The organism is Arthrobacter sp. 10T425 (assembly GCF_056393985.1).
This window is the reverse complement of the sequence record NZ_JBFTGZ010000003.1, coordinates 279,610-337,070: the sequence shown is the minus strand read 5'-3', so window position 1 is coordinate 337,070 and position 57,461 is coordinate 279,610. Positions and strand designations below refer to the sequence as shown.

The window sequence follows — 57,461 nt, the reverse complement described above, 5'->3', positions numbered from 1 at the left end:
TCGCGGACGGATCCTTCCTCCACGAGCCGGCCGTTCTGCATGACAGCCACACGGTCGCAGAGGTCCGCCACCACCCCGAAGTTGTGGGTCACCAGGATGACGCCGATGTTCAGGCGCTGCTGGAGCTCGCGCAGCAGGTCCAGCACGTCCGCCTGCACCGTGACATCCAGGGCCGTGGTGGGCTCATCGGCAATAACCAGGTCCGGTTCGCAGCTGATGGCGCCGGCGATCAGGACGCGCTGGGCCATGCCGCCGGAGACTTCGTGCGGGTAGGCGTTGAAGGTCCGTTCCGGGTTGGCGATTCCGACGTCGGTGAGCAGCTTCAATGCCCGCCTCCTGGCCTCGGCCTTGGAGATGCCGAGGACGCGGACCATGGGCGTCACGAGCTGGTAGCCGATGGTGAAGGCCGGGTCCAGGTTGCTCATGGGCTCCTGCGGGATGTAGGAAATCCGCCTGCCGCGCAGTTTGGACAGGCGCTCCTGGCTGACGCGCTCCTCGCCCGGGGCAACGGTGTAGTTGCCGTCGAACTGGATGGAGCCGGCCACGATGCGGGCATTGTCCGGCAGCAGCCCCAGGATGGAGAAGGCGGTCTGGGACTTGCCCGAACCGGATTCGCCCACGATGCCCAGGATCTCGCCGCGGTCCACGTGGAAGGAGACGTCGTCGACGACCTTCTTGATGGAACCGTCTGCCTGCGGATAGCCGACCCCGAGATTGGTCACCTTGACCAGGTGGTGTTCGGTTCCGGGGTCGACGGCGGCCACTGACTTCCGCGACGGGCGGGCGGCGGCGGCCGGCGCCGTCGTGCGTTTGCTGATGCCGTTTCCCCTTGGCTTCTTGCGATGCGTGATCTTTTCGCCGTCTTCAAGGGCATCGCGGATGGCGTTGCCCAGCAGGACCAGGCCGCCGATGGTCAGCGCCATGGCCAGTGCCGGCCAGAAGAGCAGCGTGGGAGTGAGGTAGACGTTCTTGAAGCCCTCCGAGAGCATCACGCCCCAGGTGGCCTTGGTGGGGTCGCCCAGGCCGAGGAATTCCAGACCGGACTGAATGGCGATGGCCACGCCAGCGATCGCCGCGGTCTGGATGATGATGGGGGCGCGGACCACGGAGAAGATGTGGCGGGCGATGATGCTGAGGTCGGACAGCCCGGAGACCCGTGCGGCGTCGACATAGAGCTCGTTGCGCACCGACTGGACGGCCGTGCGGGTCAGCCGGAAGTAGGACGGGCTGATCAGGATGCCGAAGGCGATCATGGACATCCAGACCGAAGGGCCGAAGGCCGCCCGGATGGTCAGCAGCACGATCAGCCCGGGGAGGCTCATGAGGATGCCGACCACCCAGTTGGAGACTGCCTCGAATTTGCCGGCGTAGTACCCGGCGACCAGGCCGGACGGCAGGCCGATGGCAATGGCCACGCCCGCGCAGAGCAGGGCGGAAAGCAGCGTCAGCTGCGCGCCGTACAGGAGCCGGCTCCAGACATCGCGCCCGGCGCTGTCCGTTCCGAGGATGTTTAAGGAGTCCGGGGCGGCGAGGGTCTTGGCGATGTTGGCGTAGTTCTGCTCGAAGGGCGCCAGGACCGGGGCGAGTACCGCCAGGAGCGAGATCGCCAGCAGGATGGTCATGGCAACGATGCCCAGCGGGTTCCTGAACAGGCGCCGAATGACGGTGGACCGGACCACGGTGCCGCTCTGGCCGGGGTGAATCGGAATGGCGGCGGATGCCGCGGTTGCGGCGGCTTCTTCGGAAGAATTTTTCATGACACACGTACTTTCGGGTTGAGCCAGCCATTGAGGATGTCCACCAGCAGGTTCACCACAATGACGACGACCACCGTGTACATCACGACGCCCATCACCACCGGAAGATCCGACTGGCCGGTGGCGGCGACCGCCATCGGACCCATGCCGGGAAGGGCGAAGATCTGCTCGATGATCACCACGCCGCCCAGCATGCCGATCAGCTGCAGGCTCAGCACCGTCAGGCCGGCCGGCGCGGCGCTGCGCAGGACGTGCTTGAACAGGATTTCCCGCTCGCCGATCCCGCGGCTGCGCAGGGTGCGGACATAGTCCCGCTCGAGTTGTTTGATGACGGCGCTGCGGATCTGCTGCGCGCCCCCGGTGACGCCGTTGATCAGCAGGGCTATCACCGGAAGCGACATGGAATAGACCCACGCGTCGGCCCCGGAATCCGGGGAAATGGTGCTGGTGGCCGGGAACAGGCCCAGCTGGATGGCCAGGATGGTGACCAGGATGACGCCGATCACGAACCCCGGAACGGAGTCGCCGATGATGGCGCCAACCTGGACCACCCTGTCCACCCAGCCGCGCTTGACCGCGGCGATGACACCGATGAGTGCGGCACAAATTGCGATCAGGATCATTGCGGCGAAAACCATGGTCATGGTCACCGGAATCCGGCTGGCCAGGGAGTTGGCCACCGGTTCCGAGGAGAACCAGGAGGCACCCAGGTTTCCGCTGAGGGCATCGGCCACCCAGGCAAAGTAGCGGGTCAGCAGGGGCTGGTCCAGCCCCAGCTCGTGTTCTTTCATCGCCACCTGCTCAGCGGTGGCCTGATCGCCCAGGATGTTCCTGGCGATGCTCCCGCTGGACATATAGAGCAGGAAGAAGGTGAGCGCCGAGACAACAAGCAGCACCACCAGCCCGCTGCCCAGTCGTTTCGCAATGAACCTGATCATGGTGTCCTACTTGGCGGGTGAGTAGTTGTAAATGGACGGAACGGCCTGCTGGATCTGGGGTGTGACGTCGACCTTGGCGTTGTGGTAGTACATCTGGTTGACGCGGAACAGCGGCGCGAACCAGGCCTGCTCCACCACGTACTTGTTCACTTCCTGGGCCAGCTTGCCCGCGTCAGCCCCGCCGTTGCGCACGGCGTCAATCTTGGCGTCGAGCTCCGGCGACGCGTTCTTGAACGGGTTGTAGAGCGCCTTGGTGGAGATGATCTGGTTGATGGCAACTGTCGGCTGGCCTTGGAAGAGGGAGAAGTACATGGTGGTGTACTTCTGTCCAGCCACATCGGAGGTGAAGGTGTTGGTGAGCGCGGCGCCAATCTTCAGGGTGATACCGACGTCTGCCAGCTGCTGCTGGACCACGGAAATCTGAGTCTGGAAGTCGGGGATGCTGGGGACTTCCAGGGTCACGCCGTTTTCATAGCCGGCTTCCTTGAGGAGCTGCTTGGCCTTGGCCGGATCGTAGCTGTAGTAGTTCTCCAGTTCATCGGTCCAGGCGCCGCTGGCCTTGCCGAACGGCTGGGACGTCGGGGTGCCCTGGCCCAACAGGACCTGGTCGAGGATGGTCTTGCGGTCAAAGGCGTAGTTGATGGCCTGGCGGACCTTGACGTTCTGCAGTGCGGGGTTCTTGGCACCGTCACGGTCCAGGAGGAGCAGCCCCTGCCAGTCCGCCTCGTTGGCGGCCAGCTTCATCTTGGCGCCTTCGGCCTGCTTGCCGTTCTTGGGGTCCAGGAGTGTGGCGTCCACCTGGCCGGAGACCAGGGCGTTGGTGCGGGCGGTGGGGTCGGTCAGGATCTTGAAGGTCAGCTTGGAGTACTTCTGCAGATCCTTGTTCCAGTAGTCCTTCCGGGCGGTGAACACGGTCTGGGAGTCCTTGACCGACGCGGCCTTGTCCATCACGTAGGGCCCGGAGCCCACCGGCTCGGTCTTGATGCCCTCGGTGCCGAGCGCCTTGGGGCTGCCCATCAGGCCGGCCGCCTGGCTGAGGAAGTACTCGAGGGCCGGGTCCGGGGTGCTGAGGTTGATGTCGATGGTATCGGCGTCCACAACGGCCACGTCCTTGACCGCATTGAGCTGGGCCATCTGCGGACCATTGGCCGTCTTGAAGTGGTCCATGTTGGCCTTGGCAGCCTCGGCGTCGAACTTTGCTCCGTCGCTGAAGGTGACGTCCGAGCGCAGGTCCACCGTCAGTTTGGTGTTTGCTGCGTTGTACTTCCAGGCCGTCGCCAGCATGGGGCTGAGCTTTCCGTCCGGCTCGCGCAGGATCAGGGTGTCGTAGACGGCCTGGTACGGCTGGAGGATATGGCCCACATGGGCCTGGGCCGGATCCCAGGACCGGACGTCCTGGATGGTGCCGAGCGTCAGGGACGTGGCTGTGGTGCCTGCGCCGCCTGCTGCGGCGCCGCCGCCACAGGCGGTGAGCGCGAGGGATGCGCTGAGGATGAGGGCAGCAGCTGCTGCCTTGGGACCGAACTTCATTGTTGGCTCCTTTGGATCGCTTCTCGAGGTCCGCTGCACGGACGTTGATGGCGGCAATGTGGCTTGGGCCACACCGCCGCTTGTGGGTTCAGCGTACGTTGGGTTGCCACATCTGGCAACCGGTTGTCATTACTTTTTGAATTATTGCGATCAGGGGTGTTGCCGGGCACTTGGACGGAGCACGACGGTGCACCTGCGAGCGCACGCAGTGCGCAGGCACGACGTTCGCAGGCACGACGTTCGCAGCGGAAAAGAAAGCGCAACGGAAGTCCGCGCGCCTGGGCCGGGTCGCGGAGGCGTCCGGTTAGGACACTTTTTCCTCAGAGCCGGGGTAGGACTGGCGGTAGAGTTCCTTTACGATCCGCAGCGACTTCGCCCCTTCGGCGGCGTCAATCCAGAACGGGCCCGGTTGCGCCAGTCCGGCATAGAAATCTGCGATCAGCAGGGCATGCGAAACGCCCCAGTAGGACCGGCCGCCCGATCCCTTGGTGCGTTCCCGCACCACCTCGCTGCGCCCGTCGTCGTAAGTGACTGTCAGGTCCCCGCGCAGGCTCAATGTTGCCCTCTCGGTGCTGATGTCCAGCGTGACGGGTGCGTTGACGGTGTTGGCCAGGGTGGCGTAGAAGACGGAGCGCGCCCCGCTGCTGTGCAGCGCGGCGAACTCCGCAGTGTCCTCCACCTCGATGGTTTCTGCCAGCGCATGGGTCGAGGCGCTGCCTGCGAGCGCGACGACGTCGCCCACCAGCCATTGCAGCAGGTCAACGGTGTGGATGGCCTGGTTCATCATCAGCCCCCCGCCGCCCTCGGCCCAATTTCCGCGCCAGGGCCGGCTGAGGTAGTAATCGGCATCCCGGTGCCACATGACCGTGGCCGAGGCCCCCCGCACCTGGCCCAGTTCGCCGGAGTCCAGCAGCCGGCGCATTTCCTGCACCGGGGCGTTGTAGCGGTTCTGGAAACACAGGGCAATTTTCGCCGTGCTGTCGGCAGCCGCGGCCAGCAGTCTTTCGCCCTCGGCCAGGGTGTGCGCCAGGGGCTTTTCCAGCACCACGTGGACACCGCGGCGCAGGCATTCGATCGCGATCGCCGCGTGTTCGTGATGCGGGGTGGTGATGTGCACGACGTCGGGAGCTGCCACCTCCAGCATGTCGCGGTAGTCCGCGAAGCCGGGGACGCCGCGGGCCTCCTGCGCCGCCGCCCGGCGTGCCGGATCCGGGTCACAGACGGCCACCAATTCGGCGCCGTCCATCCCTGCAAGTGCTTCAAAGTGAACGACCGACACGTCGCCGCAGCCGATGATTGCCGCCTTTGGCATCCGGAGTTCCCTCTTTCCCTAGTGGTGGTGCATGCCTGCTAAAGAAGGCCGATTACACGAGTTCGATCTGGTTTTTCACGGCCAGCGCGGCGAAGGCGCGGGCCGCGGTGCCGAAGGCCGCCGGGCCCGAGAAGCCGCCGAGTTCGTGGGCGCTGGCCAGGTGGGGTTCCAGCGAGGCGAAGCCGGCGTAACCGTCCGCCTTGAGGGCGGCGATGGTGGCGTCGAGTTCGCCGTCGCCCTCACCGGAGGGGACTACTTCCCCGGTGGTGGCGAGCGCGTCCTTGACCTGGAAGTACTCGAGGTAGGGGCGCAGCATGGCGTAGCCCTCGGTGTAGGGCTTGACGCCCACCTGGACGAAGTTGGCGTTGTCCCACGCAATGCGGAGCGCGGGCGAGTTCACGGATTCCATGATGTCCAGCACGCGCTGCGGAGTATCGCCATAGATGCCCTTTTCGTTTTCGTGCAGGAGCACGACGCCGGATTCCGCGGCGAGCGCCGCCAGGGCGCCCATACGGGCCAGGACGTCGTCGCGGATGTCTTCCGCGCTGCGCCCTTCCGCCCGGAAGAAGGAGAAAATGCGGACGTATTGTGTATCCAGCCCCCTGGCTACCGAGATGATCTGCCGGAGCCGTGCCAGCTCGTGCTCCACCGGCAGGCTCACGTCCACCTTCCCGATGGGGCTGGCCACGGCCGAGACCTTGAGGCCCTTTTCATCCAGGATTTCCCTGAGCCGGGCAACCTGCGCGGGCTCCAGCTCGGAGACGTTCGTGCCCCAGGCGCTGCGGACCTCGATGTGGCTTGCGCCCAGCGCCAGGAGCACGGCGGCCTGAACTGCCGGGTCCGGATCTATTTCGTCGCCGAAACCTGACAGCGACCAGACTGCGGGTGGTGTTTTGCTCACGCGGATCTCCTGGGTTTCGCGGCCGCCGCGGGCAGCTTCCGGCTCCGGCGCGGTGACGCAGTTCACAAACGGTGTGGGCCCCAGTCTAGCCATCACCGCACACAAATGACAACCGGTTGCCAAATTCTAACAATCTGTGGCATGCTTTGCTGACCGGCCCTGTGGCGGCAATCACAGCCCGGCCACCCGCCCCCGGCCACCTCGGCCCGGCCACCACGTTCAGAGAGGAGCGCCGTGGCGACGACGCAACCAGCAGCAGTGGACCGCCCGGCCACCATCCATGACATCGCCGCGCTCTGCGGCGTGGCGGCCTCCACGGTTTCCCGTGCCCTCTCCACGCCGGACCGGGTCAACATCAGGACACGGCAGCGGATCGAGGCGGCCGCGGCCCGGCTGCACTACACCCCCAACAGCCAGGCGAAGGCGCTGAGTTCCGGGCGCACGGGCGCGGTGGGAGTCCTGGTTCCGGATATCACCAACCCGTTCTACTTCGACCTCATCAGGGGAACCCAGCTCCAGCTCAAGGCGGCCGGGTACACCCAGCTGCTGGTGGACACGGAAGAATCCGACGAGGTGGAGGCCAGCACCGTGGAGCAGCTGCGCAAGAGCGCCGACGGCATCATCGTTGCCGCATCCCGGCTCAGCGACGAAGCTCTGCTGAACGCGGCGGCGAAGATGCCCATGGTCGCGATCAACCGTGACGTGCCCGGCGTTCCCGCGGTCCTGATCGACACCCCGTCCGGCACCAGCCAGGCGCTGGACCACCTGATCTCGCTGGGGCACACCCGGGTGGCCTATGTGGCCGGCCCGACGACGTCGCAGTCCAGCGAACGGCGGTGGACCGCACTGTCCGTCGCTGCCGAGGAACGCGGCGTGGAGGTGCGCCGGCTCGGTCCGTTCGCCCCCAAGACACAGTCCGGCGCGGCAGCCGCGGACGCCGCCGTCCACAGCGGGGTCACCGCCTGCCTCGCGTTCAACGACCTCATCGCCATCGGCATGCTCCAGCGCCTTCGCGAACGCGGCATCCGCGTCCCGCAGGACATGAGCATTGTGGGCTGCGACGACATCTTTGGCGCCGACTTCTGCAATCCGCCGCTGTCCACCATGGCCTCCCCGATCGAGCAGGCCGGCCGCGTGGCGGTGTCCATGCTGCTGGCCCAGCTGAACCCGCTCGCCGGCGGTGGCACCCGAAGCCGGTCCGTGATGCCCACCCATCTCACGGTCCGCGGCTCCACCGGTCCGGTGCGGCAGGCTCAATAGGCCCGGCGTCCGGCCCGGTGCCCAGTCAGGACCGGGCAGGCGTCGGCCGGTGGTGAGGTTTTCGCGGCGGTTCCGGACAGGGGCGCCGAATTCGGACCGGCGCACCGGGGATCCAAGTCGCAACGGTCCGAAACCGTAGCCGCCGTCCGGAACCGAAGCCATTTCGACGCCGGATCCGCCCTTCAGCCGCCGGTCCGGGCGCAATAGTTGAGCGTTGTTGACACCGCTGACTAGGCTGTGAGGCATGCGTGAACTCCAGGCGAAGATCATCGAGGAAATGGGCGTACAGCCCCGGATCGACCCTGCCGGGGAGGTGCGCAAACGCGTGACGTTCCTGAAGGAATACTTGACGGCCACCCACACCAAGGGCTTCGTCCTGGGCATCTCGGGCGGCCTGGACTCCTCCCTGGCCGGGCGGCTGGCCCAGCTGGCGGTCGAGGAACTCGAGGCCGAGGGCACCGAGGCGAACTTCGTGGCCGTGCGGCTGCCCTACGGCGTCCAGCATGACGAGGACGACGCGCAGGCGGCCCTGGACTTCGTGCGAGCCAAGACCGAATGGACGTTCAACATCTCGGCCGCAGTAGATGGCTTCGAGGACGAGTTCGAGAAGACCGTGGGCACGGAGATCTCCGATTTCCACAAGGGCAACACCAAGGCCCGGACCCGGATGATTGCCCAGTACGCCCTGGCCGGCGAGCACAACTACCTGGTGATCGGCACGGATCACGGCGCCGAGTCCGTCACGGGGTTCTTCACCAAGTTCGGCGACGGCGGCGCGGACATCCTGCCGCTGTTCGGCCTTAACAAGCGACAGAACCGCGCCCTGCTGGCGGAACTCGGCGCACCGGCCCGGATCTGGGAAAAGGTTCCGACGGCGGATCTGCTGGACGGCAAGCCGGGCCGCACCGACGAGGACGAACTCGGCCTGGGCTACGACCTGATCGATGACTACCTCGAGGGCCGTGACGTACCCGATGCCGCTGCCGAACGGATCGAGGCGATGTACCTGCGGACCCGCCACAAGCGCACGGTCCCGGTGACGATTTTCGACACCTGGTGGAAATAGCCTGAGCCGAGAGCCCCGGGCCGGGCTGCAGGCTCGCCCCGCGGGGGTCCAATCACGGGATCAGCACGAGTTTGCCCCGGACATGGCCTGCGCGGCTGATGACCAATGCCCGGGCCGCATCGGTGAGGGGAATCCGCTCCTGGATGCTGAAGCGGAGCTTTCCCCCGGCCGACAGCCGGGCCGCCTCCGCTACCCGTCCGTCCAGCAGCCTGACCGGTGCAATTCCGGCGGCGTTGGCCTCCTTTCCAGGCACTGTGGTCACCGCGGCTCCGTGGCCGCCAAGCAAATGGACCGTCGCCGTCGTCGTCTCCTCCCCGCCAAAGGTGTCCACGACGGCGGTGATGGTGCCCAGTGCGCGGACGCGTTCCACAAGCCCTTCGCCATAGGCCACAGGCACGGCGCCGAGGCCGCGCAAGTAGTCGTGGTTCTGCTCTGAAGCGGTCCCGATGACCCGGGCGCCGAGGTGCCGTGCTATCTGGACCGCCGCCGAGCCGACCCCGCCCGCTGCGCCGTGGATGAGGACCGTGTCCCCCACGCCAATGCCAAGCTGAACCAGCGCCGAATACGCTGTGCCGCCAGCTATCGCGACGCATGCCGCCTGCTCGAAATCGATGCCCGCGCGCTTTGGCGTCAGCTGGTCGACCGGAAAATTGGCCACGGCACGGTGGGCCCCGGAAATGCCATTCCAGATGACGTCGTCACCCACCTCATAGCCGGTCACGCCGGGGCCAACGGCGGTCACGATTCCTGCCGCCTCACAGCCGGGAACTGCAGGGAAGTCCAGGGCAAGGTACGGCTCCAGGTAGCCGGCGACGACTTTCCAGTCCACCGGGTTGACGCCGACGGCGCGGATTCCCACCTGGACCTCGTTCTCCCTCGGAACCGGCGGTTTCTCCTCGCCAACGGTGACGACGTCCGGGCTGCCATAGTGATCGAAAGAGATCTTGGTGTCTTTCACGGGGCTTTGCTCCTTCGGCTCGACGCGCTGCGGCCTGTGCTGCCAGCTTCTGGCACAAGCGGCGGCTGCGCAAGAGTCGCCCGGCAAGTTGAATTGTCCGAGGCAGCCTGAGCCGAACCGGGGCCCGTGACGAGGGTCAGGCGCCTGGCGAGCGGGTCAGCAGCGTGGAGATCCGGTGCGCTTCTTCCAGGAGCAGCCGCCCCAGCTGCGGACGCCGGTCCTCCCGGAAGCGCGGTTCGATGCCGGTCAGGGACAGCGCCCAGGCGGGGCGCCCCCGCTGGTCGAAGACCGCCGCACCCATCCCCCAGCTGCCTTCCAGGACCAGCCCCGGATTGACCGAATAGCCGGCCTGCCGCGTCGCTTCCAGGTTCTCCCTGACCAGTGCTGCGGTGTGCGCGGCCGCAAAGCTGCCGGCATGGGCTGCCCAGTTGGCGAGCAGTTCTTCCTGCTCTTGTGCCGGCAGGAAGGCCATGATGGCGGTGCCGGCGGAGGCGACGCCCAGCGGGAACCGCACCCCCTCGTGCAGCACGAAGGAACGGACCGGGAAGCTGCCTTCTTCCCGGAGCAGGCACACGGTCTCGTTGCCACGGCGGATGGAGAAGAAAGCGCTTTCGCCGGTCTCTTCGGCCAGGCGGCGCAGGCTCGGCCTCGCGATGTCCTCCAAGGGGAAGCGCGCCGAGGCCACGGACCCCAGCAGCAGGATCTCCGGTCCCAGGACCCAGTTGCCGCTGCCCGGGTCCTGGTCCAGCAGCCCCTCGGCCGCGAGCGAGCTCAGCAGCCGGTGCACGGTGGGCCGTGTTAGGCCGGATTCGCGCACGAGCTCCACCAGGGGGCAGCCCTCCGGCTTCCGGCCGACCAGGCGCAGCAGGCCGGCTGCCCGGCTGACCACCTGGGCGCCCTGGACGGGGGTTGTATTCATTGCTTGCCTCACGTCGGCCCGGAACTGAATGATGCTTTCACCCACGTTGCTTTTACCCAATTTTGCCATCAGGTATCCACATAATGGATAGTCCCAAGGGTAGCGTCCACACTGTAAACTCCGCGAGTTAGCGGGGAAACTCCACGTTGACAGTGGTCTGTGACACACCATAGGCTCCTTCTTCAGACATGGAGTCCACAAAGTGGATTGCCGGGGTGGATAGCAAGACGAGCTCAATGAGGAGATGCAATGTCAAAGGTGAAATCCGGGGCAGCGGCCGCTCTGCAGGACGTACTGCGCGACGGCATGACGCTCGCCGTCGGCGGTTTCGGGCTCAGCGGGATCCCCGCTGACCTGATCGAGGCGGTGCGGGACTCCGGGGTGAAGGACCTGACGGTCGTCTCCAACAACATGGGCGTGGACGGCAAGGGCCTCGGGGTCCTGATCGAAGGCGGCCAGGTCCGTAAGGTCATCGCGTCCTACGTTGGGGAAAACAAGCTCTTCGCCGAGCAGTACCTCGCCGGCCAGCTGGAGGTGGAGTTCACCCCGCAGGGCACCCTTGCTGAGCGGCTGCGCGCCGGCGGCGCCGGCATCCCGGCGTTCTACACGAAGACCGGCGTGGGCACCCTCGTCGCCGAAGGCAAGCCGCTGGCGGAGTTCGACGGCGAGACCTATGTCCAGGAGCGCGCCATCAAGGCCGACGTCGCCCTGGTTCACGCCCACACGGCCGACACCGACGGCAACCTGATCTACCGGTACACCGCGCAGAACTTCAATCCGGTGGTGGCTACCGCCGGAGCCGTGACGGTCGCCGAGGCCGAAGTGATCGTCGAGCCCGGCCAGCTGGACCCGAACCACATCATCACCCCCGGCGTGTTCGTCCAGCGCCTGGTCCAGGCCAGCGGCCGCGTCAAGGACATCGAACAGCGCACCGTCCGCCCGCGGCCCGCAGCGGAAGCGGCGGCGGCGCAGGCCGCCTCCGCCGTCACCGTCTAATCCGGCCCGAGCGCCGCCCACCCCGGGCGCGCCGGCGTTGGCGCCCCACCCTTTGCACCCTGACTTTCCAAGGAGAACCACCATGGCCTGGACCCGAGATGAAATGGCCGCAATCGCGGCCGAAGAACTGAACGACGGCGACTACGTCAACCTTGGCATCGGCATCCCCACGCTGGTGGCCAACAACCTGCCCGACGGCGTCCGCGTTGTCCTGCAGAGCGAGAACGGCCTCCTCGGCATGGGCCCGTTCCCCTTCGAGGGCGAGGAAGACGCGGACCTGATCAACGCCGGCAAGCAGACCGTCACGGTCCTGCCCGGCGGCAGCATCTTCGACTCCGCGACGTCCTTCGGCATGATCCGCGGCGGCCACGTGAAGGTCGCGATCCTCGGTGCCATGCAGGTCTCCGGTGCCGGCGACCTCGCCAACTGGACCATCCCCGGCAAGATGGTCAAGGGCATGGGAGGCGCCATGGACCTCGTGGCCGGCACCCCGCGCGTCGTGGTCCTGACCGAGCACAACGCCAAGGACGGCAGCGCCAAGATCGTCAAGGAATGCACGCTGCCGCTCACCGGGCTCAGCTGTGTGGACCGCATCATCAGCGACCTCGCGGTCTTCGACCTTGTGAAGAATGAACACAAAGCAGGCGGCGGGCGGAAGCTCACGCTCAGGCGCCTCGCGCCCGGCGTCACCGTGGAGGAAATCCGCGAAAAAACCGAAGCCGACTTCGATGTCGCGCTCGAATTTGAAGGAGCGACGGCATGAGCCTCAAAGACCAGTTCGGCAAGGACGTCCTGCTCACCGGCTGGGGCCACAGTCGGTTCGGCAAGCTGAGCGAAGAAACCCTGGAGTCCCTGATCGTGCAGGTCGCCACCGAGGCGATCGGCAACGCCGGGATCGAGCCCGGCCAGATCGATGAGATTTACCTCGGCCAGTTCAACTCCGGCATGATGCCGCTGGCCTTCCCGTCCTCCCTCGCACTGCAGGTCTCGGATCAACTGGCCAACGTTCCCTCCACTCGGGTGGAGAACGCCTGCGCCTCCGGCTCGGCCGCATTCCAGCAGGGCACCAAGTCCCTGCTTGCCGGCACCGCGAAGACCGTCCTGGTGATCGGCGCCGAAAAGATGACCCACGCCGGGGCCGACGTCGTGGGCGCGGCCCTGCTCGGCGCGGACTACGACATGGCCGGCAAGCCCTCCACCACCGGGTTCACCGGGCTCTTCGCGGAGGTCGCGAAGCACTACGGCAAGCGCTACGGCGACAGCAACGGAAAGCTCGGCGACGTCCTGGGCACCATCGCGGCGAAGAACCACCGCAACGGCGTCGACAACCCCTACGCCCAGCTACGCAAGGACCTCGGCGAGGAGTTCTGCCGCACCGTCTCGGACAAGAACCCGATGGTGGCCGATCCGCTGCGCCGCACCGACTGCTCCCCCGTCTCCGACGGCGCCGCCGCCGTCGTCCTCAGCGTTGCCCCTACCGGCGGGGCAACCGCCCCGGTGCGGCTCGCCGGCTTCGGCCAGGCGAACGATTTCTTCCCCGCCGAGCGCCGGGACCCGACCGAATTCGCCGCCACACGCGCCTCCTGGCAGCGGGCCCTGGGGATGGCCGGCGTCGGGCTGGAGGAGCTCGACTTCGCGGAAGTCCACGACTGCTTCACCATTGCCGAACTGCTCATGTACGAGGCCATGGGGCTGACCGAACGCGGCCAGGGCGCCCGGGCGCTGGAAGAAGGCTGGGTCTTCAAGGACGGCAAGCTGCCGGTAAACGTATCGGGCGGGCTCAAGGCCAAGGGCCACCCCGTCGGCGCCACCGGCGTCTCCCAGCACGTCATCGCCGCGATGCAGCTCACCGGGACCGCCGGCGACATGCAGCTGGCCAACCCGCGCCGGGCCGCGGTGCAGAACATGGGCGGCGTGGGCATCGCCAACTACGTCAGCGTGCTCGAAGCCCTCTAAAGCAACGCGGGTCAGATACAGCCCATGCCGGGCGGCTTGATGGGCCGTATCTGACCCCGCGTTGCTTGTCCTCGCCTACGTGGCCGGCATGCCACGGGACTAAACTCGTTCCCAGCCCATCCACCACAATGCGAGGAGCACCCATGCGCGCCACCATCATCCACGGTCCCGGCGACATCCGAGTCGAAGACCGCGACTACCCCACCCTCCAGCTGCCCACCGACGTCATCGTGAAGGTCACCGCCTCCTGCGTCTGCGGCTCGGACCTCTGGCCGTACCGCGGGGTCAAGCCCACCCACAAGCCGTCCGCGATCGGGCACGAGTTCATCGGGACGGTCGAAAGCATCGGCGACGACATCAAAGACCTCGCCGTGGGCGACTACGTGATCGCCCCGTTCGTGGTCAGCTGCGGCGCGTGCCCGCAGTGCCTCGACGGCGTCACGGTCGCCTGCGACCACCTCGCCGGCTGGGGCGGCAAGGATGACACCGGCCACGGGATCGACGGCGGCCAGGGCCAGGCCGTGCGCGTACCGCTCGCCGAGTCCACGCTGGTCAAGGTCCCGGGCGTCACCGACCCGGACGACGCCCTCCGCGCCAGCCTGCTCACGCTCTCAGACGTCATGGCCACCGGCCACCACGCAGCCCTCGCGGCCAAGGCCGGTCCCGGCCGGACGGTCGTGGTGGTCGGCGACGGTGCCGTCGGGCTCTGCGGCGTCCTGGCCGCCAAGCGCCTCGGCGCGGAGCGGATCATCGCCATGTCACGGCACGCCGACCGCCAGGCGATCGCCCGCGAATTCGGGGCCACGGACATCGTCGCCGAACGCGGGGACGAGGGCGTCGCCAAGGTCCGCGAATTGCTTGGCGGTGTGCTCGCCGACTCCGTGCTGGAGTGCGTGGGGACCAAGGAATCCATGGAACAGGCCCTGCACAGCGTCCGCCCTGGCGGCGCCCTCGGCTTTGTCGGCGTCCCCACCGGCGGCGCCGAAGCCCCGCTGCGCTTCCTGTTCGACACCAACATCTCGATCGGCGGCGGCATGGCCCCGGCCAGGACGTACATCCCGGAACTGCTGGCGGACGTGCTGAACGGCACCATCAATCCGGGCCGCGTGTTCGACTCGGTCATGCCGCTTGAGGAGGCACCCGAGGCCTACCGCGCGATGGACGAACGGCGCGCCATCAAGGTCCTCCTGACCCCCTAGCCGGGATCTCGACGGCGGCCGCGCTTGCACCCGCGCGGCCGCCCGCGCCGGCCTAGCTGTACTGCTAGCTCCCGCCCTTGCACGGGCAAGGACGAGGGTCTAGCGTGAAGCGCATCAGCATCCGCCGCCGTCAAGGGAGCCGTCATGGCCAGGTTCGTGCAGATCATCGAATTTCAGACCTCCCGCATTGAGGAGATCGAGCAACTCGGCCGGCCCTCCAGGACGGAGGGAACCACTGCCCCGACCTTCCGCCGCATCATGGCCACCGCAGACCGCGACCGCCCCGGAACGTACCTCACGATCGTGGAATTCGACTCCTACGAGTCGGCCATGGAGAACTCCAACCGGCCCGAGACCTCCGAATTCGCCGCGCAGATGGCCGCCCTGTGCGACGGCCCTCCGGTCTTCCGCAACCTGGATCTTATGTGGGAAGACACCGGCGAGGCCGACGCCGGCCAGTAGGCCGGCAGGCTCGCTTGGCGGAGGTGCCGCCGCGCCGCCGGACTCAGGACCCGGAGGCCGCCCGCGGCTTGAATACGTGGCGTGAACACGTGGATTGAAGACGCGGACAGGACGTGGGAGCAGGGAAATGGGTTCTGCAGATGGCAGGGCGCCGGAAAGTCTCGTCATGGATCTCAGCGCACTGGGTTCCGCTCCCCTGCCGCTCGTGGGCGGAAAGGCCCTGAACCTCGGCAAGCTCACGGCCGCCGGATTCCGCGTACCCCGTGGATTCTGCCTCACCACGGTTGCCTACCGAAAGGCGGCCCCGGCCGAACTGGTCGCGCTGGCGGCCCGGCTGGACGCCGCGCGGCCCGGCCCTTCGAACGATGACGAAACAGACAACGGCGAACCAGGCGACGGCGGCTCCCGCCCCGGCCAGCCAGGCCGCCCCGGGTTGGCCCGGCCCGGACCGGACCTGGGCGAACTGGCCCGGCAGGCGCGGGAAATGATCGTGACCGCGCCGATTCCCGCCGACGTCGATGCCGCCCTTCGCGGCGCGTATGCCGCGCTCGGCAGCCGGGCCACAGTGGCGGTCAGGTCCTCCGCCACCGCCGAGGACCTGCCCTTCGCCAGCTTCGCCGGCCAGCAGGATTCCTTCCTGAACATCTCCGGAGCCGACGCCGTGGTCGAGTCGGTCCGGCGCTGCTGGGCCTCACTCTGGACCGAACGGGCCGTGGCCTACCGCGCCGCCAACGGGATCAGCCACCGTGAGGTGGGGCTCGCCGTCGTCGTCCAGGACCTCATCACCGCCACCAGCGCCGGCGTGCTCTTCACCGCCAATCCCGTGACGGGCACCCGGACTGAAACGGTCATCGATGCGAGCGCGGGGCCCGGCCAGGCGGTGGTCTCCGGCAGCGTGAACCCGGACCATTTCGTCGTGGATACGGCCACGGGACGCATCCTTCTCCGTTCACCGAAGGGGACGGCAGTCCGGCGGCGGCCGAGCCTGGACGACGCCCGGATCAGCGAACTCACGGCCCTCGGCGATACCGTCCAGCGGCTGTTCGGTACACCCCAGGATGTGGAATGGGTGATCGACGCAGCGGGCAGGATCTGGGTGACCCAGTCGCGGCCCATCACGACGTTGTATCCGCTGCCGGAGCCTGCGGCCGCCGAACCGCTCGGCGCGGAGGCAGGGGCCGACGCCGACCCCCGCGTCTACCTGTGCGGCACCTTGCTCCAGGGCCTGACCAGGCCCCTGACCCCCATGGGGCTCTCCGTGCTGGGCTCAATGCGGAACCGCAACGGGCCGTGGCGGTACGTCAACCCGGGATTGCGGATGTATGTCGACGTGACGCCCATGGTGCGCAACAGGTACGGCCGCCGCTACCTGCTGCGGATGCTGCCGCTGGCGGACGGCAGGTCCGGCGCGGTTTTTCCGGCACTCCTGGATGACCCGCGGTTCGGCGTGCGCAAACGGCCGTCCCGGCGGGCACGGCACGGTGCAGCGGGCAGGCTGGCCCCCCGACAGGCGGGGACTGGCAGCGGCGCAGCGGGCAATAGCGCAGGGCGCGATCCCGGAACCATGGCCGGCCTGGGCCTGACGGTCCGGCTGCTTCCGTCCCTGGTGCGGGCCGCGGTGCGGCCGTCCGCCGAACTGCGCCGCGCCTTCGATTACGGAAATCGACTTCAATCCGAGCTTGTCCTGCCGGAGCCGGCCACCACTTTTGGCCGGCTCGATCACGCCCAGCGCATCCTGGAGAACACCGTGGACGGGCTGATCCTGGCGACGCTGCCCGGACCGTCCGTTGGGTACCTCATGCTGGCCGGGGCGCGCAGGCTGCTGCGCGGCATCGCGGCACCGCGGGAACTCGAGGCCGTGTTGCGGGGTCTGCCCAACAATGTCACCACCGAGATGGACCTCGAGCTCTGGCAACTGGCCGTCACCATCGGCGCGCATGCCGCGTCCCGGGAGGTGTTCCTGGCCCACGGGCCAAGGGAACTGGCCGCCCTGTACCAGGCCGGCTCGCTGCCCGCAGTGGCACAGACCGGCCTGCACGGGTTCCTGGACCGCTACGGCCACCGCGCCGTGGCGGAGATCGACCTTGGCATGCCGCGGTGGTCGGAGAAGCCGGACCATATCCTCGGGATGATCTCGAACTACCTTCATGTGGCCGACCCCGAGCAGGCGCCCGACCGGCAGTTCGCCCGCGCCGAGGAACATGCCGAGGCCAGGATCCGCAGCCTGGTGGAACGGACCAGGGTCCGGAGCCGGATCCGTGCCCGGCTGGTGGAATTCTGCCTGCGCCGGACCCGCCAGCTGTCCGGACTGCGCGAACTGCCCAAGTTCTACATCATCCTCGCCCTCGCGGAAATGCACCGCCAGCTCAACGCGATCGGCATCGAGCTGGCCCGGTCCGGTGCGATCGCCGCCGCGGACGACGTGTATTTCCTGGAATTCGACGAGGTCCGTGTGGGTTTGCGGGGTGCCGACCTCAAGGGCATCGTCGCGGGCCGCCACCGGATCTACGACGTCGAACTGCGCCGGCGCCGGATTCCCCGGCTCCTGCTCTCCGACGGCACGGACGTCGAGGCGGCCGTGATGGCCAAGTCCCCCGCTTCCGGCGCCCTCGCCGGGACACCGGCGTCGGCCGGCACCGCCACCGGAACGGTCCGGGTCATCCTGGATCCGGTGGGCGCGCACCTTGAGCCCGGGGAAATCCTTGTGGCACCCTCCACCGACCCCGGCTGGACGCCGCTGTTCATGACGGCCGGCGCCTTGGTGATGGAAATGGGCGGGGTGATCTCGCACGGCGCCGTGGTGGCCCGCGAATACGGCATCCCGGCGGTGGTGGGCGTGCCGGACGCGACCACCCGTTTGCGGACCGGTGAGACCGTGACCGTGGACGGATCGGCCGGAACGGTGCGGCAGGTGGATTCCCCGCTCTCCCCTGCGACGGCCGCCGGCAGCCTGGCTGGCTGAGCGTGAACCTCCGGACCGGCCGGCGCCGGGCCTTCGAATTGCAGCGGGACCTCCGCCACGCCGCCAGCAGGGGGCTATGTTAGCTAGATGGCGTCTGCCGGCAGTAACGCACAGGGCGGCCCGGTTCCCGAGGGCTTTGGTTCGGGGCTGGTGGACGATGCCGCCCGCCGGGACGCCGCGTTGCCCGACTTCGACTGGGCCGTCCTTCCGGCAGGCGTGATGCGCGGTGAGTTCGAGGCACCGAGCGGGACCTTGGCGACGATCGCTGCCGGAGATCCCGGGAAGCCGCGCGTCCTGCTAGTCCCGGGCGCGACCGGCTCCAAGGAAGACTTCATCCTCATGCTGCCCGAGCTCGCCGCGGCCGGATACTTCGTCCTCAGCTGCGACATCGCCGGGCAGTACGAATCCGCCCGGGCCGGGCCCGAAAACCTCGTTCCGCCCCGGAATTGCTACGACTACGAGCTGTTCCGCGACGATCTCCTGGCCATGCTGGACACCGATCAAGGCGCGGTGCACGTCGTGGGGTATTCCTTCGCGGCGGTGGTTGCCCAGCTGGCGTTCGTCCAGCGGCCAGAAAAGTTCCGCAGTCTGACCCTCATCAGCTGCCCGCCGGAGCCGGGGCAGAGCCTCCGCTACGTGCGCCTGGCTGGCTGGGTCAGCTGTTGGGTCACCTCCAGGGTCGGCACCGCATTAATGATTTGGGGCATCCGCAGCAATATTGCCCGGGTGGCGCCGCAGCGGCTGCGGTTCGTCAGGAGCCGGTTCGCGTTCACGCGCCGCGCCTCGGTGGTCGACATCATCGGCCTTATGAAGCACACCCCGGATCTGCGGCGGGTGCTGGCGGCCGCGACGCTGCCAAAGCTTGTCGCAGTCGGCGAACACGACCTCTGGCCGCTGGCGTTGCACCGGAGCTTCGCGCAGTCGATCGGTGCGCGGATTTCGGTCTACCGCGCGGGCCACAGCCCGTCCGAGACCTCGCCGTACCAGATCAGCCGGGACCTGATTGCGCTCTTCGACGCCACCGTCTCGGCCTGACGAAAGCGGCCGGCCGGGACGAAGACCCCCGTCAGACCCTTGCACCGCGGCCCGTCGCACCGTACGTTGGGGACAGCGGACGAATGTCTCCGCAGCCGTTGGCCTTATGGCCGCCGGAGATCAGCAGCATTTCAGAAGGATAAAGGCATGGCTACAGGCACAGTTAAATGGTTCAACGCCGAAAAGGGTTTTGGCTTCATTGCCCCGGATGACGGGTCGGCCGACGTTTTCGCCCACTACTCGGCAATCGCTACCAGCGGCTACCGTTCGCTGGACGAGAACCAGAAGGTTGAATTCGACGTCACGCAGGGCCCGAAGGGCCCGCAGGCTGAGAACATCCGCCCGCTCTAAGTACTCCGGAAAAAGCCCCGGCCGCCTGGCCGGGACACTTTCCCCGAAGACCACAACGCCCCTCCGGAGGATTCCTCCGGAGGGGCGTTTGTGTTCGAGGCACTTGTGGCCTTGCGCCTGCCGCCGGGCGCGGTCTCAGCCGACGTGAACCCACGGACGCCGGGTGACGTCCGGCTCGGCCTCGCGCAGCACTTCGCGCGTCACCGGGGCGATCTCGCCTTCGCCGAAAGCCAGGAACCGCAGGAGGTTGGTGAACGGGTTTCCCTCAGTCCAGCGGAAGTAGATGTGCGGCATCAGCCCGGTGACGTCGCGGATGTGCAGCAGCACGGAGGCGATCGTGTTCGGCACAACAGGTCCGTGGACCTCCAGGATCTGGTACCCGTGCCGGCTGACCCCGCGGACCTCGAGCGCGGTCTCAAAGTCGGAGGAGTCGTCCACCACCACTTCGAGGAACAGTGCCTGGGAGTCCAGCGGCAGGTGGCTGACCTCGATCGCGGACGTGAGCTTGTCCAGGTACGCCTGGGCAGTGAGACGCAGCGGCTCGTGGGCGATGATCGCGATCGGGCCGGATTCATTGGCGGCCAGGAATTCCAGGGCCGGGGTGTCCATCCGCACATGCGTGGCATGGAGCTCGAAGGAGCGCCGGATGCGCGAGAGCAGGGAGATCACGATGATCCCGATGATAAAGAACGCGGCGATCCGGATGCCTTCGGGCCGCTCGAAGATGTTGACCACCGTGGTGTAGATGAACACGACGGCAATGATGCCGAACCCGATGGTGCGCTTGCGCTGCTGTCGGCCGCGCGCGGACAACGTCACGGCAATCGCCGCCGACGTCATCAGGACCAGGACACCGGTGGCGTAGGCACCGCCCTGGGCATCGACGTCGGCGTCGAACAGCCAGGTGATCACGAACCCCACCAGCGTGAACACCAGGACCAGCGGCCTGACCGCCCGGGCCCATTCCGGGGCCATGCCGTACCGGGGCAGATAGCGCGGCACGAGGTTCAGCAGCCCGGCCATGGCGGAAGCGCCGGCAAACCACAGGATGGCAATGGTGCTCAGGTCATAGACGGTGCCGAATCCGTTTCCCAGGTACTCGTGCGCGAGATAGGCCAGCGCGCGGCCGTTCGCCTGCCCGCCCGGCTGGAACTCCTGCGCCGGGATCAGCACCACCGTGGTGAAGCTCGTGGTGACAAGGAACGCACTCATGATCAGGGCCGCCGTCGTCAGCAGCCGGCGTGCACCCTTGATCCGGCCCTCAGGGTTCTCCTCGGTGTCCTTGACGTGGCCGCGGATCTGCGGCATCACGGCGACGCCGGTCTCGAAGCCGGACAGGCCCAGGGCCAGCTTGGGGAAGACCAGCAGCGCGATCCCCACCACCATCAGCGGGCTCCCGTGCTGGGTGGTCAGGGCCAGCCACCAGTTGTCGACCGCCACCGGGTGCTGCAGGACCTCGATGATCGTTGTGATGACCACGACGACGTTCAGCCCGAGGTAAATGCCCACCAGGACGACGGCGACGCCGATCGCCTCCTTGAAGCCGCGCAGGAACACGGCAGCGAGCAGGGCCAGGAAGACCAGCGTGACCGCGACGTTCTGGCCTTGGATCCAGTCGGGGGCGAACGGGTTCTCGATCGCGTGCGCTGTTGCGTCCGCAGCGGAGAGCGTCATGGTGATCATGAAGTCGGTGGCGGCGAAACCCAGCAGCACCAGGACGAGCAGTTTCCCGCCCCACCGCGGCAGCAGCCGCTCCAGCATGGCGATGGACCCTTCGCCGCGCGGACTTTCGCCGGCCACCCGGCGGTACACCGGCAGTGCGCCCAGCAAGGTCACGGCGACCAGGACCAGGGTGGCCAGCGGCGAAATCACGCCGGCCGCGAGCGCGGCGATGGCGGGCTGGTAGCCCAGCGTGGAGAAGTAGTCCACGCCGGTCAGGCACATGACCTGCCACCATGTGTGTTTCTTCAGGTGGCTGTCGCTCACGGCCCCGGGCCCCTGGTGGATTCCCTTGGCGTCCTGGAGGCCGAACAGCAGCCAGTTCTTGAAGTGCTCCCCGGCGTCGGGCCGCGGCGCCGAAGGGTCTGCCGGTGGCCGGCTGAGGGTAGTCATGTAGTCCTTTCCAGGCGACGCATCGCGCCGCTTCCGTCCGCGAGAGTACCAGCGCACGCAGCCGTCACGACCGTCCGGCCAACAATCCTGATGGTTCCTTAACGCCCACGGCGAGCCGCCACATTAAGAGAACGCAAATTTATGGCCTGCCGGCATATGGAAAGCATTAAGGACCGTCCCGAGGGGCGTCGCCGGTGATGTTATGAAGCAAGAGGACGCTGCAGCCACGGTGGCCGCAATCCGATCCCCAGCAGGAGCCAAACAGCATGAACACCACGTCCCGGCCGGCACACGACACGCCCGACCTTCCGGCCCGTGGCGGCACTGCCCCGGATTTCGTCGCCGTCGATGACAGCGGGGACTTTTCCTATCACCGGTCGGAACAGGACCTGCTGGCGGCGTTTGAGTACGTCGGGGAAGCCGCGTGCATCATCGACCGCAGCGGCAGCGCCTACCGCCTCGCCCTGGATCCGAACCGTCATCTGGTCCTCGGGCCCTCCCGCGGCCAAGTGGAATTCCATTGGCTCCGCCACGCATGGCTGGACGCACAAGGCGCGCATCCCGAGGGGCATCGGCTCCGCCGCTTCTACCCCGCCACCAGGGACGAAGTGGTCTCGGACCTGTTCGAAACCCTCGCCCTGGAACGCGGGACAGCCCCGGCCGGGGGCGCCTGGTCTCTCGACATCGACGGCCTTGCCTCGCACCCGTCCGGCATCGAGGACATCGACGTCCAGCTCCGGCGCCAAGACGTGCTGGCGCATGCCCACGTGACAGACCCGTTCGGACACCTCTACCGGCCCGCACGGCACCGCAGGCACTGGTATCTGCCGGCTGCCGCCGGTTTCATCCTCTACATCGAAATCCCCGCCCCCGCCGCAGCCCGCTGAGACCGGTGCCGCCGCCGGCGGGCCGGTGTTAAAGATCCGTCAAGATCGGCCCCGGGGCGGGAGCCGCTCCCGGCTCCGGTGTTATCGTCGGCAGTAAACACGATGGTGGGCATCGCGCGGAGAGGCATAGATGACCACGATGAGCAGGCCGCCTTCGGATCCCTCAGCGGCACGGCCGGGAGCCGGGGACAACTTCAGGAAATGGCTGCTGTTCGGCCTCCAGGACGCCAAGGGTATCCATCAGGGGCCCGGGGCCGTGAGCGACAGCCACCTGAAGAAGCACTCGTGGTGGCAGGTCATGTGCCTGACCGGCGTCGATTACTTCTCCACGCTGGGCTACCAGCCGGCCATTGCGGCCCTGGCCGCGGGCGTGATTTCGCCGCTGGCCACGCTGGTCCTGGTTGCCGTGACCTTGTTCGGCGCACTGCCGGTATACCGCCGGGTGGCCGGCGAAAGCCACCGCGGCGAGGGATCCATCGCCATGCTGGAGCGGCTGATGCCGCGTTGGGGCGGGAAACTGCTCGTCCTGGTGCTGCTGGGTTTCGCCGCCACCGACTTCATGATCACCATGACGCTTTCCGCTGCGGACGCAACAGCGCACGCGCTCGAGAACCCGTTCGCCCCCGCCTGGATGCAGGGCCAGAACGTCGCGGTCACGCTGTTCCTGCTGGCTCTGCTCGCCGCCGTGTTCCTGCGCGGTTTCAAGGAGGCCATCGGCGTCGCCGTCGTCCTGGTGGGCATTTACCTGGGCCTGAACGTCGTCGTGGTAGTCACGACAATATTCGAAACATTGACCCACCCAGTTGCCGTGGACGACTGGTGGCTGGCCCTGACCACCCAGCACGGGAGCCCGCTGATGGTGGTGGGCATCGCGCTGCTCGTCTTCCCCAAGCTGGCCCTGGGCCTGTCCGGGTTCGAGACCGGCGTGGCCGTGATGCCGCAGATCCAGGGACGCCCCGGTGACACGGAAGAGAAACCGGCAGGCCGAATCGACGGTGCCCGCCGGCTGCTGACAACTGCCGCCGTCATCATGAGTGCCTTCCTGATCACGACCAGCTTCACCACGGTGGTCCTGATCCCAGCGCAGGACTTCGAACCCGGAGGCCCGGCGAACGGCCGCGCCCTGGCCTACCTCGCGCACGAATACCTGGGAAACGGATTCGGCACCGTCTACGATCTGAGCACCATCGCCATCCTGTGGTTCGCCGGCGCCTCCGCCATGGCCGGGCTGCTGAACCTCGTGCCGCGCTACCTGCCCCGGTACGGCATGGCCCCCGGGTGGGCAAGGGCCGTGCGCCCGCTGGTCCTGGTGTTCACCCTGGTGGGGTTCCTGATCACCTGGCTGTTCGACGCCGACGTCGACGCCCAGGGCGGCGCTTACGCCACAGGCGTCCTGGTCCTGATGACCTCCGCCGCGGTGGCGGTGGCACTGTCCGCCCGGCGCGGGAAACAGCGCAAACGCACTATCGGGTTTGGCGTCATCGCCGTCGTGTTCATCTACACCACGGTGGCCAACATCATCGAACGGCCCGAAGGCATCCGGATCGCCGCGTTCTTCATCGGGGGCATCATCGTGATCTCCCTGCTTTCCCGCATCCGGCGCTCCTTCGAACTCCACGCGACCCATGTCCACATGGACCGGAAGGCATTGGAGTTCATGTCCGCCAACCTGGAAGGTCCGATCGCCATCATCGCCCACGAGCCGTTGCGGCTGAGCCCTGAAGCCTACCTGGACAAGCTCACGTCCGCGATCGAGGTCAGCCACCTCCCCGTGGACTACCAGGCGCTGTTCCTCGAAGTCGTCGTGGACGACTCCTCGGACTTCGAGACCGCGCTCGAGGTCCACGGGGTCACCCGGCACGGGTACCAGATCCTGGAGGTCCACGGGCCAGTTGTGCCGAACACGATCGCTTCCGTACTGCTGCACATCCGCGACGTCACCGGGCTGATGCCGCACATCTACTTCCGCTGGACCGAAGGCAACCCGGTCACCAACCTGCTGCGCTTCCTGGCCTTCGGCGAAGGTGAAATCGCCCCGGTCACGCGCGAAGTGCTCCGCGAAGCCGAACCGGACGTCACCAAACGGCCCTGGGTCCACGTCGGCTAATGGCCGCGGGACGGCGCGCTTTCCGCGCCCGTTAAGACTGCGTCAAGATCGGCCGTCCGGGCGTTAAGAAACCATCAGGAACCGGTTATTTCGCTCTTGGCAGGGATTGACTTTCAGTAGCCCCGCAAACGGGGCGCGGATGAAAGGAACCTGCAATGGCCGACCTGGCTGTTATCGGAATCCTCATGGTGTCCATGGGGTTCGTCATGTGGATCGGCCACGTCCTGGCCGGAATGGTCGGCAGTGCCGCTGACCGGCCGGAGAGCGGCAAGTGAGCGCCGACGCGATCATGTGGCTCGTTCTGTTGCTGGCCGGGTTGTGCCTCTTCGGCTACCTGCTGGCCGTCCTGATCCACCCGGAAAAGTGGTGAGCGGATCATGACGTTCAACGCTGCATCCTTTGCTGCCCAGGTGGCGGCCCTCCTCATCGTTCTGGCGGCCGTGCACAAGCCCCTGGGCATCTACCTGGCCCGGGTTTTCGAGGGCAAAACGTCATCCCGGCCCGAGCGCCTCTTCTACCGGCTGGCCGGGGTCGACGCCGACACCGAGCAGACTTGGTCCGTCTACCTGCGCAGCGTTCTGGCGTTCTCGGCCGTGTCCATTCTGGCCGTGTTCGGCCTCCAGCGGCTGCAGGGCGTCCTGCCGGGCAGCGGATCCCTGCCCGGCGTGGATCCTTGGGTGGCCATGAACACGGCCATTTCGTTCGTGACCAACACGAACTGGCAGACCTATGTACCGGAGACCACGGTAGGCATCTTTGTGCAGATGGCCCTGCTTGCGGTGCAGAACTTCCTTTCTGCCGCCGTCGGGATCGTCGTCGTTATCGCCCTGATCCGAGGCATCGCCCGGACCCGCACCGACCGGCTGGGCAACTTCTGGGTGGACCTGGCCCGGACCTCGTTCCGGGTCCTGTTGCCGATCGCGTTCGTCGCGGCTGTGGTGATGGTCCTCGGCGGTGTGGTGCAGAACTTCTGGCCTACGGACGTCGTCAACCAGGCGTCCGGGGTCAGCCAGACCATTCCCGGCGGTCCCGTCGCCTCCCAGGAAGCCATCAAGATCCTGGGAACCAACGGCGGCGGCTACTTCAATGCCAACTCGGCCCACCCGTTCGAAAACCCCAACGCCTTCATCAGTCTTTTTGAGGTGTTCCTGATCCTGCTCATCCCCTCGGCGTTGCCTTACGCCTACGGCCGGATGGTGGGCGACCAGAAGCAGGGCTATACGGTGGTCGCCGTGATGGGCACCCTGTGGCTGGCTTCGATTTCGCTGATGGGTTGGGCCGTGGCTGCCGGGCAGGGAACGGCGACAGCGGCCGCCAGCGGATTGGGCGAGGGGTTTGAACAGCGCTTCGGCCCCGTGCCAAGCGCGATCTTCGCTACCTCCACCACTCTGACCTCCACCGGCGCCGTCAACGTCGCCCACGATTCGCTGCCGCCGCTGGCCGGCGGAATAGCCATGGTGAACATGATGCTCGGCGAGGTCGCTCCCGGCGGAACCGGTTCCGGGCTCTACGGCCTGCTGATCCTGTCGATCATTTCCGTCTTCATCGCAGGTCTCATGGTCGGGCGCACCCCGGAGTATTTGGGCAAGAAGATCGGCCCGACGGAAATGAAGCTCGCCGCCATGTACATCCTGGTCACCCCGACCCTGGTGCTGGCCCTGTCCGGAATCACCGTCCTGCTGCCGGACATCATGGCCAACGCGCCAGCAACCGGTCCCCACCAGTTCAGCGAAGTGCTCTACGCCTTCACGTCCGGGGCCAACAACAACGGCTCCGCGTTTGGTGGCATCACCACCTCCGGCCCCTTCATGTCGGTCATGCTGGGCCTGGGCATGCTGCTGGGCCGGCTCCTCCCGATTGTCCTGGTGCTGGCCCTGGCCGGCTCCCTCGCCCGTCAGGGCAAGGTTCCCGCCTCCGCCGGCACCGTCCCCACCCACGGCCCACTGTTCGGCTCGCTGCTGCTCGGCGTGACAGTGATCATGACCGCCCTGAGCTACTTCCCGGCCCTTGCCCTCGGACCCCTCGCAGAAGGACTCCTCAAATGACCCGGTCTCACACGGCATTAGCCACGGACACCGACGCCCAGACCTACGCCGACGGCAACCCCCTCGGCACCCCCGGCGAACACAAGCACCACACCAAGGCCCCGGCAAAACTCACGTTCGCGTCCGTCCTCGCGGCCCTGCCGCTCGCGGTCCGCAAACTCTCCCCGCGGCAGATGATCCATTCCCCGGTCATGTTCACCGTGCTGGTGGGGGCTGGCCTGTGCACGGCGATCTCCCTGTACCGGCCGTCGGTGTTCGGCATCGCGGTCACCGCCTGGCTGTGGCTCACCGTCCTCTTTGGCACGCTGTCCGAATCCATCGCCGAGGGCCGGGGCAAAGCCCAGGCCGACAGCCTCCGCGCCAGTCGCAAAGGCGTCCAGGCCCGGCTCCGCCAGCCCAACGGCACCACCCGGGACGTGCCCGGCACGGAGCTGCGTCTCAATGATGTGGTGATCTGCGAGGCCGGGGACGTCATCCCCTCGGACGGCGAAATCATCGAAGGCCTGGCGAGCGTCGACGAATCGACCATCACCGGCGAATCAGCCCCGGTGATCCGCGAATCCGGCGGTGACCGGTCCTCCGTCACCGGCGGCACGAGGGTCCTCTCGGACCGGATTGTCATCCGCATCACGGCCGAGCCTGGACAGACTTTCATCGACCGGATGATCAAGCTGGTGGAGGGCGCCGTGCGGCAGAAGACTCCCAACGAAATCGCGCTGCACGTCCTGCTGGTGTCCCTGACCATCGTGTTCCTGGCCGTGACGATGTCTCTGGCACCGTTCGCCGCCCTGGCCGGCGCCACGCCGTCTCCGATCGTGCTTGTCGCCCTGCTGGTCTGCCTGATCCCCACCACCATCGGCGCCCTTGTCCCGGCGATCGGCATCGCCGGCATGGACCGCCTGGTCCAGCACAATGTGCTGGCGACCTCCGGCCGTGCCGTGGAGACCGCCGGGGACATCACCACACTGTTGTTGGACAAGACCGGAACTATTACCTACGGCAACCGCCGCGCCGTCAATTTCTTCCCCGCCAGCCATGTGGAGCGGACCCGGATGATCGAAGCGGCCCGGGTCTGCAGTCTGGCCGATGAAACCCCCGAGGGACGCTCTATCCTGGACCTCGCCGCGGACAAGGGCGTGACCGGGTCCGATCTGGCCACACTTGAACGCTCCTCCGGCAATTTTGCCGTGGTCCCCTTCAGCGCCAGCACCCGCATGAGCGGCCTGGACCTTGACGGCCGGCAGATCCGCAAAGGCGCTGCCACCACGGTGGCGGCATTCGTTGCCGACTTCGGCGGGCACACCCCGGCGGAGGTCGACCACCGGGTACAGGAAATCTCGGCCCAGGGCGGCACCCCCCTGCTGGTCGCCCAGGTGGACAAGGACGGCCGGGCGGACATCCTGGGAACCATCCACCTCGCCGACGTCGTCAAACCCGGAATGCACGCCCGCTTCGCCGAACTGAGGCAAATGGGCATCCGGACCGTCATGATCACCGGCGACAACCCCATCACCGCCAAGGCCATCGCCGCCGAGGCCGGCGTCGATGACTTCCTGGCCGAAGCAACCCCGGAGGACAAGCTCGCGGTCATCAAAAAGGAACAGGCCGCAGGCCGGCTCGTGGCCATGACCGGTGACGGCACCAACGACGCCCCGGCCCTGGCCGCGGCGGACGTCGGCGTCGCCATGAACTCCGGAACCCCGGCCGCGAAGGACGCCGCGAACATGGTCGACCTCGACTCCGACCCCACCAAACTCATCAACATCGTCGGCATCGGCAAGCAGCTGCTCATCACCCGCGGCGCCCTGACCACCTTCTCTGTCGCCAACGACGTCGCCAAGTACTTCGCGATCGTCCCGGCCCTCTTCACCGCAGCCTTCCCCGGGCTCGGACTGCTGAACATCATGGGCCTGGCCACCCCGGCCTCAGCCATCCTGTCCGCAGTGATCTTCAACGCCCTCATCATCATCGCCCTGGTGCCGCTGGCTCTGCGCGGGGTCAAATACCGTGCCGTCTCCGCCAACCAGGCGCTGGCGCGGAACCTGCTGATCTACGGGCTCGGCGGCCTGATCGCACCATTCATCGGCATCAAAATCATCGACCTCATGATTTCCCTCATCCCCGGAATCGGCTAGGAACACCCCCATGAACGCACTCACCGGCTACCTCCGCCAGGCCGGCACCGCACTGCGGTTCCTGCTCTTTGCCACACTGGCCCTCGGCGTCGCCTACCCGCTGGCCGTTTTCGGCATCGCACAGCTCATCGCGCCATATCAGGCGAACGGCTCCATCATCAAGGACGCCGCCGGCGACCCGGCCGCGTCTGCCTTGATCGCCCAGTCATCCGCTAACGACGCCGGCGCTCAGGACCCGCGCTGGTTTCACCCCCGGCCCTCGGCCGTGACGTGGGACCCGGCGTCGTCCTCGGCCACCAACTTCGGGCCCAACGATCCGAAACTGCTCGAGGCCGTCGCCGCGAACCGGGCCGCCGTCGCCGCCGCTGAAGGCGTGGATGCGGCAGCGGTGCCGGCCGACGCGGTGACGGCCAGCGGTTCCGGACTGGACCCGGACATTTCACCCGAGTACGCCAAACTGCAGCTTGCGCGGGTGGCAGCAGCGAACGGCCTCAGCACCGACGCCGTTGCCTCCCTGGTGGAGCAGCACACCAGCAGTGGGTTAGTCGCGTTTCTCGGCCAGCCGTCGGTCAACGTGACTGCCCTCAACCTCGCCGTGGCGGCGGCCGCGCTGCCGTCGCAGCCGGCACAATCCAAGTGAGAGAATGACGGCATGGCACGTGGAACGCTGCGGATCTTCCTGGGCGCCGCGCCGGGTGTGGGCAAGACCTACGAGATGCTCGAAGAGGCCCACCGGCTCGGCAAGCGCGGCGAGGACGTCGTCGTCGCGTTCGCCATGGACCACGGCCGCAGCGAGACAGGGGCGCTCCTGGCGGGACTCGAAGTCATTCCACCCCGGAAGCTGCCCTACCGGGACACGGAGTTCGAGGAAATGGACCTCGACGCTGTCCTGGCCCGGGCGCCAGGGACCGCGATCGTGGACGAATACGCCCACTCCAACATCCCCGGCAGCCGCAATCCCAAGCGCTGGCAGGACGTCGATGCGCTTCTGGATGCCGGCATCAGCGTGCTCTCCACCGTCAACGTCCAGCATCTGGCGTCCCTGGGCGACGTTGTCAGCGCCATCACCGATGTCCACCAGGCGGAGACGGTGCCGGACGCCGTCGTCCGGAAGGCGGACCAGATCCACCTCGTGGACATCTCCCCCGAGCTGCTCCGCCAGCGCCTGGGCGACGGCAAGATCTACGCTGCCGACAAGATCGACGCCGCCCTCTCGAACTATTTCCGCCTGGGCAACCTCACGGCATTGCGTGAACTGGCTTTGCTGTGGCTCGCCGACCGGGTGGACGAGGGCCTGGCCAAGTACCGGGCCGAACAGGGCATCGACGAAAGCTGGCCGGCCCGGGAACGCATCGTGGTCGGGCTGACCGGCAGCCCCGAAGGAGAAGTCCTGATCCGCCGCGGGGCCAGGATCCTCAACCGCGTCAGCGGTGGGGACCTGCTGGCGGTCCACGTCCGGTCCGCCGATGGCCTCGCCGAGGAGTCGCCCCAGGCGCTGGAAGCCCAGCGCCGCCTGATCCTGGACCTGGGCGGCAGCTACCACATCGTGACCGGCGAGGATCCGGCTGCCGCGCTCCTGGACTTCGCCCGCAGCGTCAACGCCACCCAGATCGTCGTCGGCATCTCGCGGCACAAAAAGCTCGCCGGCCTGGTCGGAAATCTGCTCGGCGGCGGGGTCGGCACCCGGGTGGTCCGCGATTCCGGCGACATCGACGTCCACATGGTTTCCCATCCGCTCGGCGGCCGGGGAACCCGCCCGCCACGGCAGCGGGACCTTGGCCGCATCCGGGTGGCCGCCGGGTTCGGACTTGCTGTGCTGCTCCCGGTGGTCCTGCAACTCCTGCTGTCGCTCTTGAATCCGGAACAGAATGTGGCTGCGGCCATGCTGGTCCAGCTCACCGGCTCGGTGGCGGTGGCGTTGATCGGCGGGTTGTGGCCGGCCATCCTGGCCGCACTGTGGAGCAGCCTCCTGGTGAACTACTTTTCGACCCCGCCGCTGGGCAACCTCACCATCAGCGATCCCCAGAATTTCCTGGCGCTGCTGGTGTTTGTAGGCGTCTCGGCCGCCGTCGCCCTTGTGGTCGACCTATCGGCCCGCCGCTCCAAGGAGGCCGCGCGGGCCCGCGCCGAAGCCACGACGCTCGGTGACCTGACGCGCAGTGCCGCCGGCTCGGAGGACACGGTCCAGGCATTGCTGGAACAAGCCCTGAGCGTTTTCCAGGTCCGTGGTGCTGCTGTTTTCAGCCTGGGCTACGGCCTCGCGGACGGCGACAGCGGAGCCAGCCCGGACCGGCAGTGGCGTCTCCAGGCCGCCGTAGGTGAAATTCCTGCCCTGTCCGCTGACTGGACCGGAAGCGATGCCGCCGGCGACAACGTCGAAGAAATCGACGCCTCCACGCGCCTGGTGCTGTTCGGACGGATTCTGCCCGCAAGCGACCGGCGCCTTCTGGGGGCGTTCGGGGTTCATCTGGCAGCGCAGCTGGAACGACAGCAGCTGGTGGCGAGCCGGCGGGAGATGCTGCGCCTGGCCGAGAGCAACACGATGCGCACGTCCATCCTCCGGGCCGTTTCCCACGACCTGCGCACGCCCCTGGCCGGGATCAAGCTGGCTGTCGGCGGACTTCGGCACGACGACGTCCATTTCACCAAGGAAGAGGAGAAGGAGCTGCTGGCTACGATAGAGGAGTGTTCGGACAGGTTGGACGCGCTGGTCGGCAATCTGCTGGACATGTCCCGGATCACGTCGGATGCCGTCAATCCCCTGCTCAAACCCGTGCGCTGGTATGAGGTCATCCCGGGTTCCCTGAGCGCCGTCCCCGCGGGGAGGGTGCGGGTGGACCTGCCTCCAAACATGCCGGAGATTGAAGCCGACCCTGGAATGCTGGAGCGGGTGATTGCGAACATCGTCGAGAACGCCGTGAAATATGCCCCCGACTCGGACATCGTCCTGGTCGGGGCGGCCGGCGGGCTGAGCCCGGCGACTCTCGGGGGGCGTCCTGCCGGCGAGCTGCGGATCATCGATCACGGCCGGGGAATCCCTGCGGAGAGTGTCCTGGAAATGTTCCGGCCATTCCAGCGGCTCGACGACGCCCCGCAGGCCACTGGGATCGGGCTCGGGCTTGCGGTAGCGAAAGGGTTCACGGACGCCATGGGTGGGAGCCTGACCGCGGAAGCTACTCCGGGAGGAGGGCTGACGATGATTATCCGGCTGCCGTTGTCGACGGGGACCCCGTATGACGGGCACCGGGCCCAGGCCCCGTTCGAGCCCCGCTCGCTGGTGGCGCGCCGTGGTCATGCGCTGCCCGTCACGTCCGGACCGGACGCAGCATGACGGCGGTCCTCGTCGTCGACGACGACCCGCATCTGCTCAGGGCCCTCCGGATCACGCTCCAGGCCAACGGCTACGCCGTCACCACCGCCGTCGACGGGACCTCAGCACTGCTGGCGGCCACTCAGAACCCGCTCTCACTCATCATTCTGGACCTCGGCCTGCCTGACATTGACGGGACCAGCGTCCTCAAGGAGCTGCGCGGCTTCAGCAGCGTGCCGGTTCTGGTGCTGTCCGCCCGGCACGGCTCCGAGGACAAAGTTGAGGCGCTCGACGCCGGCGCGGATGACTACATCACCAAACCGTTCGGCCTGGACGAGCTCCTGGCCCGGCTGCGCGCCCTGCTGCGCCGCAGCGTCGAACCGGAGCACGAATCAGTGGTCAGGACCGATGCCTTCACCGTGGACCTTGCCAAGCACCGGGTGACCAGGGACCACGAGGACGTCCGGCTGACCCCCACGGAATGGAAGATTCTGGAGGTTCTGGTCCGCAATCCGGAAAAGCTCATCACCCAGCAGCAGCTGCTCTCCAGGGTCTGGGGTCCGGCCTACGCCAAGGAGACCAACTACCTCCGGGTTTACATGGCGCAACTGCGGCGCAAGCTGGAGCCGGATACCGCCAGCCCGCGCCACCTGCTCACCGAGGCCGGCATCGGCTACAGGTTCATGCCCTGAGTCCCGCTGACGCGCAGACACGCCGGCGGTCGATGACACTGACGTTTCCCTCCAGGCAACCCGGCAATGGATACTGGGGCAATGACTAATCGCAGCCCGCTCAACAGGGACGATGCCGGTCCGTCGCCACTGCCTGAGATCCCGGCGCAGCTGCGGGCCGTCCTGAACGGAATCCCGGCACTGGTGGGCTATTGGGACACAGGACTCCGCAACCGCCTGGCCAACGACGCCTACTGCGAGTGGTTCGGTTTCGCACCCCAGCAGCTTCACGGCATGCATGTCCGGGACGTGCTCGGCGAGACCGTCCTGGAGGCCAACCTGCCGCACATCGAGGGAGCGCTCGCCGGGAAGCGGCAGCAGTTCGACCGGACCCTGGTGGATGCCGCGGGCCAGTCCCGCTTCACCGAGGTGACCTACACCCCCGATACCCAGGACGGCGCGGTGCAGGGCTTCTTCGTCCTGGTCACGGACATCACCGAGCGTGTCCTGGCCGACCGGCGCCGGCAACGGGACATGGACCGGTACCGCGCCCTGGCGCGGAGCGTCCCCGGCGTCTTTGTCCTCCTCTTCGACGCCGAGCTGCGCTACCTGATCGCCGAAGGCCAGGAGCTGGAGACCTTCGGCTACCGCAGGGAAGAGCTCGAAGGCCAGCGCATCCAGGACGTGCTCAAGGGCAATCTCGCCAGCGAGCTCGAGCCGCGCTACCTCGCTGCCCTCGCCGGCCGCGAGGTGTCCTGGAGCCGGCAGATCGGCCACCGCACCTACCGGCTGAACGCCGGGCCGGTCTACTCCGACGACGAGGCCGCGGCCGGCATGGTGGTGGCGGTTGATATCACCGAGCGCCTGCAGCAGCAAAAAGTTTGGGAGGCTTTGCACGAGATAGCCACCGAAGTTGCCCGTAATGCGGCCCCCGCAGCCATCTCTGAGCGGGTCGCCGCGATTGTCCGCGACCTGTTCAACGTCGATTCCGCCGCCGTCGTCCGTTTCACGGGCGCATCCTCGGCGGAAATCGTCGCCATGGCGCCGACGCTGCCGCCGACGCTGAGCCGGCGGCAGATCTTCGCACCGACGGACGAGTCGGCCACTGTCCGGGTGGCCGTGACCGGCAAGCCGGCCCTGGTTCGCTACCGGGCGGAAGGTGGACAGGCAGCGGAGCAGATGCGCGCCGGCGGCTTCCAGTCTGCGGCGGCGGCGCCGATCCGGGTCCGCGGCAGCCTGTGGGGCGCCGTGAGCCTGACGTCGAAGTCGCGCACCGGGGTCACGGAGGCGATGATGGAGCGGCTGGCCCAGTTCGCGGAGCTCGTCGAGATCGCCATCGGCAACACGGAGGCCCGGACCGACCTCGAACAGCAGGCCACTACGGATGCCCTCAGTGGCTTGCCCAACCGGCGGGCCTTGGAACGGCACCTCGCCGAGCATGTTGCGCAGGCCCGGAGCCGCGGGACAAGCCTGAGTGCCGTCGTCCTGGATATCGACCACTTCAAGAGGGTCAACGACACTCACGGCCACCTGACGGGCGACGTGGTCCTGGCGGAGGTCGCGGCCAGGCTCCGTGCGGTCGCCCGCGCCGAGGAGATCGTGGCCCGCTTCGGCGGCGAGGAGTTCGTGTGGCTGCTCCCGGAGACGGACGGCGCCGAGGCCCTGCGCGCCGCCGAACGCGCCCGCAAGGCCATCGCGTCCGAACCGTTCGGGGAAGTTGGTTTCCTGACGATCTCCGCCGGAGTCTGCGAGCAAAGCGACGCCGCGGCCGGCTCGCTCCTGGACTGCGCGGACCGGGCCCTGTACGAGGCCAAGAACGGCGGCCGCAACCGCACGTCCCGCTACGGCCACGCCAGCCCGGCGCTTCAGCCTGCCACAACCGGGCCGGCACGGAGCGGCCAGGCGCGGGACGGCGCTGACACACTCGGAGCCTAGATCCCGCGGGGAGCCTAGACGAAAGCGGACTTTCCCGTCACGGCCCGCGCCACGATCAGTGAATTGATTTCGTAGCTGCCCTCATAGGTATAGAGAATCTCGGCGTCGCCGAAGAGCTTGCCCATCTCATAGTCGCTGCTGATGCCGTTGCCGCCCATGAGGGACCGTCCCATCGCCACCGAGGCACGCGCCAGCCGCGTGGTGGTCGCTTTGGCCATGGCGGCCTGGACCATCTCGAGCTTGCCCTCTTCCTGGATGCGCGCCAGCTGGGCCATCAGGGCCAGGGAGGCGGTCGCGTTGCCCAGGATCTCGGCGAGCTGCTGCTGGATGAGCTGAAAGCGGGCCAGTTCCTTGCCGAACTGGCGGCGCTTCAGCGAATAGGCGCGCGCGACGTCGAACGCGGCCAGCTGGATGCCTGCACCCTGCCAGCCCACCCAGGCCCGCGAATCGCGCAGGAGCTCGTTGGCCTTGGAGAAGCTGGTGGCGCCGGGCAGCAGGTTGGCCGCCGGGATCCGGACCTCGTCGAGGACGATGTCCGCGTTCTGCATGATGCGCAGGCCGATCTTGTTGGCGATCTTGGTTGCGGTGTAGCCCGGACGGTCCGTCTCCACGATGAAGCCCTTGATGTGCTGGTCAGCGACGTCCCGGGCCCACACGAGGGCGAAGTCCGCGATGGTGCCCGCGCCGATCCAACGCTTGGCGCCGTTGAGGACCCACTCGTCGCCGTCCAGCCGCGCGGTGGTTTCCAGGCCGCCGGCGATGTCCGAGCCGTGGTCCGGCTCCGTCAGGGCGAACGCCCCGAGCTGGGTGAACGCGGTGAGGCCAGGGAGCCAGCGCGCCTTCTGTTCCTCCGAGCCGAGCTCGTCGATCATGCCGACGATCAGCTCGTTGTGGATCCCGACGAGCGCGGAGAGGGACACGTCGGCGCGCGCCACCTCGACATACATGAGCCCCTTGAAGAGCTTGGACGTGCCGTCCGTCTGCAGCCCGCCCAAACCGTATTTGCCGAGTTCGGCGAGCAGCCCGAAGGGAAACTCCTCGCGGTTCCAGTAGTCGATTGATGCGGCCCGGATCCGGGACTGCAGGAATTCCCGGACCTCCTGGTAGCGGAGCTGTTCGTCCGGCGGCAGCAGGTCCACGATGTACATGAGGTCGGCGTCGGGAAACGGCGGCTCCGCCGCGGCTCCGGGTGCGGCGACGGCTGTGTTTTCCGCTGTGTTTTCCGCCGTGTCTGATCCCGCTCCGTTTTCCGCTCTGTTTTCGGCTCCGTTTTCCGCTCTATTTGATTCGGCTGGCGCCGACGGTCCGCTGGCACGTCCTTGTGGCTGCACGGGCACGTATCCCTTCGTCATGCAACGCCTGCAGAGCAGCGCCGCCCTTCCAAACCCTTGGATGTCCTAGTATATTGCACAGTGACGGGGATCACTAGGCAGGCGCCGTGCCGGGCCGGTGGATCCCAGGCAACGGCGCCGTGCCACCGACCGCCCGGAACGGCAGCGCCCGAGGACTTCGAAAGGTGCACCATGACCGTGACTGAGGAATTCCGGGCCGCAAGGGACCGGCTGCTGGCCCTGCGCGGGGACTACGACGGCGCCCGCAACGATTTCCAGTGGCCCCGCTTCGAGGAGTTCAACTTCGCACTGGACTGGTTCGACCAGCTCGCCGCGGACCCGGCCAAGGCGGATAAGCCTGCGCTGGTGATCGTTGAACAGGACGGGTCCGCGACCCGGCGCAGCTTCGCTGACCTCTCCCGGCGCTCGTCCCAGGTGGCCAACTGGCTGCGCGGGGCAGGTGTGCGGCGCGGGGACCGGATGATCATCATGCTCGGCAACCAGGTTGAGCTCTGGGAACTCATGCTGGCCGGCATCAAGCTGGGGACCGTCATGATTCCCACCACCACGCTGATGGGACCGGCCGATCTCCAGGACCGGGTGGAACGCGGCGGTGCGGCCTGGGCCGCCGTCGGCAGTGCCAACATCGCGAAGTTCGCCGACGTCGCCGGCCAGTACACGCTGATTGAAGTCGGCGCCAGCGCCGGGGACCCCGCCGCCGCCCAGGCCAATGCCCTGCAGTACTACGGCGCGGATGCTGCCGCGGCCGGTACGGATTTCACCCCCGACGCCCCCACCCTGGCCGACGAGACGCTCCTGCTGTACTTCACCTCGGGCACCACGTCCAAGGCCAAACTCGTCGAACACACGCACACGTCCTACCCGGTGGGACACCTGTCCACGATGTTCTGGATCGGCATGGAACCGGGCGACGTGCACCTCAACGTGGCCTCGCCGGGCTGGGCCAAGCACGCCTGGTCCAATGTATTCACCCCCTGGATCGCCGAGGCGTGTGTGTTCATCTACAACTACGAACGCTTCGACGCCAGGGCGCTCATGGAGCAGATGGACCGCGAATCCGTGACCAGCTTCTGCGCCCCGCCCACGGTCTGGCGGATGCTGATCCAGGCCGATCTCACCCTGCTCAAGAACCCGCCCACCAAGGTGGTATCCGCCGGCGAACCGCTCAACGCCGAGGTGATCGACCAGGTCCACCGCGCATGGGGGCAAACCATCCGGGACGGCTTCGGCCAGACCGAATCCACCGTGCAGATCGCGAACACGCCGGGACAGCCGATCAAGATCGGCGCCATGGGCAAGCCGCTGCCTGGCTACGACGTCGTGCTTGTGGACCCCGCTACTGGTGAGGAGGCTGACGACGGCGAGCTCTGCCTGCGCCTCGACCCCCGCCCCGTGGGGCTCATGAAGGCGTACTACGGCGACCCGGACAAGACGGCGGAGGCTTTCCGCGACGGTTACTATCACACGGGGGACATGGCGAGCCGGGACGAGCGCGGCATCATCACGTATGTGGGCCGCGGCGACGACGTCTTCAAGTCCTCCGACTACCGGCTGTCCCCGTTCGAACTGGAGAGCGTGCTGATTGAGCACCCCGCGGTGGCGGAGGCCGCCGTCGTCCCCTCTCCCGACCCGCTCAAGCTGTCGGTGCCGAAGGCCTTTGTGGTTCTTGCGGCCGGACACCAGCCGGGCCCGGAGCTGGCCGAGGACATCCTGCGGTACTGCCGGGAGCACCTGGCACCGTTCAAAAGGATCCGCCGGCTGGAGTTTGCCGAGCTCCCCAAGACGATCTCCGGCAAGATCCGGCGCGTGGAGCTGCGGCACAGCGAGGAAGTGCGCCACGGCGGCGGGCCCGTCCCGGAAGGCCTCGGCGTCGAGTACTCCGACTCCGACTTCCCCGGGCTCAAGGGTCAGGGCTGAACATGGGAACACCGCTGCCGCGAGATCCGATTGCCGACGCCCGGCTGAACTGGGAGCGCCACGGCTGGTCCGACGTCGCCGCCCCGATGGCCGCCATCACCGCCATCATGCGGACCCAGCAGATCCTGCTCGGCCGGATCGAGACGGTGCTCAAGCCGTTCGGGCTCACCTTTGCCCGGTACGAGCTGCTCGCGTTGCTCAGCTTCGCCCGCAGCGGGGCGCTGCCCATGAACAAGGCGAGCGCGCTGCTGCAGGTCCACCCCACCTCAGTCACCAATGCCGTGGACCGGCTCCAGGAGGCCGGGCTGGTGATCCGCTCGCCGCACCCCACGGACGGCCGCACCACCCTGATCGAACTCACCCCGGAAGGCCGCACCCTGGCCAAACGGGCGACGGCGGTGCTGAACTCCGAGGTCTTTGGCCAGTCCGGCTTCGCGGACCAGGACGTGGACCAGCTGATCCGGATCCTGGGCACATTCCGCCGGAACGCCGGTGATTTCAGCGGCTGAGACCCGGGCGCCGGGCACCGGGTGAAGCCCGGTGGCCGCGGCTAAGATCATGAAGTGAAAAAACAATCCTGCGGTGTCTGCGGTTCGAGCGTGTACTTTGAAAATTCGGTCTGCCTGCACTGCGGAACTAACTTGGCATACCTGCGGAACGCCCGCGCCATAGTCGCAACAGGCAGTCAGGGACAGTACACCGATGAGTCGGGAGCCACTTGGCACCGGTGCGCTAATTTTTTGCTTTCCGGTTGCACTTGGCTTGCCCCGGAGGGCGGCAGTCAATGCTTCAGCTGTGAGCTCACGCGGACTCGACCGAACGACAGCGACGCCAAAGGCCTATCGCAGTTCATTGCGGCTGAGCGGGCCAAGCGTCATCTCATTGCTGAGCTCGATGGGCTGGGCCTGCCGATCATCACGCGCGCAGAAGACCCCGACGGGGGACTTGCTTTCGACCTGTTGTCCAGTGTCAAGGAAAATGTGGTGATTGGTCATGCTGACGGTGTGATCACCATCAATCTGGCCGAAAGCGACGATGCCTATCGGGAACGAATGCGTACCCAACTCGATGAACCGTACCGGACGATGCTCGGGCATTTCCGGCATGAAGTTGGGCACTATTTTGAGACGGTGCTGGTATTCAGCGATGACGGACGAACGCGCGAGGCGCGTAATCTCTTTGGCGACGACACCAAGGATTACCAGGCAGAGATAGACCGCCACTACAGCGAAGGCGCCCCGGCGGACTGGAATGAACGGTTCATCTCAAAGTACGCAACCATGCACCCCTACGAGGACTTTGCGGAGTCGTTCGCCCATTACCTCCACATCTGCGACACCCTCGACACCGCCCGGGAATTCGGACTCATCCCAGGCACTCCCCGGGGGACCTCTTTCCAGGAAGTTGTGGAAACCGAATGGCTGCCGCTCTCCCTTGCCCTGAACCAGGTCAACCGCAGCATGGGGAAAGATGATCTTTACCCCTTCGTCCTTTCCGCCGCAGTTATCGACAAGCTTGAGTTCGTCCACGGGCTGCGAACCTCAGCGACGGCCGCCGGCTAAGGAACGCCCCGCCCGCTGACCCCGCCCGCTGACAAGAAGGGCGTCCCGGCAGACAGCACGAAGAAAACAGTCTCCGACCCTTCGCTTCTTGGCGTTCGGCCGTCAGGGACGATGGCCCGCGAAGCCGGGCAGGAGCTATTTTGTGCGGGATCGGACCGGAGTATCGTGGTTCCGGCAGGACGGTTCCGTCCGGCCAGGCAGTAAGCAGTGCTCACAGCGCGTCCATCGGCGATCGCCTAGGAGTGGCCATGACTTCGCCCAGCGTCCCCATACCGCAGCCTCCCACGAGGCCGGTGGTCGGCAATTTGCCGGACATCGACTCCAGCAAGGGAATCCTGGGAATCGTCGAGCTGGCCGAGCGGTACGGCCCCATAGTCCGCATCCAGTTCTTCAACCGCAGTATCGTCGCCATCTCTTCCCAGCAGCTCGTCAACGAGGTGTGCGACGAGTCCCGGTTCGGCAAAGTGCTGGGCGTTGCCCTTCGGCAGGTGAGGCAGTTCGCCGGCGACGGCCTGTTCACCGCAGATACGCAGGAACCCAACTGGCAAAAGGCACACCGGATCCTGATGCCGGCGTTCGGGCCTGCAGCGCTGAAGCGGATGTTCGCCGGCATGGACGACATCGTTGAGCAGCTGCTGCTCAAGTGGGAGAGGCTGGGCCCCACGGCGCGGATCGACATTCCGGACAGCACCACCCGCCTGACGCTGGACACCATCGCCCTGTGCTCGTTCAGCTACCGGTTCAACAGCCTCTACCGGGAGGAGATGCACCCGTTCGTCGGCGCCATGGTCCGCGCCCTGGTTGAATCCGGGGACCGGGCGCGCAGGCTCCCGGTGCAGAACAAGATCATGCTGCGCAGGCGGCACCAGCTCGAAGAAGACCATGCCCTGATGTTCGAGGTCGCCGAACAGATCATCAGTGACCGGCGGCGCAACCCCAGCCCGCCCGGCAGCGAAGACATCCTGGACACCATGCTCAGCGCGGCGGACCCGGTGACCGGTGAGCGTCTATCCGATGAAAACATCCGCTATCAGATGGTCACGTTCCTGATCGCCGGGCACGAGACTACCAGCGGCTTGCTGTCCTTTACACTCTACGAACTGCTGCGCCATCCGGGCGTCCTGGCCAAGGCGCGTGCACAAGTGGACGAGGTCCTTGGTACCGAAAGCGCCAGGTTCGAGCACCTGCCCCGGCTGGGATACCTGGACCAGATCCTTAAGGAAACGCTACGGCTGTGGCCCACCGCTCCGGCGTTCAACGTGACTCCTTACGAGGACACGATGCTCGGCGGCCGCTACGAAGTCCCCGCGGGCCAGCCCATCATGGTCCTGATCCCGCAACTGCATCGGGACAAGGCGGCCTGGGGCGAGGACGCCGGCCTCTTTGACCCGGAGCGGTTCTCCCCGGAACGGGCCGCCGAAATCCCCGCCAATGCCTGGAAGCCCTTCGGCAACGGGCAGCGCTCCTGCATCGGCCGGGGATTTGCCCTGCAGGAGGCCATGCTCTTCCTGGCCAAGCTCCTGCAGCGCTTCGAGGTCACGGCGGCGGACCCGGGCTATGAGCTGCAGATCAAACACACGCTGACCATGAAGCCTGAAGGGCTGTTCATCCACGTGCGCAGGCGGGACGTCACCATCGCGGCCGGCCCCCGGGCCGACGTCGAACAGGCACGGCAGGCCGAAGCCGCAGCGGCGGCCGCCGCGCCCAACGGCGTCCCGATCCGGGTGCTCTACGGTTCCAATGCAGGCACGTCCAAGGACTTCGCCCAGCGCCTCGCCAACGACGCCGGACGGCGCGGCTACAGCCCCACCATCGGTCCGCTCGACGAGGCGGCCGGCGGGCTGCCCACGGAGGGGCTCGTCGCGATCGTGACGTCCTCCTACGAGGGGCAGCCGCCGGACAACGCCCGAAAATTCGTGGCCTGGACCGAGGGCCTGCGGCCGGGCGCCCTCGCCGGGGTCCGGTACACGGTTTTCGGCAACGGCAACAAGGACTGGGCGAGGACGTACCAGGAGGTGCCCAAGGCCATCGACGCCCGGCTCGAGGCTGCCGGTGCCACGCGGATCTATGCCCGGGGCGAAGCCAACGCCCGCGGCGACTTCTTCGGCGATTTCGAAGAGTGGTACGCGGGATTCTGGCCCGCGGTGGACGCCGCCCTGGGGCAGCGGACCAGCCAGCCGACAGCTCAACCCGAGCTGGAACTGCAGTTCGTCGGCAACGTCCGGGACCCGATGCTGCGCCAGAACGGGCTGGCGCTGGGCACCGTCGTCGCGAACCGGGAACTGGTCGATCTGGCCAAGCCCGGCGCCCGGTCCAAGCGGCATGTCGAGATCGCCCTGCCCGAGGGGATGAGCTACCGGACCGGGGATTATCTGGCCGTGCTGCCCCTGAATCCCAGCGAACTCGTGCAGCGGGCCCTGGCCCGTTTCAACCTCGACTACGACTCGCACGTCCAGCTGACCATGGAGCGCGGGGACACCTTCCTGCCCACGGGCGCGCCGGTGGCCGTGGGCGAACTGCTGAGCAGCTACGTGGAGCTCGCAGTCCCTGCCACCCGCACCCAGCTCGAGGACCTGGCGGATGTCGCGGCCGATCCTGCCCAACGCGCCGAACTTGAGGCCCTGGCCCAGGACCGCGGGCGGTACGCGGCCGAGATCCTCGACAGGCGCGTTTCCATCCTTGACCTGCTGGAGACGTATCCGTCATGCCAGCTGTCGTTCACCTCGTTCCTGCAATTGCTGACCCAGCTGACCCCCCGGCGGTACTCCATCTCCTCGTCCCCGCTCTGGAGCCCCGACCACGTGACCCTTACCTTCGCCGTCATCCAGGCTCCGGCGTGGTCCGGCCGCGGGGTCTTCGAAGGGGCCTCGTCCACCTACCTCGCCCAGGCCAGGCCCGGGTCAAGGGTCGCGGTTACTGTCCGCCCCTCGAACGCGGCCTTCCACCCGCCGCCGTCCCTGGCGGTCCCGCTCATCATGGTCTGCGCGGGGACGGGACTGGCCCCCTTCCGCGGGTTCGTCCAGGACCGGGCGCTGCGGGCCGAGGCCGAGGAGACGACGCCGGCACCTGCCCTGCTGTTCTTCGGCTGCCGCGCCCCGGACACCGACTTCCTCTACCGCCCGGAACTCGCGTCATGGGCGGACCAAGCCAACCTCGATCTGCGGCCGGTCTTTTCCACCGCACCCGAGGACGGCCTGAAATACGTCCAGGACAGGCTCTGGGCAGACCGGGCCGACGTCGTCGAGCTGGTCCGGCAGGGCGCCACGGTCTATGTCTGCGGCGACGGCAAGCACATGGCGCCGCAGGTCCGGGACACGTGCGCCCTCATTTACCAGGAAGCGACCGGCGCCTCCAAGGCGGAGGCCGAGGCCTGGATGGATGAGGTGGAGCGCACCCACGGCAGGTACGTGGCCGACATCTTCACCTGAGGCCGGCCGGTGCCGCCTAGCGGTGGTTGAACTCCGGCTGCCGCTTCTCGGTGAAGGCGGCCATGCCTTCCTTCTGATCCTCGGTGGCGAACAGCGAGTGGAACACGCGCCGTTCAAACAGCACGCCTTGGGCAAGCCCGGTCTCAAACGCGGCGTTCACCGCTTCCTTGGCCACCATCGCCACCGGCTTGGATTTGGACGCAATCACCTCGGCGGCCTTCAGTGCCTCCTCGACGACGTCCGCGGCGGGGACCACCCGGGACACCAGGCCCGCGCGTTCGGCCTCCTCGGCGTCCATGAAGCGGCCGGTCAGGATCATGTCCATCGCCTTGGACTTGCCCACTGCGCGGGTCAGGCGCTGTGAGCCGCCCATGCCGGGGAGCACGCCAAGGTTGATTTCCGGCTGGCCGAACTTGGCGTTGTCCCCGGCGATGATGAAGTCGCACATCATCGCCAGCTCGCAGCCGCCGCCGAGCGCGAAGCCGGACACGGCTGCCACGACGGGGATGCGGAGCCGGGTGAAGTCCTCCCAGCCGCGGAACCAGTCCGCCGCGTACATGTCCATGTAGCCCTTGGACTGCATTTCCTTGATGTCCGCGCCGGCAGCAAAGGCCTTCGCCGAACCGGTCACCACCACGGCACCGACCCCCGGGTCCGCGTCCATCCCGGCGACTGCCTTCACCAGCTCGTCCATCGTGGCCTTGTTCAGGGCATTGAGGGCCTCGGGCCGGTTGAGCGTCACGAGGCCCACGCGGCCGCGGCGCTCCACCAGGATGTTTGCGTACTGTTCCGTCATGGGTGGTCCCCTTCGGTGGTGCTGGTCTGGTTCTGGTTCTGATGTTGCGCGTTGGCTTCGGTCCGGGACTAGTGCCCGGCCGTGCCTGCCTCGGATTTGCCTGCTTCCGACTTTTCCCGGATGTCGGTGATGATGCCCGAGAAGTCCCGGCCGGCACCGCCTTCCGCGGCAAACGTATCGTAAATTTCGGCCGCGAGCGGCCCGAGCCGGGCCGCGACGCCGGTGCTCTGCAACGCGTTGAGGGCCAGGTTGAGGTCCTTGGCCATGAGCGCCCCGGCGAAGCCAGGCTGGTAGTCCCGGTTGGCGGGGCTCGTCGGGACCGGACCGGGCACGGGGCAATTAGTGGTCAGCGCCCAGCACTGTCCCGAGGCGGCGGAAGCGACGTCGAACAGCGCCTGGTGGGTCAGGCCGAGCTTCTCGCCCAGCACAAAGGCCTCACTGACGGCGATCATCGAGACGCCCAGGATCATGTTGTTGCAGATCTTGGCCGCCTGGCCGGCACCGTGCGCGCCGCAGTGGACCACCCGCTTGCCCATGACTTCCAGCAGCGGATTGACGGCCTCGAAGTCCTCCGGGAGGGCACCGACCATGAATGTGAGCGTGCCGGCCTCGGCGCCCACCACACCTCCGGACACGGGGGCGTCGACGGCGCGGTGGCCGGCCGCGACCGCGAGTTCTGCGGCCTCGCGGGCCTCGTCCACGTTGATGGTGGAGCAATCCAGGAACATGGTGCCCGGGGCGGCGGCTTCGAGCAGGCCGGGCGTACCGCCCGTGCCGCGGTAGGCGTCAAGGAGGTGCTTGCCGCTGGGCAGCATGGTCAGCACGACGGCGGCGCCCGCCGCCGCCTCGACAGCCGTCCCGGCAGTGGGAATGCCGTGCTCCCGGGCGGCGTCCAGGGCCGCCGGCACGACGTCGAAGCCGGTCACCCGGTAGCCGGCCTTGACCAGGTTGACGGCCATGGGGCCGCCCATGTGGCCCAGGCCGAGGAAGGCGATGGTGCCGGTATCCGGGGCTCCTGCGTCAGACATGGTTCTTCTCCTTGTTGTTCTCCGCGTTGTTCTCTTTCGGAGAGAGTTTCAGTTCGCGCCCGCCCAGCGGGGCGAAGTAGGCCGCGACGTCCGTCCCGGTGACCTCGGCGAGGGTGGCGGGCTTCCAGCGGGGATTGCGGTCCTTGTCCACCACCTGGGCGCGGATGCCTTCGCGGAAGTCCGGGCCGTCAAGGAAGCGCAGGCCGACGCGGTACTCCTGCTCGAGCGCCTGCTCCAGGTTCAGGCCGCGGACCCGGCGCAGGGATTCCAGCGCCACCTTGACCGCCGTCGGCGACTTGGCCTCGATGGTGTCAGCGGCTGCGGCGGCTTCCCCGCCCGCCTCTCCACCGAAGGCCCGCAGCCGGCGCAGGATTTCCTCGGCGTCGTCGCTGGAGTAGCAGGCGTCGATCCATTCCTGCTGTGCGGCCAGGACTGAAGCCGGTGCCGGTTCGGCGAATCGGGCCACAGCGGCCTCCGCCGCCTCGGTTTCGAGCGCTGCCGCCAGGTCCGGCAAACGGTCGGAGGGCACGAAGCAGTCGGCGAGGCCCAGGAACAGTGCGTCCGCGCCGCTCAGGTGGGCTCCGGTCAGGGCCGCATGGGTGCCGGCCTCCCCCGGCGAGCCGGAGAGCAGCAAGGTGCCGCCGACGTCGGGAACAAACCCGATCGTCGTTTCGGGCATGCCCGTGCGGGTGCGTTCGGTGACGATCCGTACGGAGCCGTGGGCCGAGATCCCCACGCCGCCGCCCAACACCAGCCCGTCCATGAACGCGACGTACGGCTTGGGGTATTCGGAGATGAGCAGGTTCAGCCGGTACTCGACCGCCCAGAAGTCCGCGGTGGCGTCCCCGCCGTCGAGCATGTCCCGGTAGATGGCCACGATGTCACCGCCGGCGCAGAGGCCCCGGTCCCCGGCGCCACGGACCAGCACCGCGGCCACGGCGTCGTCGTCGGCCCAGAGCGTGAGCTGTTCGAGCATCGCGGCGGCCATGCCGGCCGTCAGGGCGTTGACGGCCGCGGGCCGGTTGAGGGTCACGACGCCGAGGCGGCCGCGCCGTTCAAACGTCACTTCCCCTGCTTCCCCGGCCAAGGGTTCGCCGGCCGCTGCTCCACTGTCCGCTACCCGGGCAGCGTCCGCCCCCATCAGCTGCCTTCCGGCATGATGAAGCTGGCGCCCTGGCGGATGCCGGACGGCCAGCGGCTGGTGACCGTCTTGGTCTTCGTGTAGAAGCGGAAGGCGTCGGCCCCGTGCTGGTTGAGGTCGCCGAATCCGGACGCCTTCCAGCCGCCAAAGGTGTAGTAAGCAATCGGCACGGGGATGGGGACGTTGATGCCCACCATGCCCACCTGGACCCGGCTGGCGAAGTCCCGGGCGGCGTCGCCGTCGCGGGTGAAGATGGCCACGCCGTTGCCGAACTCGTGTTCGCTGCAGAGCCGGAGGGCCTCGTCGTAGTCTTCGGCGCGGAGCACGCTGAGGACCGGGCCGAAGATTTCCTCCTTGTAGATCTTCATGTCCTTCGTGACGTTGTCGAACAGCGTGGGTCCGATCCAGAAGCCGCCGTCGTAGCCTTCCACCTTCAGGCCGCGGCCATCGGTCACCAGGCTCGCGCCTTCTTCGACGCCGGAGGCGATGTAGCCTTCGATCCGGTCCTTCGCGGACGCCGCCACCACCGGGCCGAAATCGGAGTCCTTGGCGAGGCTGTGGCCGACCTTGAGGCCGGCGATCCGCTCCTGCAGCTTCTCCACGAGGACGTCCGCGGTCTTCCGGCCTACCGGAACGGCCACCGAAATCGCCATGCAGCGCTCGCCCGCGGAGCCGAAGCCTGCCCCGATCAGGGCGTCCGCGGCCATGTCCAGGTCCGCGTCGGGCATGATCACCATGTGGTTCTTGGCGCCGCCGAAGCACTGCGCGCGCTTGCCGTTCGCCGCGGCGGTGGCGTAGATGTACTGGGCAATGGGCGTGGAGCCGACGAACCCGATGGCCTGGACCCGGGGATCCTCCAGCAGCGCGTCCACCGCTTCCTTGTCCCCGTTGACGACGTTGAAGACGCCATCGGGGAGGCCCGCTTCGGTGAAGAGCTCGGCCAGCCGCAGCGGCACGGAGGGATCCCGTTCGGAGGGCTTGAGGATAAAGGCGTTGCCGGCGGCGAGCGCCGGCCCGGACTTCCACAGCGGGATCATGGCCGGGAAGTTGAACGGCGTGATGCCGGCTACGACGCCGAGGGGCTGGCGCATCGAGTGCACGTCGACGCCGGTTCCGGCGTTGTCCGAGAACTCGCCCTTGAGCAGGTGCGGGGCGCCGGCGGCGAACTCGACCACTTCGATGCCGCGCTGGATGTCGCCCTTGGCGTCCGGGAAGGTCTTGCCGTGCTCGGAGGACAGCAGGGTGGCGAGTTCGTCCATGTGCTCGTTGACCAGGTCCACGAACCTGAGCAGGATCCGGCCGCGGCGCTGCGGATTCATCGCGGCCCATTCCACCTGCCCCTTTTCGGCGCTGGCGATCACGTTACGCACTTCCTCGGTGCTGGCCAGCGGCAGCCGGGCCTGGACCTCGCCGGTGCAGGGATCATAGACGTCGCTGAACCGGCCGGAGGTACCCTCAACCCGCTGCCCGTCAATGTAATGGGATAGTTCTCGAACCATGACCGAATGCTCCTTTGCATGTGACCTAGATCATCTCTGCAGCCGAATATACTCGGACTTCCTACTAATTTCCAGAGGACGGAGCCGGCCGGCGGCTTCGTCCGGGGGCCAAGTTCGGTAAGTTAGGGACTGTGAAGATTGCTACCTGGAATGTGAACTCGCTCCGTGCCCGCGCCGACCGTGTGGAGTCCTGGCTTCAGCGCACGGACTGCGACGTCCTGGCCATCCAGGAAACCAAATGCAAGGACGAGAACTTCCCCTGGGAGCTCTTCGAGAACATGGGCTACGAGGTGGCGCACTTCGGCCTGAGCCAGTGGAACGGCGTCGCGATCGCCTCCCGGGTGGGACTCGACGACGTCGAACGCACCTTCCTGGACCAGCCCGTGTTCGGCAAGAGCGGCAAGGACGCCGTGCAGGAGGCCCGCGCCATCGGCGCCACGTGCGGCGGCGTCCGGGTCTGGAGCCTCTATGTCCCGAACGGCCGCGCCCTCGACGATGAGCACATGCCCTACAAGCTCAACTGGCTGGACATCCTGAAAAACCACGCCGGCACCTGGGTCAAGGAGGACCCCGAGGCGCAGATTGCGCTGATGGGCGATTTCAATATCGCCCCCCTGGATGATGACGTCTGGGACATCGACTACTTCCGCTCCGGGGGCCTCACCCACGTCAGTGAGCCTGAGCGGGCCGCCTTCCATGCCTTCGAGGAGGCCGGCTTCCAGGATGTCGTCCGCCCGCACACCCCGGGGCCCGGCGTCTACACCTACTGGGATTACACGCAGCTCCGCTTCCCGAAAAAGGAGGGCATGCGGATCGACTTCATCCTCGCCTCCCCGGCCCTGGCGGCACGGGTCACCGGTGCGATGATCGACCGCGAGGAGCGCAAGGGCAAGGGCGCCTCGGACCATGCCCCGGTGATTGCGGAACTGGCGGACTAATGGCTGCCGGCCAGGGAAGCGTCGTGATCCAATGACGGGGAGCATCTACCACGGACAGTCCGGGCTGCCGTTCTCTTCCGCGCTCCGGATCTACGAGCCCCTCGAGGCGTTCCCCGAACAGCAACGGAAGACCTTGGAGGCCGCCGGCGCCGGCCAGGCGTCCCGCGCGGCTGTGGAGAACGCTGAGCTCCTGGCGTCCCTGGGCCGCATCACCCGGCCCGACGGGGATCCGTTTCCCACCGGCCGGACCGATCTGGTGCGCGTTGTCGCGGCCCCGGCCAGGCGGGCCCCGTCCGGCGCAGCGCACGACGCCGCCACGTCCGGGACTGCGGCCGCCCCGCAGCCCGACCGGTTGCTGTACTGCCCCAGCCAGCTGGTCCTCCGCGCCGGGCTGGCCGCCAATGCCCTGATGGAAGGCATCCACGGGCCCCTGGCCCAGCTGCTGATCCCGGAAGAACAGCGGGATAAACACCAGGAACGCATTGATGAGGTGCGCGCCCACGACGGCCTGAGCCGGGTCCACACCAGGGCGTCCACGTGGGGCATTCCGTTCAGCTGGTTCTGCCTTTTCCAGGAATCGGATCCCACCGACGTCGTCGAAGCCGACGGCCACATTGTGACGGTCCGCATCCGTGCCGGCATCAGCAACGCGCTGGAGCGGGTGAGCTATGCGGTGGCGCACCTGGCCCTCGCCGCGCCCGATCTCGACATGCTTGAGGACCTGACCCAGTTAACGGAATGGCTTGAGCTCTTCCACCCGGACTCGGCAGTGGAACTCGACTACGGCGGGGTGGCAGACAAGGTCTATCCGGATGATTCGCCGCTGGACGTACGCCTCGGCATCGAGTGCCTGGCGGAGGGGGACATGACCGGCGCCGCCGCGGCCTACCGCCGGCTGGCCTCGCGTTGGGTGCCGATCCGCCAGCTGGCCCGCGCGTCCTAGCGCGCCCCGAACTCCGCTAGCTGAGCCGCGCGGACTGGCGCAGCGGCGGCGCCGTCGTCGTCCGGATAATCAGCCGGTGCGGCGCCACAGCGGACTGCACGGAGCCGGAAATGCCGTCGAGCTCGTCCAGCAGCATTTTGGTGCCGAGTTCGGCCTGCTGGTCCGGGCGCTGCCCGACTGTGGTCAGGCCCATGGCCTCGGCGAAGTCGTGGTCGTCGATGCCGATGACCGAGAGGTCCTCCGGGACGCGCACACCGGCTTTGTTGGCCTCGAAGATGACGCCCATGGCCATCTCATCGGAGGCGCAGAAGATTGCTGTGGGCTTGGCACCGCCGGTGGCCCAGAGGCGGCGGAATGCCTCCTGACCGCTGCGGACGGTGAAGTCCCCCCAGAGGTCCCATTCGGCCCGGACGGGCAGCCGCGACTCGCCCATGATGTCGTGGAAAGCCTGGATCCGGACCCTGGGGACGTCGAAGTTGAGGTCGGTTTCGTCGTCGCCGTGCAGGAGCGCGATGTCCGTGTGGCCCAGCCCGATCAGGTGGCGCACTGCGGTGGCGGCCGCGGCGTAGTCGTCGATGCCGATGTAGGGGCACTCCTCGACGTGGCCTCCCACCACCACCAGCGGGATGTCGATTTTCTGGAGATGCTCGATTTCCTCGTGGGTGAGCGCCATGCAGAGGACCAGCAGGGCGTCGATCTGCTTGTAGACCATGGTCTTGCTGAAGAGCCGCTCACGGTGGCTGCCGTGGCCGCCGAGGTTGAAGAGGGAAAGGTTGTACTGCCGGGAGTGGAGTTCCCGGTCGGCTCCCTCGATGGCCTTGGAGAAGAACCAGCGGCTGACGAACGGGGCCAGGACGCCGATGGTTTTGGTCCGGCCCGTCGCCAGGCCGGACGCCGAGGACGACGCGACGTAGCCCAAGGATTCGGCGATGCCGAGGATCTTCTCGCGGGTTGCCGGGGAAACACGGGGCAGTCCCCGGACGGCACGGGATACGGTGGCCGTTGACACGCCCGCAGCGGCGGCGACATCCTCAATGCTGACGCCCGAGTGGCCTCCGCGCTGCGCCCGTTCCGTCCGTGCCACCTGTGCCCCCTAATTAACGGTCCGTGGAAGCCTGGCGGCTGCCCGCAGACGTGTTGCGTCCGCCTCCCCCCGGCGGCTGAATAATCCTGCCCGGCTGCTGCCCGGCTGCTGTCCCCCTGCTAGGAGTGCCGGCTGGCCGTCCGGCGCGGCAAACGCCGGCGCAGCCGGATCATCCCGTAGAGGGCCAGCAACATGGCGAGCAGACCCAGGGCCCAGAAGAGGGCTGGCTGGGCGGTCACTTCCATCCAGACAGTGACCACCAGCAGCACCACGGCCCAAAAGCCGAGGAACCCGATGATGATGTCGAAGTCCTCGCCGGAGCGCACCTTTCGACGCGTCGCCGGCACGTGACCCTGGTTCTGCTCGTCAGTCATCACGCCTCAGTCACTTAACCGCGCCGGCCGTGAGGCCCGCGACAATCTTACGCTGGAACACCAGCACCAGGATGACCAAGGGAATGGTCACAATAGTGCCCGCAGCCATGATGGCGGTGTACGGAATCTGGTTCGGCTGCGCACCGGCGAAGCTCGCAATGGCCACGGTGACCGGCTGCGTTGCGTCGGACGAAAGCTGGCTGGCGATCAGGAATTCATTCCACGATGAGATGAAGGCCAGGATGGCGGTTGTGAAGATGGCCGGTGCGGCCAGCGGCATGATGACCTTCCGGAAGGCCTGTCCCTGCGTGCAGCCGTCCACCCGGGCCGATTCCTCGAGCTCCCACGGCATCTCCCGGAAGAAGGAGGTCATGGTGTAGACCGTCAGCGGCAGCACGAACGAGATGTTCGGGATGATCAGGGCCTGGTAGGTGCCCATCCAGCCGATGTTCGTGAAGAGCTGGAACAGCGGGGTGATGAGGGCGACGCCGGGGAACATGGAAGCGCCCAGGATGAAGCCCAGCACAAGGTACTTGAACTTGAAGTTCAAGCGGGCCAGTGCGTAGGCGGCAAACACGCCGATCACCAGCGACACCAGGGTGACGACGGTGCCGATGAACAAGCTGTTCAGCAGTGCCTGGCCAAAGTGGTTGCCGAAGGACGTGTCGAACGCCGTCTTGAAGTTGTCCAGCGTGATGTGAGTCGGCAGGATCGAGGTGTCGTAGGTGTAGCCGACGTCCCGGAACGCCGTCACCACCATCCAGTAGGCCGGAGCCAGGCACCAGAAGAGGATCACGACCGCACTGATGTAGGTCCGGCTCTGGGCCCACTTCTCGCGGTTCTGCGCGGCCTTCCGCCCCCGGTCCTGCTCTGCGCGCAGCTCGGTTGCGGCGCTCGTCGCGGCGGTCATTTCTTCCCCTTACCTGCGCCGGTCTGCTGCTCCACCACGTTCGCTCCGAGGAAGCGCACGAAGATGAAAGCCACCAGAAAGATGATGATGAACGTGATGGTGGACAAAGCCGCCGCCGCGTTGAAGCCCTGCCTGATCTGGTTGATCACCAGGATGGAGAGCGTGGTGGTGTTGTTCGCTCCGCCGGTCAGGATGTACGGGAGGTCGAACATGCGCAGCGCGTCCAGGGTGCGGAACAGGATGGCCACCATGAGCGCCGGTTTCACCAGCGGCAGGGTGATCATCCGGAACCGCTGCCAGGCTGAGGCGCCGTCGACCTTGGCCGCCTCGTACACTTCCGCGGGAATCATCTGCAGGCCGGCAAGAATCAACAGCGCCATGAACGGCGTGGTCTTCCAGACGTCCGCGATGATCACGGCCCACCTGGCCGGCCATTCGCTGCCGGTCCATAGGACGGTGGTGTTGAAGAGCTTGTTGCCGATGCCTTCGAAGGCGAAGATGAACAGCCACAGCTTGGCCGTCACGGCGGTGGGGATGGCCCACGGCACCAGGACGGCTGCACGGACCAGGCTGCGGCCCTTGAAGGCCCGTGCCATGATGACGGCCATCCAGAAGCCGAGCACGGTCTCCAGTGCCACCGTCACGATGGTGAAGAAGAACGTGGTGCCGGTGGCGGACCAGAACTGCGCGCCGAGGGTTCCCGGCGGGCAGTCAACGGTTCCGCCGGACGGTGCCGGGCATTGCTGGAAAATCCAGTTGTAGTAGTTCGAGAAGCCGGCCGGGCCACCCTCAACGAAGAGACCCGTAGCGGGGTCCAGACCGGCATCCTTCTGGAATGACATCACAATGGCGGTGATGATCGGATACACGATCACTACCGACAATGCGAGGATGGTCGGCGCCAGCAGCCAAGCTGCCCAGCGCCCCTGCGTCGCGATGCGGTTGTCCTCCCCAACACCCTTGGGTGCGTGGTGGATCGGTGCCCCGCCCGACGCCGGTGCCTTGACCGACGTCGGGCCTACTTCAGTTGCCATGATGGACCTACTGTCCCGCGCTAGCGGACTCGATGGACTTCTGCATGTCGGACAGGGCCGCGTCTACAGTCTTCTCGCCCTTGATGGCCGAGTACGCGTTTTCCTGGATGGCCTTGGTGACGGCCGGGTAGAACGGGGTGACCGGGCGCGGCACGGCGTTCTCGATCGAGGTCTTCAGGACCGGCAGGTACGGCAGCTTGGCGACGAGCTCCTTGTCGTCGTAGAGCTTGCCGAGCACCGGTGCGAGCGAACCCTGCGTGGCGAAGAACTTCTGGGTCTCTTCGGTGGTGAGGAACTTCAGGAAGTCCACCGCGGTGGCCTTGTTCTTGGAGTAGACGCTGATCGCGGCGCTGTGGCCGCCGAGGGACGAGGCGCCCGGACCGGTCTTGCCGGGGAGTGCGGTCATGCCCAGGACGTCCTTGACCTTGGAGGAGCCTTCGGTGGTGGCCAGGTTGTAGACGTAGGGCCAGTTGCGCAGGAACAGCAGCTTGCCGTCCTGGAATGCCTGGCGGCTTTCCTCTTCCTGGAACGTGATGGCTTCCTTCGGGATCGAGCCGTCTGCGTAGGCCTTGGTCAGGTTGGCCATGCCGGCCTTTGCCTCCGCGGTGAGCAGGTTGGGCTTGCCGTTCTCGTCCAGCACGGCTCCGCCGGCGGAGTTGATTGCCTCGGAGGCGTTGACGGTCAGCCCCTCATACTTCTTGAACTGGCCGGAGTAGCAGCCGATGTTGTTGGTCTTGGCGATGGAGCACATGCTCATCATCTCGTCCCAGGTCTTCGGGGGCGTGGGGACCAGGTCCTTGCGGTAGTACAGGATGCCGCCGTCGGATGATTCCGGTGCCGCATACAGCGTGCCTTTGTAGGAAGCGGCATCAACGGTCGGCTTCAGCATGGCCGAGGTGTCCAGCGCCATCTTGTCCTTGAGCGGCTGCAGCCAGCCCTTGGCGGCGAATTCGGCGGTCCAGACGACGTCGACGCTCGCGACGTCGTAGCCGGGGTCCTTGGCCTGGAAGTGCTGGACGAGGTCGTCGTGCTGCTGGTCGGCCTGGTCGGTCTGCTCCTTGAAGGTGACCTTTTCGTTCGGGTGGGCGGCGTTCCACTTGTCGATCAGCGGGCGGACCACGTTGCTGTTGTCCTTGCCCTGAACGTAAGTAATGGGGCCGCGCCCGTCCAGGCCCTGCGAGGCGGCGTCGCTGCCGCTGGTAGTGCCGCCACCTCCGCCGCCACACGCCGAAAGGGTGATAGCCAAAATGCCTGCCGTGGCGACGGGAAGTAGGAAATTGCGGGTTTTCATACTGGAGTGCTCCTCGCTGAGTACCGGTGAAAAACGGCCGTACTGATGGTGTGCCGACCATCACAGTAATCAACAGGCAGTCCGGAATGCAAGCGTTTACATGAAACCTTTATGCAAAGGAGATTCCGTGGCCCGCCGGCCGGCCACCTCAGCGGACCCGCTCGGAACGGCCGAACCGCGACCGCGCGCCGGATCCGATGTGGATCAGCACCGGGGTGCGTTTGCCGATCACCGCGTCGAGCGCCTCCACCAGGGCGGAAACTTCGGCGGCGAGCCGGTGCGGGGCGACGCCCTGGCGCGGTTCCACCCGGATCTTGAGGGCCGGCTCACCGCTGATTTTGTAGGCCGCTACCGTGACGCCGGCCAGGTCGGGCCGGTCCGCCAGCGCCGCGCGGAGCGTCTGCTCCGCCACGCCGCCGCTGATTCCGACGTTGCCGGGCACCTCACCCGGGTCCTCCTCTGCCACGAGCAGGCTGGTCCGGCCCGTACCCTGTTGGGCAATCCAGGCGATCATCAGGCCAATCACCACCAGCAGCGCCACGCAGATGGCAAGCCACAGCCAGCTCCCCTGGCGGCGGGGGAATTGCGTCCGTTCGAACAAATCGAGCCAGAAGCTCAGGACGCCGCCGGCCCACTCATGCCACCACACGCCCACGGCCGGGACGCTTGCAAGCAGTATCAGGAGGACGCCGATGGCGAGGAGCAGGATGCCAAGGATGCCAATCAGTACGCGGTTCAGCGCCCGGGGGGTGTTGTTCATGCCCCCACCACCCCGGCTGTGGATACCTGGATCCGCACTTCCGGCATCGGCCAGGGGCCCATTTCCTCCACTTCCCGGCGCACAGCCTCCAGGACGGCGTCCGGGCGCAGCGGCACACCGGAGGTCGGCCGGACGTTGACCGTGATCCGATTCCGCGACACGACCACCATCACCTGTTCCTTGGCCACGTTGGCGGCCAGCCGGGCCCGGCGCGCCAGGGCAGCGGCGATCACCTCATCGTCCACCACGACGGCGGCCCGGCGGTCCGGGAGCAGGTGGCGTGCCCGCCGGCCGGGCAGCACGGCATTGAGGAAGAAGAACAATCCGGCCATCGCGATCACAGCGCCCGTGACACCGAGCAGAAGCGGCGGGATTCCCGCCGGGAGCGCGACTACCCGCTCGGCCGCGGTCTGCGGATCCACGAGCCACGGCGGCTGCCCGATCGCACGGACCCCGGTCTCAAGCAGCGCATAGCCGAACACGACCATGACCAGGCCGGCCGCGATCACGGACACAACAGCGCGCGATGTGTGCGTCTCCCGTTTCACTATCCGGCCCATGCCCGCGGCGCCGGAACCCAACGGCGCGCTCCCCTGCACCGCATCGGCGTCATGCCCGGCGGAGTCGATCCCGGCGTTCTGGGTGTCCTGGCTCAATGTACCCGGCCTCCCCCGCGCACGGCGGCCCCGCTGATGCGGATGTCCACCCGGCTCAGCTGCGCTCCGGTCAGTTCCGTCACGCGGCGCAGAATCTCGGCCTTGGCGGCGACGGCACGCTCCCAGATGGAACCGCCGAATCCGGCGACGCGGCCGGGGTCACGGACCACAGCGGTGAGATTCGGGACCGCGACGGGCATGACCAGCGACAGGGCGAGCAGCCCGTCATCGTCCGACCAGTCGGCGCGGACGTCGTGCGCCGGGACACCGAGGGCTTCCCCCGCGGCCGCCCGGGCCACGCTCGTCAGGGCCTGGGTGCTGATGCGGTTGTGCCCGGCCACCGCGGCGCCGGGGATCGGCGCTTCTGCCGTGATGCTCATGAGGAGGAACGCCGGCCCGTGAGGGCGTCAAACACGCTGCGCAGGTCCAGCTTCCCCTCTGCGGCCCGGCCCAGGAGGGCGCCAATGGCCATGAAGAACAGGGAGCCGAGGAAGCCCCAGACACCGAACTGGAAGGACATGAAGGCCACGAAGGCGCCCATGGCGATTCCCACTACCGTCAGACTCATTGGATTGCCTCCCTGGCTGGCCGGGCCTCGGCGGACGCGGCCGGTTTGGCCGGGCCGGGCACATAAACGTCGTTGATCTCGATATTGACCTCGATCACTTCGAGACCCACCAGTTCCCCGACGGCGGCGTAGACGACGGCGCGGACCTGGTCCGCGAGGGTCTGCAGGGGGGTGCCGTACACCGCAACAAGATCGATGTCCACGGCGACCTGCGTTTCGCCGACTTCCACGCGGACGCCCGCTGCGTGATCAGCGTTGCCGACGGCGTCGCGGATGGCCCCGAGGGCGCGTGAGGGTCCTGATCCCAACGAATAGACGCCGGGCACCGATCGGGCGGCGATGCCCGCTACCTTGGCGACGGCGGTTTCCGCTATGACCGTGCGGCCGGTGCCGGCCGGCGCGGACAGACCGTCCATAGGACTGACCAGGGCGTCGGGACCGGGCTGACCGGCTGCGAGGCCGGCAACGTGTTGACCGGCCGCGGGACCGGCGACGGGTTGAGAATTCTGGTATTCCATAACGCACTCCCCCTTCTCTTTGACACAACCCTAGTCCCTGCCTCGGGGCGCGTGGGGGAATCTTGCGGCGCCCGTTCCCACAGTCCATGCAGGTGGGGGCGGGAACGGGCGGCCTGCATTGGGGACAAGGCCAGCCGTCTGTCGGCTGCGGGATGTCAGCCGGGGGCCGACGCGGGCGTTGGCCTGGCCGAACCCCCTACTTGCAGTTGGTGGCGATCCAGGTCGTGACCGGCGCCATGGCGGCCTGGAGCTTTCCGCTGGAGAAGACCGTCTGGTCGGTGACGCCGGCAACGGCCACCTCCTTGAGGTTGGCGAAGTCGGCCTTGAGGCTGTCCGGGACGCGTTCGGCCGTCGCGGCCAGCTCCTTTTTGAACTGTTCCAGTTCCGCCGTCTTGCCTTGGGCGGCCGACAGCGGAAGGAGCGTGGCGCCGGTTGCCTGCTCCGAGATCTTGGAGCACGCCTCGGCGGCGCTGGTGAAGCCGCCGAACGGTCCCGAGGTCCCGCTGGGGCTCGGCGTGGCGGACGCGGAAGCGGTGGACTCGCCCCCGGCGGACGTGCCCGCGGCGGACGAAGGCGCGCTGCCGGCTTGCGGGGCCGAACACCCGGTAAGCGCCAGGGCTGCGAGGAGGGCGGTTGCGGCGAGAGGACGGGCAATATTCTTCGAAGTCACGGTGCAGAATCACTTTTCGGTTGAGATTACGCCGCCTGCCCGGACCGGGCTGCCGGCGGCCTTGGTGTTCTTTCCCCAGCGTGCGAGTCTAGCCCGGCCGGCTGGACGGCCCCCAAACGGTCGCCGCCGTCGGCCGCCGCCCGCCTCCCCCGTCGATAAAGCGGAGCACCAGATGGGTGTTAAAGAAG

49 protein-coding genes (1 of these 49 running past the window's edge) are annotated in these 57,461 nt (G+C 67.3%); 25 read left to right on the top strand and 24 right to left on the bottom strand.

Annotation, left to right across the window (positions count from 1 at the left end; genetic code table 11):
- From AC1DDH_RS05810 to AC1DDH_RS05790, 5 genes are all read right to left on the bottom strand, one after another.
- Window positions 1-1,757, bottom strand: the 5' portion of a protein-coding gene (locus AC1DDH_RS05810; RefSeq protein WP_476955014.1) for a dipeptide/oligopeptide/nickel ABC transporter permease/ATP-binding protein. The gene continues 115 nt to the left of window position 1, outside the view; the window shows 1,757 of its 1,872 coding nt (coding positions 1-1,757); the start codon lies at window positions 1,755-1,757; its stop codon lies beyond the left edge, outside the window.
- Entirely contained in the window at window positions 1,754-2,695 is a 942-nt protein-coding gene (locus AC1DDH_RS05805) for an ABC transporter permease (protein WP_476955013.1), read from the bottom strand. The genes AC1DDH_RS05810 and AC1DDH_RS05805 overlap by 4 nt, the downstream gene beginning before the upstream one ends.
- 6 nt (window positions 2,696-2,701) lie before the next feature.
- Window positions 2,702-4,225, bottom strand: coding sequence for an ABC transporter substrate-binding protein (locus tag AC1DDH_RS05800; RefSeq protein WP_476955012.1), 1,524 nt, complete (start codon window positions 4,223-4,225; stop codon window positions 2,702-2,704).
- A 304-nt stretch (window positions 4,226-4,529) separates the two neighbouring features.
- Window positions 4,530-5,537, bottom strand: coding sequence for a Gfo/Idh/MocA family protein (locus AC1DDH_RS05795; RefSeq protein WP_476947429.1), 1,008 nt, complete (start codon window positions 5,535-5,537; stop codon window positions 4,530-4,532).
- Between the two features lie 52 nt (window positions 5,538-5,589).
- Entirely contained in the window at window positions 5,590-6,438 is an 849-nt protein-coding gene (locus AC1DDH_RS05790; RefSeq protein WP_476947430.1) for a sugar phosphate isomerase/epimerase family protein, read from the bottom strand.
- 234 nt (window positions 6,439-6,672) lie between these two features.
- On the opposite strand from AC1DDH_RS05790, the gene AC1DDH_RS05785 reads away from it, so the two are divergent.
- On the top strand, window positions 6,673-7,698 hold the full coding sequence (locus AC1DDH_RS05785) for a LacI family DNA-binding transcriptional regulator (RefSeq protein ID WP_223914562.1): 1,026 nt from the start codon (window positions 6,673-6,675) through the stop codon (window positions 7,696-7,698).
- Between the two features lie 244 nt (window positions 7,699-7,942).
- The gene (gene nadE, locus AC1DDH_RS05780; protein ID WP_026539367.1) at window positions 7,943-8,764 is read left to right on the top strand and encodes an ammonia-dependent NAD(+) synthetase; all 822 of its coding nucleotides are present in this window, start codon (window positions 7,943-7,945) and stop codon (window positions 8,762-8,764) included.
- A gap of 52 nt (window positions 8,765-8,816) precedes the next feature.
- On the opposite strand, the gene AC1DDH_RS05775 is transcribed toward nadE, so the two are convergent.
- Together AC1DDH_RS05775 and AC1DDH_RS05770 are read right to left on the bottom strand one after the other, a co-directional pair.
- On the bottom strand, window positions 8,817-9,722 hold the full coding sequence (locus tag AC1DDH_RS05775) for an NADP-dependent oxidoreductase (protein WP_476955011.1): 906 nt from the start codon (window positions 9,720-9,722) through the stop codon (window positions 8,817-8,819).
- Between the two features lie 136 nt (window positions 9,723-9,858).
- Entirely contained in the window at window positions 9,859-10,641 is a 783-nt protein-coding gene (locus AC1DDH_RS05770) for an IclR family transcriptional regulator (RefSeq protein ID WP_230010098.1), read from the bottom strand.
- Between the two features lie 249 nt (window positions 10,642-10,890).
- Between AC1DDH_RS05770 and AC1DDH_RS05765 the strand changes: the two genes are divergently transcribed.
- The 8 genes from AC1DDH_RS05765 (at window position 10,891) to AC1DDH_RS05730 (ending at window position 19,602) form a co-directional block, all read left to right on the top strand.
- Window positions 10,891-11,637 (top strand): CoA transferase subunit A, encoded by a 747-nt coding sequence (locus AC1DDH_RS05765; protein ID WP_476856213.1) that lies wholly within the window; start codon window positions 10,891-10,893, stop codon window positions 11,635-11,637.
- Between the two features lie 82 nt (window positions 11,638-11,719).
- Window positions 11,720-12,400, top strand: a complete 681-nt coding sequence (locus AC1DDH_RS05760; RefSeq protein ID WP_476851826.1) for a CoA transferase subunit B — start codon at window positions 11,720-11,722, stop codon at window positions 12,398-12,400.
- A complete protein-coding gene (locus AC1DDH_RS05755; protein ID WP_476851827.1) occupies window positions 12,397-13,593 on the top strand; it encodes an acetyl-CoA acetyltransferase in 1,197 nt (398 codons plus the stop codon). Before AC1DDH_RS05760 ends, AC1DDH_RS05755 begins: the two co-directional genes overlap by 4 nt.
- Before the next feature lie 143 nt (window positions 13,594-13,736).
- Window positions 13,737-14,792 carry a zinc-dependent alcohol dehydrogenase family protein gene (locus AC1DDH_RS05750; protein ID WP_476851828.1) on the top strand — a complete coding sequence of 352 codons (1,056 nt, stop codon included), beginning with the start codon at window positions 13,737-13,739 and terminating at the stop codon, window positions 14,790-14,792.
- Window positions 14,793-14,936: 144 nt separating this feature from the next.
- Window positions 14,937-15,254 (top strand): hypothetical protein, encoded by a 318-nt coding sequence (locus tag AC1DDH_RS05745; RefSeq protein ID WP_079552423.1) that lies wholly within the window; start codon window positions 14,937-14,939, stop codon window positions 15,252-15,254.
- A gap of 166 nt (window positions 15,255-15,420) precedes the next feature.
- On the top strand, window positions 15,421-18,216 hold the full coding sequence (locus AC1DDH_RS05740) for a PEP/pyruvate-binding domain-containing protein (RefSeq protein ID WP_476955010.1): 2,796 nt from the start codon (window positions 15,421-15,423) through the stop codon (window positions 18,214-18,216).
- An 87-nt stretch (window positions 18,217-18,303) separates the two neighbouring features.
- Complete coding sequence (locus AC1DDH_RS05735) at window positions 18,304-19,251, top strand: alpha/beta fold hydrolase (RefSeq protein ID WP_476955009.1); 948 nt, start codon at window positions 18,304-18,306, stop codon at window positions 19,249-19,251.
- Window positions 19,252-19,398: 147 nt separating this feature from the next.
- Window positions 19,399-19,602, top strand: a complete 204-nt coding sequence (locus tag AC1DDH_RS05730) for a cold-shock protein (protein WP_009357211.1) — start codon at window positions 19,399-19,401, stop codon at window positions 19,600-19,602.
- Between the two features lie 135 nt (window positions 19,603-19,737).
- Here AC1DDH_RS05730 and AC1DDH_RS05725 read toward each other — a convergent pair whose 3' ends face one another.
- The gene (locus tag AC1DDH_RS05725) at window positions 19,738-21,714 is read right to left on the bottom strand and encodes an APC family permease (RefSeq protein ID WP_476874320.1); all 1,977 of its coding nucleotides are present in this window, start codon (window positions 21,712-21,714) and stop codon (window positions 19,738-19,740) included.
- A gap of 266 nt (window positions 21,715-21,980) precedes the next feature.
- Between AC1DDH_RS05725 and AC1DDH_RS05720 the strand changes: the two genes are divergently transcribed.
- From AC1DDH_RS05720 to AC1DDH_RS05680, 9 genes are all read left to right on the top strand, one after another.
- Window positions 21,981-22,601: a hypothetical protein gene (locus tag AC1DDH_RS05720; protein ID WP_476932035.1), complete on the top strand. Its 621-nt coding sequence runs from the start codon at window positions 21,981-21,983 to the stop codon at window positions 22,599-22,601.
- Between the two features lie 130 nt (window positions 22,602-22,731).
- Window positions 22,732-24,708 carry an APC family permease gene (locus AC1DDH_RS05715; RefSeq protein WP_476856205.1) on the top strand — a complete coding sequence of 659 codons (1,977 nt, stop codon included), beginning with the start codon at window positions 22,732-22,734 and terminating at the stop codon, window positions 24,706-24,708.
- A 271-nt stretch (window positions 24,709-24,979) separates the two neighbouring features.
- Entirely contained in the window at window positions 24,980-25,078 is a 99-nt protein-coding gene (locus tag AC1DDH_RS05710) for a potassium-transporting ATPase subunit F (protein ID WP_344361134.1), read from the top strand.
- A 7-nt stretch (window positions 25,079-25,085) separates the two neighbouring features.
- The gene (gene kdpA / locus AC1DDH_RS05705) at window positions 25,086-26,753 is read left to right on the top strand and encodes a potassium-transporting ATPase subunit KdpA (protein ID WP_476955008.1); all 1,668 of its coding nucleotides are present in this window, start codon (window positions 25,086-25,088) and stop codon (window positions 26,751-26,753) included.
- A complete protein-coding gene (gene kdpB / locus AC1DDH_RS05700; protein WP_476874318.1) occupies window positions 26,750-28,888 on the top strand; it encodes a potassium-transporting ATPase subunit KdpB in 2,139 nt (712 codons plus the stop codon). The genes kdpA and kdpB overlap by 4 nt, the downstream gene beginning before the upstream one ends.
- Before the next feature lie 10 nt (window positions 28,889-28,898).
- Entirely contained in the window at window positions 28,899-29,528 is a 630-nt protein-coding gene (gene kdpC / locus AC1DDH_RS05695; RefSeq protein WP_476955007.1) for a K(+)-transporting ATPase subunit C, read from the top strand.
- A gap of 12 nt (window positions 29,529-29,540) precedes the next feature.
- Window positions 29,541-32,219 (top strand): DUF4118 domain-containing protein, encoded by a 2,679-nt coding sequence (locus AC1DDH_RS05690; RefSeq protein WP_476955006.1) that lies wholly within the window; start codon window positions 29,541-29,543, stop codon window positions 32,217-32,219.
- A complete protein-coding gene (locus AC1DDH_RS05685; protein WP_230008106.1) occupies window positions 32,216-32,890 on the top strand; it encodes a response regulator in 675 nt (224 codons plus the stop codon). Before AC1DDH_RS05690 ends, AC1DDH_RS05685 begins: the two co-directional genes overlap by 4 nt.
- Window positions 32,891-32,971: 81 nt before the next feature.
- Entirely contained in the window at window positions 32,972-34,804 is a 1,833-nt protein-coding gene (locus AC1DDH_RS05680; protein ID WP_476955005.1) for a sensor domain-containing diguanylate cyclase, read from the top strand.
- A gap of 14 nt (window positions 34,805-34,818) precedes the next feature.
- On the opposite strand, the gene AC1DDH_RS05675 is transcribed toward AC1DDH_RS05680, so the two are convergent.
- On the bottom strand, window positions 34,819-35,952 hold the full coding sequence (locus tag AC1DDH_RS05675; protein WP_243181414.1) for an acyl-CoA dehydrogenase family protein: 1,134 nt from the start codon (window positions 35,950-35,952) through the stop codon (window positions 34,819-34,821).
- Window positions 35,953-36,327: 375 nt separating this feature from the next.
- Between AC1DDH_RS05675 and AC1DDH_RS05670 the strand changes: the two genes are divergently transcribed.
- From AC1DDH_RS05670 to AC1DDH_RS05655, 4 genes are all read left to right on the top strand, one after another.
- A complete protein-coding gene (locus AC1DDH_RS05670; protein ID WP_476856200.1) occupies window positions 36,328-38,073 on the top strand; it encodes an AMP-binding protein in 1,746 nt (581 codons plus the stop codon).
- 2 nt (window positions 38,074-38,075) lie between these two features.
- A complete protein-coding gene (locus AC1DDH_RS05665) occupies window positions 38,076-38,582 on the top strand; it encodes a MarR family winged helix-turn-helix transcriptional regulator (protein WP_223914576.1) in 507 nt (168 codons plus the stop codon).
- A 54-nt stretch (window positions 38,583-38,636) separates the two neighbouring features.
- Window positions 38,637-39,635 carry a zinc-binding metallopeptidase family protein gene (locus AC1DDH_RS05660; RefSeq protein ID WP_476947436.1) on the top strand — a complete coding sequence of 333 codons (999 nt, stop codon included), beginning with the start codon at window positions 38,637-38,639 and terminating at the stop codon, window positions 39,633-39,635.
- A gap of 248 nt (window positions 39,636-39,883) precedes the next feature.
- A complete protein-coding gene (locus AC1DDH_RS05655; RefSeq protein ID WP_476955004.1) occupies window positions 39,884-43,063 on the top strand; it encodes a bifunctional cytochrome P450/NADPH--P450 reductase in 3,180 nt (1,059 codons plus the stop codon).
- A gap of 16 nt (window positions 43,064-43,079) precedes the next feature.
- On the opposite strand, the gene AC1DDH_RS05650 is transcribed toward AC1DDH_RS05655, so the two are convergent.
- The 4 genes from AC1DDH_RS05650 to AC1DDH_RS05635 form a co-directional block, all read right to left on the bottom strand.
- Window positions 43,080-43,859 carry an enoyl-CoA hydratase gene (locus tag AC1DDH_RS05650; protein WP_223914579.1) on the bottom strand — a complete coding sequence of 260 codons (780 nt, stop codon included), beginning with the start codon at window positions 43,857-43,859 and terminating at the stop codon, window positions 43,080-43,082.
- 68 nt (window positions 43,860-43,927) lie between these two features.
- Window positions 43,928-44,887: a 3-hydroxyisobutyrate dehydrogenase gene (gene mmsB / locus AC1DDH_RS05645; protein WP_476886695.1), complete on the bottom strand. Its 960-nt coding sequence runs from the start codon at window positions 44,885-44,887 to the stop codon at window positions 43,928-43,930.
- On the bottom strand, window positions 44,880-46,028 hold the full coding sequence (locus tag AC1DDH_RS05640) for an enoyl-CoA hydratase/isomerase family protein (RefSeq protein WP_476955003.1): 1,149 nt from the start codon (window positions 46,026-46,028) through the stop codon (window positions 44,880-44,882). Before AC1DDH_RS05640 ends, mmsB begins: the two co-directional genes overlap by 8 nt.
- Complete coding sequence (locus tag AC1DDH_RS05635) at window positions 46,028-47,527, bottom strand: CoA-acylating methylmalonate-semialdehyde dehydrogenase (RefSeq protein ID WP_476955002.1); 1,500 nt, start codon at window positions 47,525-47,527, stop codon at window positions 46,028-46,030. Before AC1DDH_RS05635 ends, AC1DDH_RS05640 begins: the two co-directional genes overlap by 1 nt.
- 131 nt (window positions 47,528-47,658) lie before the next feature.
- Between AC1DDH_RS05635 and AC1DDH_RS05630 the strand changes: the two genes are divergently transcribed.
- Both AC1DDH_RS05630 and AC1DDH_RS05625 read left to right on the top strand, forming a co-directional pair.
- Window positions 47,659-48,465 carry an exodeoxyribonuclease III gene (locus AC1DDH_RS05630; RefSeq protein ID WP_476859440.1) on the top strand — a complete coding sequence of 269 codons (807 nt, stop codon included), beginning with the start codon at window positions 47,659-47,661 and terminating at the stop codon, window positions 48,463-48,465.
- Window positions 48,466-48,496: 31 nt separating this feature from the next.
- Window positions 48,497-49,408 carry a DUF8083 family protein gene (locus tag AC1DDH_RS05625; protein WP_476851804.1) on the top strand — a complete coding sequence of 304 codons (912 nt, stop codon included), beginning with the start codon at window positions 48,497-48,499 and terminating at the stop codon, window positions 49,406-49,408.
- 16 nt (window positions 49,409-49,424) lie between these two features.
- Here the strand turns inward: AC1DDH_RS05625 and AC1DDH_RS05620 are convergent, their stop codons facing one another.
- From AC1DDH_RS05620 to AC1DDH_RS05570, 11 genes are all read right to left on the bottom strand, one after another.
- Window positions 49,425-50,492: a LacI family DNA-binding transcriptional regulator gene (locus AC1DDH_RS05620; RefSeq protein ID WP_476851805.1), complete on the bottom strand. Its 1,068-nt coding sequence runs from the start codon at window positions 50,490-50,492 to the stop codon at window positions 49,425-49,427.
- Between the two features lie 119 nt (window positions 50,493-50,611).
- Window positions 50,612-50,866: a hypothetical protein gene (locus tag AC1DDH_RS05615; RefSeq protein WP_079552393.1), complete on the bottom strand. Its 255-nt coding sequence runs from the start codon at window positions 50,864-50,866 to the stop codon at window positions 50,612-50,614.
- Between the two features lie 10 nt (window positions 50,867-50,876).
- Window positions 50,877-51,776 carry a carbohydrate ABC transporter permease gene (locus AC1DDH_RS05610; protein WP_223914586.1) on the bottom strand — a complete coding sequence of 300 codons (900 nt, stop codon included), beginning with the start codon at window positions 51,774-51,776 and terminating at the stop codon, window positions 50,877-50,879.
- Window positions 51,773-52,810, bottom strand: coding sequence for a carbohydrate ABC transporter permease (locus AC1DDH_RS05605; protein ID WP_026266860.1), 1,038 nt, complete (start codon window positions 52,808-52,810; stop codon window positions 51,773-51,775). The genes AC1DDH_RS05610 and AC1DDH_RS05605 overlap by 4 nt, the downstream gene beginning before the upstream one ends.
- A gap of 7 nt (window positions 52,811-52,817) precedes the next feature.
- Window positions 52,818-54,101, bottom strand: coding sequence for an ABC transporter substrate-binding protein (locus AC1DDH_RS05600; protein ID WP_028277787.1), 1,284 nt, complete (start codon window positions 54,099-54,101; stop codon window positions 52,818-52,820).
- Window positions 54,102-54,249: 148 nt separating this feature from the next.
- A complete protein-coding gene (locus tag AC1DDH_RS05595; protein ID WP_476859443.1) occupies window positions 54,250-54,861 on the bottom strand; it encodes a hypothetical protein in 612 nt (203 codons plus the stop codon).
- Window positions 54,858-55,517 (bottom strand): hypothetical protein, encoded by a 660-nt coding sequence (locus AC1DDH_RS05590; RefSeq protein WP_476955001.1) that lies wholly within the window; start codon window positions 55,515-55,517, stop codon window positions 54,858-54,860. Before AC1DDH_RS05590 ends, AC1DDH_RS05595 begins: the two co-directional genes overlap by 4 nt.
- Window positions 55,514-55,897 carry a hypothetical protein gene (locus AC1DDH_RS05585; protein ID WP_476851809.1) on the bottom strand — a complete coding sequence of 128 codons (384 nt, stop codon included), beginning with the start codon at window positions 55,895-55,897 and terminating at the stop codon, window positions 55,514-55,516. The genes AC1DDH_RS05590 and AC1DDH_RS05585 overlap by 4 nt, the downstream gene beginning before the upstream one ends.
- On the bottom strand, window positions 55,894-56,085 hold the full coding sequence (locus tag AC1DDH_RS05580; protein ID WP_223914590.1) for a hypothetical protein: 192 nt from the start codon (window positions 56,083-56,085) through the stop codon (window positions 55,894-55,896). The genes AC1DDH_RS05585 and AC1DDH_RS05580 overlap by 4 nt, the downstream gene beginning before the upstream one ends.
- The gene (locus AC1DDH_RS05575; RefSeq protein ID WP_476859445.1) at window positions 56,082-56,603 is read right to left on the bottom strand and encodes an Asp23/Gls24 family envelope stress response protein; all 522 of its coding nucleotides are present in this window, start codon (window positions 56,601-56,603) and stop codon (window positions 56,082-56,084) included. The genes AC1DDH_RS05580 and AC1DDH_RS05575 overlap by 4 nt, the downstream gene beginning before the upstream one ends.
- Before the next feature lie 196 nt (window positions 56,604-56,799).
- Window positions 56,800-57,273 carry a hypothetical protein gene (locus AC1DDH_RS05570; RefSeq protein ID WP_476859446.1) on the bottom strand — a complete coding sequence of 158 codons (474 nt, stop codon included), beginning with the start codon at window positions 57,271-57,273 and terminating at the stop codon, window positions 56,800-56,802.
- Window positions 57,274-57,461 lie beyond the last annotated feature (188 nt).

Excerpts from the sequence above, each read along its gene's own strand:
- kdpC (WP_476955007.1), top strand. The coding sequence starts at position 28,899 with ATGAACGCACTCACCGGCTACCTCCGCCAGGCCGGCACCGCACTGCGG.
- AC1DDH_RS05720 (WP_476932035.1), top strand. The coding sequence starts at position 21,981 with ATGAACACCACGTCCCGGCCGGCACACGACACGCCCGACCTTCCGGCC.
- AC1DDH_RS05745 (WP_079552423.1), top strand. The coding sequence starts at position 14,937 with ATGGCCAGGTTCGTGCAGATCATCGAATTTCAGACCTCCCGCATTGAG.
- AC1DDH_RS05675 (WP_243181414.1), bottom strand. The coding sequence starts at position 35,952 with ATGTACATCGTGGACCTGCTGCCGCCGGACGAACAGCTCCGCTACCAG.
- AC1DDH_RS05800 (WP_476955012.1), bottom strand. The coding sequence starts at position 4,225 with ATGAAGTTCGGTCCCAAGGCAGCAGCTGCTGCCCTCATCCTCAGCGCA.
- nadE (WP_026539367.1), top strand. The coding sequence starts at position 7,943 with ATGCGTGAACTCCAGGCGAAGATCATCGAGGAAATGGGCGTACAGCCC.
- AC1DDH_RS05605 (WP_026266860.1), bottom strand. The coding sequence starts at position 52,810 with ATGGCAACTGAAGTAGGCCCGACGTCGGTCAAGGCACCGGCGTCGGGC.
- AC1DDH_RS05595 (WP_476859443.1), bottom strand. The coding sequence starts at position 54,861 with ATGAACAACACCCCCCGGGCGCTGAACCGCGTACTGATTGGCATCCTT.
- AC1DDH_RS05635 (WP_476955002.1), bottom strand. The coding sequence starts at position 47,527 with ATGGTTCGAGAACTATCCCATTACATTGACGGGCAGCGGGTTGAGGGT.
- AC1DDH_RS05715 (WP_476856205.1), top strand. The coding sequence starts at position 22,732 with ATGACCACGATGAGCAGGCCGCCTTCGGATCCCTCAGCGGCACGGCCG.
- AC1DDH_RS05805 (WP_476955013.1), bottom strand. The coding sequence starts at position 2,695 with ATGATCAGGTTCATTGCGAAACGACTGGGCAGCGGGCTGGTGGTGCTG.
- AC1DDH_RS05730 (WP_009357211.1), top strand. The coding sequence starts at position 19,399 with ATGGCTACAGGCACAGTTAAATGGTTCAACGCCGAAAAGGGTTTTGGC.
- AC1DDH_RS05650 (WP_223914579.1), bottom strand. The coding sequence starts at position 43,859 with ATGACGGAACAGTACGCAAACATCCTGGTGGAGCGCCGCGGCCGCGTG.
- AC1DDH_RS05760 (WP_476851826.1), top strand. The coding sequence starts at position 11,720 with ATGGCCTGGACCCGAGATGAAATGGCCGCAATCGCGGCCGAAGAACTG.
- AC1DDH_RS05665 (WP_223914576.1), top strand. The coding sequence starts at position 38,076 with ATGGGAACACCGCTGCCGCGAGATCCGATTGCCGACGCCCGGCTGAAC.
- AC1DDH_RS05770 (WP_230010098.1), bottom strand. The coding sequence starts at position 10,641 with ATGAATACAACCCCCGTCCAGGGCGCCCAGGTGGTCAGCCGGGCAGCC.
- AC1DDH_RS05580 (WP_223914590.1), bottom strand. The coding sequence starts at position 56,085 with ATGAGTCTGACGGTAGTGGGAATCGCCATGGGCGCCTTCGTGGCCTTC.
- AC1DDH_RS05690 (WP_476955006.1), top strand. The coding sequence starts at position 29,541 with ATGGCACGTGGAACGCTGCGGATCTTCCTGGGCGCCGCGCCGGGTGTG.
- AC1DDH_RS05585 (WP_476851809.1), bottom strand. The coding sequence starts at position 55,897 with ATGAGCATCACGGCAGAAGCGCCGATCCCCGGCGCCGCGGTGGCCGGG.
- AC1DDH_RS05655 (WP_476955004.1), top strand. The coding sequence starts at position 39,884 with ATGACTTCGCCCAGCGTCCCCATACCGCAGCCTCCCACGAGGCCGGTG.
- AC1DDH_RS05725 (WP_476874320.1), bottom strand. The coding sequence starts at position 21,714 with ATGACTACCCTCAGCCGGCCACCGGCAGACCCTTCGGCGCCGCGGCCC.
- AC1DDH_RS05575 (WP_476859445.1), bottom strand. The coding sequence starts at position 56,603 with ATGGAATACCAGAATTCTCAACCCGTCGCCGGTCCCGCGGCCGGTCAA.
- mmsB (WP_476886695.1), bottom strand. The coding sequence starts at position 44,887 with ATGTCTGACGCAGGAGCCCCGGATACCGGCACCATCGCCTTCCTCGGC.
- AC1DDH_RS05600 (WP_028277787.1), bottom strand. The coding sequence starts at position 54,101 with ATGAAAACCCGCAATTTCCTACTTCCCGTCGCCACGGCAGGCATTTTG.
- AC1DDH_RS05680 (WP_476955005.1), top strand. The coding sequence starts at position 32,972 with ATGACTAATCGCAGCCCGCTCAACAGGGACGATGCCGGTCCGTCGCCA.
- kdpB (WP_476874318.1), top strand. The coding sequence starts at position 26,750 with ATGACCCGGTCTCACACGGCATTAGCCACGGACACCGACGCCCAGACC.
- AC1DDH_RS05740 (WP_476955010.1), top strand. The coding sequence starts at position 15,421 with ATGGATCTCAGCGCACTGGGTTCCGCTCCCCTGCCGCTCGTGGGCGGA.
- AC1DDH_RS05735 (WP_476955009.1), top strand. The coding sequence starts at position 18,304 with ATGGCGTCTGCCGGCAGTAACGCACAGGGCGGCCCGGTTCCCGAGGGC.
- AC1DDH_RS05755 (WP_476851827.1), top strand. The coding sequence starts at position 12,397 with ATGAGCCTCAAAGACCAGTTCGGCAAGGACGTCCTGCTCACCGGCTGG.
- AC1DDH_RS05640 (WP_476955003.1), bottom strand. The coding sequence starts at position 46,028 with ATGGGGGCGGACGCTGCCCGGGTAGCGGACAGTGGAGCAGCGGCCGGC.
- kdpA (WP_476955008.1), top strand. The coding sequence starts at position 25,086 with ATGACGTTCAACGCTGCATCCTTTGCTGCCCAGGTGGCGGCCCTCCTC.
- AC1DDH_RS05685 (WP_230008106.1), top strand. The coding sequence starts at position 32,216 with ATGACGGCGGTCCTCGTCGTCGACGACGACCCGCATCTGCTCAGGGCC.
- AC1DDH_RS05670 (WP_476856200.1), top strand. The coding sequence starts at position 36,328 with ATGACCGTGACTGAGGAATTCCGGGCCGCAAGGGACCGGCTGCTGGCC.
- AC1DDH_RS05610 (WP_223914586.1), bottom strand. The coding sequence starts at position 51,776 with ATGACCGCCGCGACGAGCGCCGCAACCGAGCTGCGCGCAGAGCAGGAC.
- AC1DDH_RS05615 (WP_079552393.1), bottom strand. The coding sequence starts at position 50,866 with ATGACTGACGAGCAGAACCAGGGTCACGTGCCGGCGACGCGTCGAAAG.
- AC1DDH_RS05765 (WP_476856213.1), top strand. The coding sequence starts at position 10,891 with ATGTCAAAGGTGAAATCCGGGGCAGCGGCCGCTCTGCAGGACGTACTG.
- AC1DDH_RS05750 (WP_476851828.1), top strand. The coding sequence starts at position 13,737 with ATGCGCGCCACCATCATCCACGGTCCCGGCGACATCCGAGTCGAAGAC.
- AC1DDH_RS05625 (WP_476851804.1), top strand. The coding sequence starts at position 48,497 with ATGACGGGGAGCATCTACCACGGACAGTCCGGGCTGCCGTTCTCTTCC.
- AC1DDH_RS05795 (WP_476947429.1), bottom strand. The coding sequence starts at position 5,537 with ATGCCAAAGGCGGCAATCATCGGCTGCGGCGACGTGTCGGTCGTTCAC.